The 56472-nt window shown below is 71.2% G+C and carries 46 protein-coding genes, 1 tRNA gene and 1 pseudogene (1 of these 48 only partly in view); 29 read left to right on the forward strand and 19 right to left on the reverse strand.

From position 1 onward, the window contains the following. Positions 1 to 137: 137 nt before the first annotated feature. Positions 138 to 569: a RidA family protein gene (locus ACW5DW_RS16325; RefSeq protein ID WP_457020345.1), complete on the forward strand. Its 432-nt coding sequence runs from the start codon at positions 138 to 140 to the stop codon at positions 567 to 569. Between the two features lie 227 nt (positions 570 to 796). On the opposite strand, the gene ACW5DW_RS16330 is transcribed toward ACW5DW_RS16325, so the two are convergent. Continuing rightward, a complete protein-coding gene (locus ACW5DW_RS16330; protein ID WP_457020347.1) occupies positions 797 to 1576 on the reverse strand; it encodes a rhomboid family intramembrane serine protease in 780 nt (259 codons plus the stop codon). Between the two features lie 71 nt (positions 1577 to 1647). Between ACW5DW_RS16330 and ACW5DW_RS16335 the strand changes: the two genes are divergently transcribed. The 3 genes from ACW5DW_RS16335 (at position 1648) to ACW5DW_RS16345 (ending at position 6289) form a co-directional block, all read left to right on the forward strand. Beyond that, positions 1648 to 2817 carry a class I SAM-dependent rRNA methyltransferase gene (locus ACW5DW_RS16335; protein ID WP_457020349.1) on the forward strand — a complete coding sequence of 390 codons (1170 nt, stop codon included), beginning with the start codon at positions 1648 to 1650 and terminating at the stop codon, positions 2815 to 2817. Next, complete coding sequence (locus ACW5DW_RS16340; RefSeq protein WP_457020350.1) at positions 2814 to 4940, forward strand: gluconolaconase; 2127 nt, start codon at positions 2814 to 2816, stop codon at positions 4938 to 4940. The genes ACW5DW_RS16335 and ACW5DW_RS16340 overlap by 4 nt, the downstream gene beginning before the upstream one ends. A gap of 278 nt (positions 4941 to 5218) precedes the next feature. Further along, a complete protein-coding gene (locus ACW5DW_RS16345; protein ID WP_457020351.1) occupies positions 5219 to 6289 on the forward strand; it encodes a DUF5694 domain-containing protein in 1071 nt (356 codons plus the stop codon). A gap of 226 nt (positions 6290 to 6515) precedes the next feature. Here the strand turns inward: ACW5DW_RS16345 and ACW5DW_RS16350 are convergent, their stop codons facing one another. Both ACW5DW_RS16350 and putP read right to left on the reverse strand, forming a co-directional pair. After that, the gene (locus ACW5DW_RS16350; RefSeq protein WP_457020352.1) at positions 6516 to 6863 is read right to left on the reverse strand and encodes a DUF488 domain-containing protein; all 348 of its coding nucleotides are present in this window, start codon (positions 6861 to 6863) and stop codon (positions 6516 to 6518) included. A gap of 218 nt (positions 6864 to 7081) precedes the next feature. Beyond that, positions 7082 to 8569 carry a sodium/proline symporter PutP gene (gene putP / locus ACW5DW_RS16355; protein WP_457020354.1) on the reverse strand — a complete coding sequence of 496 codons (1488 nt, stop codon included), beginning with the start codon at positions 8567 to 8569 and terminating at the stop codon, positions 7082 to 7084. A gap of 300 nt (positions 8570 to 8869) precedes the next feature. On the opposite strand from putP, the gene ACW5DW_RS16360 reads away from it, so the two are divergent. The 5 genes from ACW5DW_RS16360 (at position 8870) to ACW5DW_RS16380 (ending at position 15791) form a co-directional block, all read left to right on the forward strand. Further along, complete coding sequence (locus tag ACW5DW_RS16360) at positions 8870 to 9868, forward strand: ligase-associated DNA damage response exonuclease (protein WP_457020356.1); 999 nt, start codon at positions 8870 to 8872, stop codon at positions 9866 to 9868. A 168-nt stretch (positions 9869 to 10036) separates the two neighbouring features. Continuing rightward, positions 10037 to 11767 (forward strand): cisplatin damage response ATP-dependent DNA ligase, encoded by a 1731-nt coding sequence (locus tag ACW5DW_RS16365; protein ID WP_457020357.1) that lies wholly within the window; start codon positions 10037 to 10039, stop codon positions 11765 to 11767. After that, a complete protein-coding gene (locus ACW5DW_RS16370; RefSeq protein WP_457020359.1) occupies positions 11764 to 14352 on the forward strand; it encodes a ligase-associated DNA damage response DEXH box helicase in 2589 nt (862 codons plus the stop codon). Before ACW5DW_RS16365 ends, ACW5DW_RS16370 begins: the two co-directional genes overlap by 4 nt. Continuing rightward, positions 14345 to 14983: a ligase-associated DNA damage response endonuclease PdeM gene (gene pdeM / locus ACW5DW_RS16375; protein WP_457020361.1), complete on the forward strand. Its 639-nt coding sequence runs from the start codon at positions 14345 to 14347 to the stop codon at positions 14981 to 14983. The genes ACW5DW_RS16370 and pdeM overlap by 8 nt, the downstream gene beginning before the upstream one ends. 277 nt (positions 14984 to 15260) lie before the next feature. Then, the gene (locus ACW5DW_RS16380) at positions 15261 to 15791 is read left to right on the forward strand and encodes an outer membrane beta-barrel protein (protein WP_457020362.1); all 531 of its coding nucleotides are present in this window, start codon (positions 15261 to 15263) and stop codon (positions 15789 to 15791) included. Between the two features lie 136 nt (positions 15792 to 15927). Here the strand turns inward: ACW5DW_RS16380 and ACW5DW_RS16385 are convergent. Continuing rightward, positions 15928 to 16004: transfer RNA gene (locus ACW5DW_RS16385), tRNA-Arg, on the reverse strand. 210 nt (positions 16005 to 16214) lie between these two features. On the opposite strand from ACW5DW_RS16385, the gene ACW5DW_RS16390 reads away from it, so the two are divergent. From ACW5DW_RS16390 to ubiA, 3 genes are all read left to right on the forward strand, one after another. Next, positions 16215 to 18137, forward strand: coding sequence for a copper amine oxidase (locus tag ACW5DW_RS16390; RefSeq protein WP_457020363.1), 1923 nt, complete (start codon positions 16215 to 16217; stop codon positions 18135 to 18137). Positions 18138 to 18212: 75 nt separating this feature from the next. Then, positions 18213 to 19079: a hypothetical protein gene (locus ACW5DW_RS16395; protein ID WP_457020365.1), complete on the forward strand. Its 867-nt coding sequence runs from the start codon at positions 18213 to 18215 to the stop codon at positions 19077 to 19079. A 44-nt stretch (positions 19080 to 19123) separates the two neighbouring features. After that, positions 19124 to 20023 carry a 4-hydroxybenzoate octaprenyltransferase gene (gene ubiA / locus ACW5DW_RS16400; RefSeq protein WP_457020367.1) on the forward strand — a complete coding sequence of 300 codons (900 nt, stop codon included), beginning with the start codon at positions 19124 to 19126 and terminating at the stop codon, positions 20021 to 20023. 57 nt (positions 20024 to 20080) lie between these two features. On the opposite strand, the gene ACW5DW_RS16405 is transcribed toward ubiA, so the two are convergent. Both ACW5DW_RS16405 and ACW5DW_RS16410 read right to left on the reverse strand, forming a co-directional pair. Further along, the gene (locus ACW5DW_RS16405; protein WP_457020369.1) at positions 20081 to 20635 is read right to left on the reverse strand and encodes an HdeD family acid-resistance protein; all 555 of its coding nucleotides are present in this window, start codon (positions 20633 to 20635) and stop codon (positions 20081 to 20083) included. A gap of 77 nt (positions 20636 to 20712) precedes the next feature. After that, positions 20713 to 21441, reverse strand: a complete 729-nt coding sequence (locus ACW5DW_RS16410; protein ID WP_457020371.1) for a double zinc ribbon domain-containing protein — start codon at positions 21439 to 21441, stop codon at positions 20713 to 20715. Between the two features lie 49 nt (positions 21442 to 21490). Between ACW5DW_RS16410 and bioB the strand changes: the two genes are divergently transcribed. The 6 genes from bioB (at position 21491) to ACW5DW_RS16440 (ending at position 27331) form a co-directional block, all read left to right on the forward strand. Then, positions 21491 to 22600, forward strand: coding sequence for a biotin synthase BioB (gene bioB / locus ACW5DW_RS16415; RefSeq protein WP_457020373.1), 1110 nt, complete (start codon positions 21491 to 21493; stop codon positions 22598 to 22600). 14 nt (positions 22601 to 22614) lie between these two features. Further along, complete coding sequence (gene bioF / locus ACW5DW_RS16420) at positions 22615 to 23835, forward strand: 8-amino-7-oxononanoate synthase (protein ID WP_457020374.1); 1221 nt, start codon at positions 22615 to 22617, stop codon at positions 23833 to 23835. Beyond that, positions 23832 to 24833, forward strand: coding sequence for a multidrug resistance efflux transporter family protein (locus tag ACW5DW_RS16425; protein ID WP_457020375.1), 1002 nt, complete (start codon positions 23832 to 23834; stop codon positions 24831 to 24833). The genes bioF and ACW5DW_RS16425 overlap by 4 nt, the downstream gene beginning before the upstream one ends. After that, positions 24830 to 25618: a pimeloyl-ACP methyl ester esterase BioH gene (gene bioH, locus ACW5DW_RS16430; protein ID WP_457020377.1), complete on the forward strand. Its 789-nt coding sequence runs from the start codon at positions 24830 to 24832 to the stop codon at positions 25616 to 25618. The genes ACW5DW_RS16425 and bioH overlap by 4 nt, the downstream gene beginning before the upstream one ends. Beyond that, positions 25615 to 26541, forward strand: a complete 927-nt coding sequence (gene bioC / locus ACW5DW_RS16435; RefSeq protein WP_457020379.1) for a malonyl-ACP O-methyltransferase BioC — start codon at positions 25615 to 25617, stop codon at positions 26539 to 26541. The genes bioH and bioC overlap by 4 nt, the downstream gene beginning before the upstream one ends. Before the next feature lie 193 nt (positions 26542 to 26734). Beyond that, positions 26735 to 27331, forward strand: coding sequence for a hypothetical protein (locus ACW5DW_RS16440; RefSeq protein ID WP_457020381.1), 597 nt, complete (start codon positions 26735 to 26737; stop codon positions 27329 to 27331). A gap of 251 nt (positions 27332 to 27582) precedes the next feature. Here ACW5DW_RS16440 and ACW5DW_RS16445 read toward each other — a convergent pair whose 3' ends face one another. Genes ACW5DW_RS16445 through ACW5DW_RS16460 form a run of 4 tightly spaced genes read right to left on the reverse strand, consistent with a single transcriptional unit; the run spans position 27583 to position 30701 of the window. After that, on the reverse strand, positions 27583 to 28614 hold the full coding sequence (locus ACW5DW_RS16445; RefSeq protein WP_457020383.1) for a glycoside hydrolase family 16 protein: 1032 nt from the start codon (positions 28612 to 28614) through the stop codon (positions 27583 to 27585). A gap of 22 nt (positions 28615 to 28636) precedes the next feature. After that, the gene (locus tag ACW5DW_RS16450; protein WP_457020384.1) at positions 28637 to 29074 is read right to left on the reverse strand and encodes a ketosteroid isomerase-related protein; all 438 of its coding nucleotides are present in this window, start codon (positions 29072 to 29074) and stop codon (positions 28637 to 28639) included. Between the two features lie 53 nt (positions 29075 to 29127). After that, on the reverse strand, positions 29128 to 29739 hold the full coding sequence (locus tag ACW5DW_RS16455; protein ID WP_457020385.1) for a YdcF family protein: 612 nt from the start codon (positions 29737 to 29739) through the stop codon (positions 29128 to 29130). Then, positions 29736 to 30701, reverse strand: a complete 966-nt coding sequence (locus ACW5DW_RS16460) for a pyridoxal-phosphate dependent enzyme (RefSeq protein ID WP_457020386.1) — start codon at positions 30699 to 30701, stop codon at positions 29736 to 29738. Before ACW5DW_RS16460 ends, ACW5DW_RS16455 begins: the two co-directional genes overlap by 4 nt. Before the next feature lie 123 nt (positions 30702 to 30824). Here ACW5DW_RS16460 and ACW5DW_RS16465 point away from each other — a divergent pair, with 123 nt between their 5' ends. Further along, complete coding sequence (locus ACW5DW_RS16465; protein WP_457020387.1) at positions 30825 to 31538, forward strand: hypothetical protein; 714 nt, start codon at positions 30825 to 30827, stop codon at positions 31536 to 31538. A gap of 498 nt (positions 31539 to 32036) precedes the next feature. Beyond that, on the forward strand, positions 32037 to 33956 hold the full coding sequence (gene mnmG / locus ACW5DW_RS16470) for a tRNA uridine-5-carboxymethylaminomethyl(34) synthesis enzyme MnmG (RefSeq protein WP_457020388.1): 1920 nt from the start codon (positions 32037 to 32039) through the stop codon (positions 33954 to 33956). Between the two features lie 296 nt (positions 33957 to 34252). On the opposite strand, the gene ACW5DW_RS16475 is transcribed toward mnmG, so the two are convergent. Further along, on the reverse strand, positions 34253 to 35425 hold the full coding sequence (locus ACW5DW_RS16475; RefSeq protein WP_457020389.1) for a porin: 1173 nt from the start codon (positions 35423 to 35425) through the stop codon (positions 34253 to 34255). 178 nt (positions 35426 to 35603) lie between these two features. Then, complete coding sequence (locus ACW5DW_RS16480) at positions 35604 to 35789, reverse strand: oxidoreductase-like domain-containing protein (RefSeq protein ID WP_457020390.1); 186 nt, start codon at positions 35787 to 35789, stop codon at positions 35604 to 35606. A gap of 165 nt (positions 35790 to 35954) precedes the next feature. On the opposite strand from ACW5DW_RS16480, the gene ACW5DW_RS16485 reads away from it, so the two are divergent. After that, entirely contained in the window at positions 35955 to 36914 is a 960-nt protein-coding gene (locus tag ACW5DW_RS16485; RefSeq protein ID WP_457020391.1) for a cation diffusion facilitator family transporter, read from the forward strand. 119 nt (positions 36915 to 37033) lie between these two features. Further along, complete coding sequence (locus ACW5DW_RS16490) at positions 37034 to 39961, forward strand: diguanylate cyclase (RefSeq protein WP_457020392.1); 2928 nt, start codon at positions 37034 to 37036, stop codon at positions 39959 to 39961. Positions 39962 to 40094: 133 nt separating this feature from the next. Here the strand turns inward: ACW5DW_RS16490 and ACW5DW_RS16495 are convergent, their stop codons facing one another. Both ACW5DW_RS16495 and ACW5DW_RS16500 read right to left on the reverse strand, forming a co-directional pair. Then, positions 40095 to 42461, reverse strand: coding sequence for a Tex family protein (locus ACW5DW_RS16495; RefSeq protein WP_457020393.1), 2367 nt, complete (start codon positions 42459 to 42461; stop codon positions 40095 to 40097). A gap of 264 nt (positions 42462 to 42725) precedes the next feature. After that, on the reverse strand, positions 42726 to 43103 hold the full coding sequence (locus ACW5DW_RS16500) for a putative signal transducing protein (protein ID WP_457020394.1): 378 nt from the start codon (positions 43101 to 43103) through the stop codon (positions 42726 to 42728). 192 nt (positions 43104 to 43295) lie between these two features. On the opposite strand from ACW5DW_RS16500, the gene ACW5DW_RS16505 reads away from it, so the two are divergent. Both ACW5DW_RS16505 and ACW5DW_RS16510 read left to right on the forward strand, forming a co-directional pair. Next, a complete protein-coding gene (locus tag ACW5DW_RS16505; RefSeq protein ID WP_457020395.1) occupies positions 43296 to 44588 on the forward strand; it encodes a sialidase family protein in 1293 nt (430 codons plus the stop codon). 35 nt (positions 44589 to 44623) lie between these two features. After that, positions 44624 to 45340 (forward strand): pseudouridine synthase, encoded by a 717-nt coding sequence (locus ACW5DW_RS16510; RefSeq protein WP_457020396.1) that lies wholly within the window; start codon positions 44624 to 44626, stop codon positions 45338 to 45340. Between the two features lie 184 nt (positions 45341 to 45524). Here the strand turns inward: ACW5DW_RS16510 and ACW5DW_RS16515 are convergent, their stop codons facing one another. Continuing rightward, on the reverse strand, positions 45525 to 46034 hold the full coding sequence (locus tag ACW5DW_RS16515; protein WP_457020397.1) for a DUF2059 domain-containing protein: 510 nt from the start codon (positions 46032 to 46034) through the stop codon (positions 45525 to 45527). 64 nt (positions 46035 to 46098) lie between these two features. On the opposite strand from ACW5DW_RS16515, the gene arfB reads away from it, so the two are divergent. Together arfB and ACW5DW_RS16525 are read left to right on the forward strand one after the other, a co-directional pair. Next, complete coding sequence (gene arfB, locus ACW5DW_RS16520) at positions 46099 to 46503, forward strand: alternative ribosome rescue aminoacyl-tRNA hydrolase ArfB (RefSeq protein ID WP_457020398.1); 405 nt, start codon at positions 46099 to 46101, stop codon at positions 46501 to 46503. 33 nt (positions 46504 to 46536) lie between these two features. Then, positions 46537 to 47142 (forward strand): lysophospholipid acyltransferase family protein, encoded by a 606-nt coding sequence (locus ACW5DW_RS16525; protein WP_457020399.1) that lies wholly within the window; start codon positions 46537 to 46539, stop codon positions 47140 to 47142. A 72-nt stretch (positions 47143 to 47214) separates the two neighbouring features. Here the strand turns inward: ACW5DW_RS16525 and ACW5DW_RS16530 are convergent, their stop codons facing one another. The 3 genes from ACW5DW_RS16530 to ACW5DW_RS16540 form a co-directional block, all read right to left on the reverse strand. Next, positions 47215 to 50211 (reverse strand): TonB-dependent receptor, encoded by a 2997-nt coding sequence (locus ACW5DW_RS16530; RefSeq protein WP_457020400.1) that lies wholly within the window; start codon positions 50209 to 50211, stop codon positions 47215 to 47217. 168 nt (positions 50212 to 50379) lie between these two features. Further along, the gene (locus ACW5DW_RS16535; RefSeq protein WP_457020401.1) at positions 50380 to 51441 is read right to left on the reverse strand and encodes a FecR family protein; all 1062 of its coding nucleotides are present in this window, start codon (positions 51439 to 51441) and stop codon (positions 50380 to 50382) included. Beyond that, the gene (locus ACW5DW_RS16540) at positions 51438 to 52022 is read right to left on the reverse strand and encodes an RNA polymerase sigma factor (protein ID WP_457020402.1); all 585 of its coding nucleotides are present in this window, start codon (positions 52020 to 52022) and stop codon (positions 51438 to 51440) included. The genes ACW5DW_RS16535 and ACW5DW_RS16540 overlap by 4 nt, the downstream gene beginning before the upstream one ends. A 260-nt stretch (positions 52023 to 52282) precedes the next feature. On the opposite strand from ACW5DW_RS16540, the pseudogene ACW5DW_RS16545 reads away from it, so the two are divergent. Together ACW5DW_RS16545 and ACW5DW_RS16550 are read left to right on the forward strand one after the other, a co-directional pair. Further along, positions 52283 to 52633, forward strand: a pseudogene (locus ACW5DW_RS16545) (cyanophycinase); the annotation flags it as partial. Between the two features lie 438 nt (positions 52634 to 53071). Further along, positions 53072 to 54067, forward strand: coding sequence for an isoaspartyl peptidase/L-asparaginase family protein (locus tag ACW5DW_RS16550; RefSeq protein WP_457020442.1), 996 nt, complete (start codon positions 53072 to 53074; stop codon positions 54065 to 54067). A 190-nt stretch (positions 54068 to 54257) separates the two neighbouring features. Here the strand turns inward: ACW5DW_RS16550 and ACW5DW_RS16555 are convergent, their stop codons facing one another. Continuing rightward, on the reverse strand, positions 54258 to 55226 hold the full coding sequence (locus ACW5DW_RS16555) for a LysR family transcriptional regulator (RefSeq protein ID WP_457020403.1): 969 nt from the start codon (positions 55224 to 55226) through the stop codon (positions 54258 to 54260). Between the two features lie 114 nt (positions 55227 to 55340). On the opposite strand from ACW5DW_RS16555, the gene aceB reads away from it, so the two are divergent. Then, a protein-coding gene (gene aceB, locus ACW5DW_RS16560) for a malate synthase A (protein ID WP_457020404.1) crosses the window boundary here: on the forward strand, positions 55341 to 56472 show its 5' portion. The gene runs 482 nt beyond the window's last position; only the first 1132 of its 1614 coding nucleotides appear in the window; the start codon lies at positions 55341 to 55343; its stop codon lies off the right edge, out of view.

Genomic DNA, 56472 nt, shown 5'->3' on the forward strand with positions numbered 1-56472 from the left:
GCGCGAGATCCGGCGTGCGGCCCCTGCTGAATTACGGTGGTCTGACACCGAGGCGTTATCGGGCGCGCACGTCGGGCTCTCGGCGCCTACGGTAGGGGAAACTCAAGACATAAGGCGTTAGACAGCACAGGAGTTCTATGAACCGCCATCTGTTTTTAATAGCCGCTCTCGCGGCCACGTCAGGTTGTGCTTCGACAGCCCCGCAGCCCGAACGAACCTGTTTCCACTCTATGGAGCAGCTGGAGCAGGAAATAGGCTTCTGCCAAGCAGTCCGTAGCGGAAACACGCTCCATGTCTCTGGTATTTCGGCAGGCGGAACTATGGATTCTGCAGTTCGCTCTGTATACGCGCGACTTGACGAAGTTCTGGAGGCAAACGGGCTGTCCTCTGCAAACGTCGTGCGCGAAACTGTGTTTGCCACTGACTTGGATGCATTCATTGAAAACAAGTCGATTCGCCGCGAATTTTATGGCGCATCACTCCCCGCCGCGAGTTGGGTGCAGGTCCAGCGCCTCTATCTTCCTTCATACGTTGTGGAAGTTGAGCTAACCGCGGAGTATGCAAAGTGAGGGTGCTGGGTGAATCAACACCCCGAGTGCAACACCCCTGAGAGATGCTGGATTCGTTGTGCGGGTGTCTCGTAGTCATATCGCCTCCTGGGCCTGGGAAGCCTGTTCCCGAACCAGTTCGCGTCACAGTCAGCCCCGAGCCGTGTCAGGCCTTCCTGGAACCGCATGCGGGCGGGGCGCATGGGACCCGAGGGTTCAAAGACTGCAGGTCCCCGCCCTTGGCCGATCTAGTCCTCGCGCTTCCGGAACGGCAGCACCACGCCACGCTCCTCGTCCTGCCCGTCGCGCTGCCATAGCACCGGCACGTCGCGCGGTGAGCCGGGTTCGAAGGTGTCGCGTTCGGCCTGTGCGGCGCGTTCGGCTTCTTCTTCCTCGATCTCCCAGCTGTAGCGGCGGCGCGGGGGCAGCGGGTCGCTGCTTCGCAGCAGCCAGGCGGCGAGTGCGCCGCCCAGGGCGCCGCCGAGGTGCGACTGCCAGGACACGCCGGGCTCGTGCGGCAGCACGGTCAGCAGCATGCCGCCGTAGAAGAAGAACGCGATCATGCCGGCGGCGATCGAGGGGCGGTCGCGGCGCAGCAGGCCGAGCACGAACACCAGGAACATCAATCCGTGGGTGAGGCCGCTGGCGCCGAGGTGGAACGAGCCCGGGTCGCCCAGTGCCCATGCGCCGATGCCGGAGCCGAGCCACATCAGCGGCAGGCCGCGCACGGTGGCGCGCGGGTAGGTGGTCAGGGACAGGGTGCCGAGGATCAGCAGCGCGGAGGCGTTGGCGATCAGGTGTTCGGGCGATCCGTGCAGCAGGGGGGCGGTGAGGATGCCGATCAGGCCCTGCGCCGTGCCCGCGCCGACCGCGAACAGGCGGTAGTCGCCCAGGCCCTGCAGGCCGAACACGATGACCAGCAGCAGGACGAAGGCGATGGCGCCCTTGAAGGCGTTGCCCAGGCGGCGCCGGTCGGCCGCGCGTTGGGTGTCGGGGTCGTGCGGGTCGTCGGGGGTGGGCAGGTACATTCGGCAAGGGTGGCGGCGGAATGGGGGGATGCAAGGGTTTGGGGCGACCGCAGCCGCGTAAACTTGCACGCATGACCGATGCCATTCCCACTGTCCACCTCAAGAACGCCTGGCGCTCCAACCATCCCTGGATCTTCCAGAAGCTGGTCGAGAAGCCGACCCCGCGGCCCAAGCCCGGCACCATCGTCGACATCGTTGGCGTGGACGGGGTCTGGATTGGCCGCGGCTTCTACAACGGCCATTCGCGCATCGCCCTGCGCATCCTGGAAACCGATCCGGACGTTGCGGTGGATGCCGCCTGGTTCGCCGCCAAGATCGCCGAGGCGGTGCTGCTGCGCCGCGAGGTGCTTCAGCTGGACGAGACCACCAACGCGTGGCGCGTGGTGCACAGCGAGGGCGACGGGCTGAGTGGGCTGGTGGTGGACCGCTACGATGATCTGATCGTGGTGCAGTACTTCAGCGCCGGCATGTACCGCCACCGCGAGTGGATCCACGCCGCGCTGCGCGAGCAGTTTCCCGGCTGCCGCTTCCACGGCTTCGCCGACGAGCATGTGCAGAAGCAGGAGTCGTTCGACTTCCGCGAGACCGCCGGCACCGAAGCTGCGCTCATCACCGAGAACGGCATCCGCTTCCGCGCCGACCCGGCCGGCGCGCACAAGACCGGTTTCTTCGCCGACCAGCGCGACAATCGCGAGTGGCTGTCGCACCGCTGCACGGGCAAGCGCGTGCTCGACCTGTGCTGCAACACCGGCGGCTTCGGCGTGTACGCGGCGGTGCGCGGCGCCAGTGAAGTGGTCGGCATCGACATCGATGAGGACGTACTGGAGATTGCCAACGGCAACGCGAAACTCAACGGCGTGCGCCCGCGCTTCGTGCAGGCCGACATCTTTCCGTGGCTGCGCGATGCGGCCAATGCCGGCGACCAGTACGACGTGGTGATCCTCGACCCGGCCAAGATGACGCGCGATCGCGAGCAGGTGATTCCTGCGCTCAAGAAGTACCTGGACATGAACAAGCTGGCGCTGGGCGTGGTCAAGCCCGGTGGCCTGCTGGCCACGTTCTCGTGCACCGGCCTTGTGAGCGAGGAGCAGTTCCTCGACATGATGCGCCGCGCCGCGTTCTACGCCGGGCGCACGGTGCAGGTGCTGAAGGTCTCCGGCGCCGGCGCCGACCATCCGTTCATGGCCCACGTGCAGGAGTCGCGCTACCTCAAGGCGGTGTTCTGCCGCGTCCTGGATTGAACCGGCGCACCGGCCGCGCCCGGCCGGGGCTGCGGCGCGCGCTGCTGGCGGTTGCGTCGCTCACCGCGCTGGCGCTGGCGGCGACCTTCCTGTGGCAGCCCTTGCGCGACTGGTGGCGTGGCCCGCCGCCAACACTGGCCGCGACGAGCTTCGACTGGCAGCCCCGCATCGCGCCGCTCGCCGGCGACGGCCAACGCGGCCTGCGCGATGGCCACCTGCTGCAGGCACGCTTCGACGAACCCTGGGGCCTGGTGCGCGGCGTCGACGGCAGCCTGTTCGTCGCCGATGGCGGCGAGGCCAACCGCATTCGCCGCATCGCGCCCGATGGCCGCGTCACCACGTTCGCCGGATCAAGCGAAGGCTTCGCCGACGGCATCGGCACGGCGGCGAAGTTCCATACGCCGTCCTCGCTCGCCATCGACCGTCTCGGCAACATGTATGTCGCCGACACCGGCAACCACGCCGTCCGCAAGATCTCGCGCAACGGCGAGGTGACCACGCTGGCCGGCACCGGCGTGCCCGGCTTTCGCGATGGCGACGGCACGCTGGCGCAGTTCCGCGCGCCGATGGGCGTGGCGGTGGACGAGGGCGGGCGCGTGTACGTGGCCGACACCTGGAACGACCGCATCCGCGTGATCGATCGCGACGGTCGCGTGCGTACGCTTGCGGGCGGTGCGGAGCCTGCGTTTGTCGACGGCCAGGCGCCGCTGACGCGCTTCCACACGCCGACCGCGATCGCAGTGGCGACCGACGGTCGGCTGTGGATCGCCGATACCGGCAACCGCGCGCTGCGCTGGATCGGGACCGATGGCGCGGTGCACACCTGGCGGGCGACCGGCTGGGACGCACCCGAACCGGTGCGCCCGCTCGCGCTCGCGGCCACGCACGACGGCGCGCTGTATGTCGCCGAACTCTCGCCCGGGCGCGTGCTGCAGGTTTCCGCCGATGGCCGTTCACGCGTGCTGGCGGGCGGCGGCACCGGCCCGTGGTTCGCGCGCCCTTCGGCGCTTTGGCTGGAAGCCGACGGCAGCCTGCTGCTGGCCGATGCGGCCGGCCATCGCTTGCACCGGATCGTGCCGCGCGGTGTCGATGCGCCGGCGGATGGGCCCGTGGGTCCTTCGCCTGCGCGCGCGCTGCCGCAGACCGCGCAGCGCTGGCCGTTTGCGCCGCAGGATGGCTGGCACGAAGTGGTCGGCACGCTGGGCGAGGTGCGCGGCAACTTCAGCGGCGAAAGCCGCAGCCACCTGCACAACGGCCTGGACGTGCGCGCCGATGTCGGGACGCCGGTGCTGTCGATCGGCGGCGGCAAGATCAGCAGTCCGCTGGCGGCCTTCAGCTTCGGCGGCCAGGCCGAAGGCGTCAGCGTCGACGAGCTGACCTACCTGCACATGCGCGTGGGCCGCACCGCGCAGGGGCGCAACCTGGATCCCGCACGTTTCCTGATCGATCGCGACGAGGGCGGCCGCGCGGCTTCGGTGCGAATCATGCGCGGCACGCGCTTCGTGCCCGGCGACGCGCTGGGCACGGTCAACGCGCAGGCGCATACGCATTTGATCGTCGGGCCGTACGGCCACCAGCACAACGCGATCCGCCTCGGCTTCCGCAACTACAGCGACACGGTGCAGCCGCGCATCGACCACGTCAGCCTGCTCGATGGTGCAGGCCAGCCGCTGTCGGCGCGCGGGGACGGGCGGGTGCTGGTGCCGCGCGCTGCCGACGTGCAGATAGTGGTCGAGGCCTGGGACCAGGTGGACGGCAACCTGCCGCGACGGCGACTCGGGCTGCATCGCGTCGGCTACCAGGTGCTGCACGCGGACGGCCGGCCGGTGGCGGGTTTCGAAACACCGGCGATGAACCTCGACTTCTCGCGCATGCCGGCGCATCCCGAGGCGGTCAAGGTGGCCTACGCTGCCGACAGCGGCATCACCGTGCATGGCGCGTCGCGCACGCGCTTCCTGTACGTGGCGACCAACCGGGTGCGTGGTGACGAGGTGGCGCAGGGCTACTGGCAGCCGGCGTCGCTGCCCGCCGGCGACTACATCGTGCGTGCGCTGGGCGAGGATGCGGCCGGTAACCGCGCACGTGGGGCAACCGACCTGCCGGTGCGCGTGCTGGCGTATTGAGCGCGGCGCACCGCCGTCGGGCGACGCCCAGCCGTTGTGCTCCGGGACCGCGCCGCCGCTTCGCCTTCCGTCGCAAGCGGGAAGCTCGGCACGTCTGCTGCGGGGTCTGTGCTCTTCGCGCTCGTGGATGACGGTTCGGGGCGGAGTCAACACAGCGACACGCTCGGACGCGCGCCTGCGGCGTGCTGCGGTGCGCCGATGGTCATGGTGACTATCCGGTCATGCGGGTGCTGCCGGGAACGGGTGTGATGGCGCCGTCCCGTTCCGGAGTCGAGCCGATGCGTCGTCCGTTACTGTCCGTCCTGCTGTTTGCCGCCAGCCCGCTCTGCGCGCTCGCCGCGCCCGCGGGCACGGCCTCCGCGCAGCAGGCTTTCGCCGGTCCGCCCACCCGAGTGCTCGTGCTGGGCACCGTGCATCTGGCGCAGGACGATGCCGGCGAAGTGGTGGCAAGCGCGATAGAGCCACTGCTGCGGCGGCTGGCGGAGTTCGATCCGCAGATCATCACCGTCGAAGCGATGCCCGGCGAAACCTGCGACCTGATGGCGCGGCATCCCGCGGTCTACGACCCGGAAGGCGGCGCCAGCTACTGCCCCGACACCGCTCCAGCGCGTGCGGCCACCGGCCTGGACGTGCCGGCGGCGATCGCTTCGGTCGACGCGCAGCTTGCCGCCTGGCCCGATGCACCCACGCCGGCGCAGCGTCGTCGCCTGGCCGCGACCTTTCTCGCCGCCGGCGATCCCACCTCGGCCCTGGTGCAGTGGCTGCGCCTGGAGTCCGGCGAGCGGCGGGCCGGCGACGGGCTGGACGAGGCGTTGGTGCAGGCGCTGCGCAAGCGCGAGGCATCAAGCAACGAGAACACCGTCATCGCCGCCGCGCTGGCGGTGCGCCTGGGCCTGGAGCGCGTGCATCCGGTGGACGACCACACCGGCGACAACCTGCGCATCGACGACATGGATGGCTTCGCGACCGCGATCCGTGGTGCCTGGGACAGTGCGCCGCCGGAATGCGCCGCGCTGCGTGCTCGCGACAGCGCGCTGCGCCAGGCGCCGGACCTGCTGGAGCTGTACCGCCACACCAACAGCGCCGACTACCAGCCCATGCCGATGCGCTGCGACTTCGCGCTCGCGCTGGCCGAAGATTCGCAGCAGCGCTTCGGCCGCCAGTACGTCACAGGTTGGGACCTGCGCAACCTGCGCATGGTCGCCAACATCGGCAGCACCTTCCGCGATCGCCCGGGCACGCGCGTGCTGTCGATCGTCGGTGCCTCGCACAAGGCCTGGTTCGATCGTCTGCTGGGGCCGCTGCAGGGCGTGGAGGTGGTGGACGTGGAGGCGTTCCTCGCGGACTGAGCGGATGCTGTGGGCCTGCCGTGCGATGCAGCATCTCCCGTGCGCGATGCCTGTCATTTCGACCGCAGGGAGGAATCCCTGCCTGCGCATCGGGGAGCAGATTTCTCCCTGCGGTCAAATGACAGTGGTTAGGGGTCGCAATGACAGCCGTTAGGAGTCGCAATGACAGTGGTTGCGGGCGGAGTGCAACGGTCGCGGGCGAGATGACAACGATCGGGCGCCGGCGCTAACGCTCCAGCAGCCAGTCGCGCAGCACCAGCGCCTGGTTGTGCGCCTCATCGCGCGCGCCATACACCAGGGTCACGCGACCCTTGCGCAGCCACGGCTGCAGCTGCGCAACGGCGTCGGGGTTCGCCTCCAGCTCGAGGTGGTAGCGCCGGGTGAATTCCGCGAAGCGCTCCGCCCGGTGATCGAACCACTTGCGCAGCTGCGCGCTGGGTGCGATGTCCTTCAGCCAGAGATCCAGCGCCAGCGCCTCCTTGCGCAGGCCGCGCGGCCAGACGCGGTCGACGAGGATGCGCGCGCCGTCGTTGTGGGCAGGCGCCTCGTAGGCGCGCTTGATCCGGATGTCCATTGGTCGGACGCCGTGGAAGGGGCGAAGCTGGACTGTCCTACACGTCCGCGGTCAGGTCCACTCCGGCGGCAGCCCAGCGCCGATCGGTACGGCGAAAGCCGGATCCATCGGGTAGAGCAAAGGCGAAATGGATCCCGGCTTGACCGGCCTTCGGCCGTTGTAACGCACTTCGCCGGGATGACGTTGGTCGGAAGCCCGACTTGGAACCAGTCGGCGCGTCACTGCCCCTGCGCGCGCAGCGTGTCGTGCACCTGCTCGTGCTGCTGCTGCACCGCCGGCGACGGCGCTCGGCCGAGCAGGCTGACCACCACGATCGCGAGCGTGGCCATGGCGAAACCCGGCACGAGCTCGTACAGCGCGCTGCCGGTCTGCTTCCACAGCAGCACGGTCGCCGCGCCGGCCAGCATGCCGGCGATGGCGCCGTTGCGGGTCATGCGCTTCCACAGCAGCGACAGCACCACCACCGGTCCGAACGCCGCGCCAAAACCGGCCCAGGCATAGGCCACCAGGCCCAGCACGCGGCTGTCGGGATCGCGCGCGATCCAGATCGCCAGCAGCGCCACGCCCAGCACCATCGCGCGGCCCACCCACACCAGCTCGCCATGTCCGGCCCTGGGCCGCACGAAGCCGCGGTACAGGTCCTCGGTCAGCGCGCTCGAGCACACCAGCAGCTGCGCCGACAGCGTGCTCATGATCGCCGCCAGGATCGCCGACAGCAGCACGCCGGCGATCCACGGGTTGAACAGAACTTCCGAGAGCACGATGAACACGCGCTCGGGATTGGCATCCACCGGGCCGGCGAACTCCGGATGGGCCGCGAACCATGCGATGCCGAAGAAGCCGGTGGCGACCGCGCCACCCAGGCACAGCGTCATCCAGGTCATGGCGATGCGGCGCGCGCGCGGGATCGTCGCCAGGCTGTCGGCGGCCATGAAACGGGCGAGGATGTGCGGCTGGCCGAAATAGCCCAGCCCCCAGGCCAGCGCCGAGACCACGGCGATCACGCCGCCGGTGCCGATCCAGTCCAGCCGTGTCGGGTCGACCTGCTCCACCAGCGCCAGCGCCTGCGCCGGGCCGCCCACGCCGAGGATCGCGACGACAGGCACCAGCAGCAGGGCGAAGATCATCAACGAGGCCTGGATGGTGTCGGTCCAGCTCACCGCCAGGAAGCCGCCGACGAAGGTGTACAGGATCGTCACCGCCGCGCCCCAGAGCATCGCCTGTCCGTACGGCAGCCCGAATACGCTTTCAAACATGCGCGCGCCGGCGACGATGCCCGACGCGCAGTAGATGGCGAAGAACACCAGGATCACCAGCGCCGCGAGGATGCGCAGCACGCGGCTGTGGTCCTCGAAGCGATGGGTGAAGTAGTCCGGCAGGGTCAGCGCGTTGCGGGTGCGCTCGGTGTACACGCGCAGCGGCCCGGCCACGTACCTCCAGTTCGCCCATGCGCCCAGCAGCAAGCCGACCGCGATCCAGGCCTCGGAAGCGCCGCTCAGGTACAGCGCACCGGGCAGGCCCATCATCAGCCAGCCGCTCATGTCCGAGGCGCCCGCTGCGAGCGCGGTCACGAAGCTGCCCAGCGAACGGCCCCCGAGGATGTAGTCGTCGAAGGTGCGCGTGCGGCGCCAGGCGACGAAACCAAGTCCGAGCATCAGCAGCAGGTAGGCGGCAAACGTGATGAACAGCGGCGAGGTGAAGGACATGCGGCATGCACCGGTCGGCGGGACAGGGCGCCGAGTGTGGACGAAGCGGGGCGGCGAGCGCCAATGGCGGCCAGCGCCGATGGAGAACGGCAGATGTCTGCAGGTCCGGCTTGATTGCGGCACCGCGTCGCGGCGGATGCCGGATAGGTTGCGCAGACGGCGTTCGCCCGGTCTCGACGGCGGCTGGTCCAGTCTGCGGCTGACCACCGACCACACGCACCGGCACCCGACCATGTCCGTCCCATCCGCGACCCAGGCCGACCGCAGCGCGCGGCGCGACGGCCCTTCCGGGCTCGGGCCATGAGCGCGACCCGCGACCTGGTCGAGCTGCGCCCGGAAGGCCTGTACTGCCCGGCCGGCGATTTCCATATCGACCCCTGGCGGCCGGTGCCGCGCGCGGTGATCACCCACGGCCACGGCGACCACGCCCGCAGCGGCATGGGCGAATACCACTGCGTGCGCGAGAGCCTGCCGATCCTGGAGTGGCGACTTGGCGCGCAGCGCTACCACGTGGTGGACTACGGCGAAGCGTTCGACCTGGGCGGTACCCGCGTCTCGCTGCATCCGGCCGGGCATGTGCTGGGCTCGGCGCAGGTGCGGATCGAGGCCGGTGATCGTGTCTGGGTGGCCTCGGGCGACTACAAGCGCCAGCACGATCCGACCTGTGCGCCGTTCGAAGTCGTGCCCTGCGACACCTTCATCACCGAGGCCACCTTCGGCCTGCCGATCTACCGCTGGCCGGACACCGCCGACGTCGCGCGCGACATCGCCGACTGGCGCGCCGCCTGCGAGCAGGAGGACACGGCAGCGGTGCTGTTCTGCTACGCGCTGGGCAAGGCGCAGCGGGTGTTGGCCGAGCTTGCGCCGTTCCTCGACGCGCCGGTGCTGCTGCATGGCGCGATCGCCACCGGCGTGGACGTGTACCGTGCCTGCGGCGTCGCCCTGCCGCCTACCGAACCGGTCTCGGAGCAGGCGCGCGGCGTCGATTTCGCCGGCCGCCTGGTGCTGGCACCGCCCTCGGCCGCGGGCAGCGCCTGGATGCGCCGCTTCCGCCGCGCGCAGACCGGCTTCGCCTCGGGCTGGATGCGCATCCGCGGCAACCGCCGCCGCCGCAACTACGACCGCGGTTTCGTGGTGTCCGACCACGCCGACTGGCCCGACCTGATCCGCACCGTGCGCGAAACCGGCGCCAGCCGCGTGATCGCCACCCACGGCAACACCGACGCGATCGTCCGCAAGCTGTGCGAGGACGGCATTGATGCGGGCGCGTTCCGGACAGGTTATGGAGAGGAGGATTGAGCGTGCAGGCGTCCCTCCTCCCGGCCCGCGGCTTGTACTCCCTCCCCCGCTCGCGGGGGAAGGAGCCAGCAGCAGGTGCGACACCAGCCTTTCGGAGGCCGACTCCCTCCCCCGCAGACGGGGGAAGGAGCAAAACGCAGGTGGACGAAGTGACCGGACCTGACTGACATGCGCCGCTTCGCCGCCCTCTACCGCGAGCTCGACCGCAGTACCGCCACGCTCGACAAGCGCGCGGCGCTGGTGCGCTATTTCCGCGAGGCCCCGCCGCGCGATGCGGCCTGGGCGCTGCACCTGCTCGCCGGCGGCAAGATCGCCGGCGCAAAACAGCGCATCGCCAACACACGCGAGCTGCGCGAATGGATTGCCACGGAAGCGCAGCTGCCGGACTGGCTGGTGGACGACAGCTACGACCAGGTCGGCGACCTGGGCGAAACCCTGGCCCTGCTGCTCGACGATCCCGACAGCCCCGGCGCGGACATCGCGCTCGCCGAATGGATCGAACGTCGCCTGCTGCCGGTCGCCAACCGCGACGTGGAAGCGCGTCGCGCCGTGGTGATCGGCGCCTGGCGGACGCTGTGCTTCGACGAGCGCCTGCTGTTCAACAAGCTGCTCACCGGCGCGCTGCGCGTGGGCGTGTCGCAGCGCATGGTGCAGCAGGCGCTGGCCGAGATGAGCGGCATCGACATCGCCCGCATCGCCCAGCGCATGCTCGGCAGCTGGCAGCCCACGCCGCAGTTCCTGGCCACGCTGCTGTCGCACGAAGAACTCGAGAGCGATCGCCAGCAGCCCTATCCCTTCTTCCTGGCCTCGCCGCTGGAAACGGTGCTGCGCGCGCCCAAAAGCGATGCGACTGCGCCGGCAGACGCGCCCGAGGAGGCGACCGACGCCGACGACGCGGCTGGCGCGGACCTTGCCGCGCCGTCCGCCCTCGCCAACGATCCCGAAGCGATCGAGCGCGCCCTCGGCCCGGTCGGCGACTGGCTGCTGGAGTGGAAATGGGACGGCATCCGCCTGCAGCTGATCCGCCGCGGCGGCGAGGTGGCGCTGTGGTCGCGCGGCGAGGAGCGGCTGGACGGGCGCTTTCCCGAGATCGAGCACGCCGCCCTTTCGCTGCCGCGCGACTGCGTGATCGACGGCGAGCTGCTGGCCTGGCGGGCGGGCGATGGCGATCCGCTGCCGTTCACCGCGCTGCAGACGCGCATCCAGCGGCGCAAGCCCGGCGCCAAGACCCTGGCCGACACGCCCGCGCGCGTGCAGGCCTACGACCTGCTTGAGCTCGATGGCGAAGACTGGCGCGAGCGCCCCCAGCACGAACGCCGCGCCGCGCTGGAAGCGCTGCTGGCCGCGCACGGCGATCCGCGCATCGTCGCCTCGCCGCTGGTCGAAACATCGGACTGGCATGCCGCCGCCAGCCTGCGCAAGCAGGCGCGCGAACGCGGCGTCGAGGGCCTGATGCTCAAGCGTCGCGATGCGGCCTACCAGTCCGGACGACGGCGCGGCGACTGGTGGAAGTGGAAGATCGATCCGCTCACCATCGATGCGGTGCTGATCTATGCGCAGTCCGGCCATGGCCGCCGCAGCACGCTGTACACCGACTACACCTTCGGCCTGTGGGATGGCGAGGCGCTGGTGCCGGTGGCCAAGGCCTACAGCGGCCTGGATGACGCCGAGATCCTGTGTCTGGACCGCTGGATCCGCGGCAACACGCTCGAGCGTTTCGGCCCGGTGCGCTCGGTGCCGGGCGTGCACGTGTTCGAGCTTGGCTTCGAGGCGGTGAACCGCTCCAGCCGGCACAAGTCGGGCATCGCGGTGCGCTTCCCGCGCATCCTGCGCTGGCGCCACGACAAGCCGCCCGCCGAGGCCGACCGGCTTGAGACGCTGCGGGCGCTGGCACGATGAAGTCGGACGCGCGCATGCGCTTCGACGCGCCGCTCGCGGACTGGTTCGCCGCCCAGGGCTGGAAGCCGGCGCCCTTCCAGCGCGAGGCCTGGCGACGCTGGCGCCGCGGCGAATCGGGGCTGCTGGTGACGCCCACCGGCAGCGGCAAGACCCTTGCCGCGCTGGGCGGGCCGCTGCTGGACGCGCTGACGGAGGCGGCGCGCGCACAGCCCGCGAAAGCACGGAAGGCATGCGCATCGAAGACACAGACAGCGACAGCCTCGCGCCCCTACCAGCCTGTCATTCCGAGCGAAGCGAGGAATCTCGTTCCTTCAGCGGCAGGGATTTCCCGCTCAGCTCGAAATGACAAGAGCGCCCGCACCCGCCTGCTCTGGATCACCCCGCTGCGCGCGCTGGCCAGCGACACCGCGCGTGCAATCCGCACGCCGCTCGAGGCGCTCGGCCTGGACTGGACCGTGGCCATGCGCACCGGCGATGCCACCTCGCGCGACAAGCGCCTGGCGCGCCAGGGCCGTGCCGACGTGCTGGTGATCACGCCAGAATCGCTGGCCCTGCTGCTCACCTACCCCGACACTGCCGCGCAGCTCTCCGGCCTGCGCGGCATCGTGGTCGACGAATGGCACGAGCTGCTCGGCAACAAGCGCGGCGTGCTGCTGCAGCTGTGCCTGGCCAGGCTGCGCGCCTGGGCGCCGCAGGTGCGGACCTGGGGCCTGTCGGCCACGCTCGGCAACCTCGCGCAGGCGCGCGACGTGCTGCTGCCGCATGCGCCGGACGCGGCCATCCTGCAGGCAGCGAAGCCACGCAGCCTCACCCTGGACACCCTGCTGCCCGAGGCAGGGGAGCGCTTTCCCTGGGCCGGGCATATCGGCCTGTCGCAGGTGCAGCGCGTGGCCGCACGCCTGCAGGCCGCCGACACCACGCTGCTGTTTGCAAACACGCGCGCGCAGGCCGAACTGTGGCACCGCGCGCTGGCGGCCACCTGGCTGGAAGCGCCCGAGACGCTCGCGCTGCACCATGGCTCGCTCGACCCGAAGCTGCGCGCATCGGTCGAACAGGGCCTGCGCGAGGGCCGCGTGCGCTGCGTGGTCGCCACTTCCAGCCTCGATCTGGGCGTGGATTTCCCCACCGTCGACCAGGTGATCCAGATCGGCAGCCCCAAGGGCATGGCGCGCCTGCTGCAGCGCGCCGGTCGTGCCCGCCATCGTCCGGGCGAGGCCGGGCACATCGTCTGCGCGCCCACCCATGCGCTGGAGCTGGCCGAATACGCCGCTGCGCGCGCAGCATTGGCCGATGGCGAGATCGAATCGCGGCCACCGCCCATGCTCTCGCTCGACGTGCTTGCGCAGCACTGCGTCACCCTCGCACTCGGCGGCGGCTTCCAGCCCGATGCGCTGCTGGCCGAAGTGCGCGGCGTGCATGCCTTCGCCGCACTCACCGACGCGCAGTGGCAGGCGGTGCTGGCCTTCATCGTGCAGGGCGGACAGGCACTGCAGCACTACCCCGAGTACACGCGCGTGGTGGTGGACGAAGACGGCGTGTATCGCGTCAGCGACCGCCGCATCGCCCAGCGCCATCGCCTCTCGATCGGCACCATCACCAGCGATGGCGCGCTGCAGGTGAAGCTGATGCGCGGCGGCAGCCTCGGCAGCGTCGAGGAGAGCTTCCTCTCGCGCCTGCGTCCGCGCGACCGCTTCCAGTTCGCCGGCCGCACGCTGGAGCTGGTGCGGCTGCAGGACATGACCGCCTGGGTGCGCATCGCGAAGAAGGGCGAGGGCATCGTGCCGCGCTGGCAGGGCGGGCGCATGCCGATGTCGAGCGAGCTCGGTGCACGCGTGGCGCAGGTGCTGGCCGGCCCGCGCGACAGCCCGGAGCTGCGCGCACTGGCGCCGCTGCTGGACCTGCAGGCGCGGATCTCCGCGCTGCCGTCGCCCGGCGCGTTGCTCGCGGAGTTCGCGAAGACGCGCGAGGGCTGGCACCTGTTCGTCTATCCCTTCGCCGGCCGCGGCGTGCACGAGGGCCTCGCCGCGCTGCTGGCGCTGCGCTGGTCGCGCTTGGCGCCCAACACATTCGGCTTCGCGGTCAACGACTACGGCCTGGCGCTCACCGCGCAGGCGCCCACCGCGATCGACAACGACACTTTGCGCGCACTGCTCACGCCCGATGGCCTGATCGAAGACCTGCGCGACGGCGCCAACCTCGGCGAACTGGCGCGCCGCCAGTTCCGCGAGATCGCGCGCGTGGCCGGCCTGCTGCCGCCCTCGCTGCCCGGCCGTGCGCTGCGCAGCCTGCGCCAGCTGCAGGCCTCCAGCGGGCTGCTGTTCGACGTGCTGCAGCGCCACGACCCCGGCCACCTGCTGCTGGAGCAGGCCGAGCGCGAAGTGTTCGAAGCCCAGCTTGAAGTACGCGCGCTGCAGGCGGCCCTGGCGCGCTGCCACGCCGCGCGCATCGAGCTGCGCAAGCCGAAGACGCTTACGCCGCTGTCGTTCCCGCTCTGGGCCGAAGGCATGCGCGGCTCCCACAGCAGCGAAGACTGGCGCACCCGCGTGCAGCGCGCCGCCGAGCGCCTGGAAAAGCGCCATGGCTGAAGCGCTGGATCTGGAACTGGCCGGCGAACCGGTGCGCCTGCTTGCAGACCGCGCCCTCTACTGGCCCGCACGCGATCGCCTGCTCATCGCCGACCTGCACCTGGGCAAGGGCGACACCTTCCGCGCCGCCGGCATCGCCGTGCCGACCGGCGGCACCGCGCACGACCTCGGCCGCCTCGCCGCCCTGCTCGCGCGCACCGGCGCGCGTTCGCTGTGGATCCTCGGCGACTTCCTGCATGCGCGCCGCAACCCCGCGATGGATGCCGCCTGGCGTGACTTCCGCGATGCCCATGGCGAGGTGGACGTCGCCGTCATTCCCGGCAACCACGACCGCGCCTTCGACGCGCCTGCCGCTGGCGTCGAGCGCCTGCCCGAAAGCGTGGTCGATGGACCGTTCGAACTCCGCCACGCACCGCCAGCGCAGGACGGCCCTCAGCACGTGCTGTGCGGGCATCTGCATCCGGTGCTGCGCCTGCCCGGCGCGCTTGGGCGCCATCCGCTGTTCTGGCTGCGTCCGGCGTGCACCGTGCTGCCGGCCTTCTCCGCGTTCACCGGCGGGCACCCGATCCCGCGCAGCGACAGCCGCGGCAGCGTGCTGTGCGATGGCCGGCAGCTGGTGCGGCTGCCCTGAGCGGGCGGCCGGTCCCGGCCGCAGGGGTGGCCTGACCGGAGTTCGATCGCTGGATCCGCGTCCAGAACCCTGGCTGTCGGCTCGACACATCGCTCCATCCAGACGCGCATTCGTCGAACTGCACGATTGGCCTTCATTTCGGGATAAAGAATCCAGAATCGAGGCCTTTAGTGCCTCCAGTGGAACGCCCATCTCCTGAGCACGCCGCAGCAGCCGGTGCCTCACGCATCGGCCGGCGGCGGAGCAATCCGCTCATCCCCCACCCCAGGAGACACCCATGCGTTCCCAACTGCTCACCACGGCTCTCGCCGCCCTACTGCTCGGCGGCGCCTCGCTTGCGGCACAGGCCCAGGACACCGGCTTCTACGCCGGCGTCGGCGCCGGCCAGGCCCTGGTCGACGAACGCGGCTACGACGACGAGGACACCGCGTTCTCGGCCTTCGGCGGCTACCAGTTCCACCGCAACTTCGCGCTGGAAGCCGGCTATACCGACTTCGGCAAGCTCGAGCCCCGCGGCACCGGCACCGACCTCGAACTCAGCTCGGCCTATCTCACCGCGGTCGGCATCCTGCCCTTCACCGAGAAGTTCTCGGGCTATGCCAAGGCCGGCTTCCAGCGCTGGGACCTCGACCGCGCGATCCCCGGGCTGACCGGCACCGCCAAGGACGACGGCACCGACCCGATCTACGGCGTCGGCCTGCAGTACCGCTTCAACGAGCTCGTCGCGCTGCGCGGCGAGTACACCCGCAGCGAGGTCGAGGACCTCGACGTGGATACCGCGCAGGTGCAGGTGCGGTTCGACTTCTGATCGGACGCGGAGCCTGCTGGTCCGCGCCGGCGGCACGCAGCGCGGCCCGGTTCGTACAACGTGCCGGGCCGCGCTTGCGCGGGGCATGGCTCGAAAGTCGTCCCGACGTATGCGCGGCCGCCGTCAAAGAACAAGGTGGTGCGCCTGGAGGGATTCGAACCCCCGACCAATGGCTTCGGAAGCCACTACTCTATCCGGCTGAGCTACAGGCGCGTTGTCAGTCACTTCCGGGAACGCAACTGTCGTTCCGGTGGGCTTCGGCGTCTCTTGGCGAGGCGTCGGCGCCGCGTCCGGCGATGGGCGGCCGGCCGGGGATTATGTCACCCAACCGGGACGGGCGGCCAGCCGAGCGATACACGCGTTGGCCGGCCCGACTGAAGTGCAACAATCGCCGCGCCATCGCTGCCACGCCGGGATCGGGCCATGCCGTTGCACTGCGTACTGCGGATCGGGCTGGTCGTGATCCTCGCGTGTCCCATGGCGGGCATTGCAACGCCGCATCCGCTCGATGGCCTCGATCTAGACGAACACCGCCGCGCCATCGCGCTGCTGGACGCGGCCGGGGGCCTGGACGGGGAGACCGTGGTGGCCGGCATGCACCTGATCGAGCCACCCAAGGCCGAGGTCATGGCTGCCGCGCCGGGCGCGCTGCACGGCCGCCGGGCGCTGGTGGTATTGCGCCGGGCGGGGCGGGTCTTCGAGGCGACCGTCGACCTGGTGGGCGGCGAGATCCGGCTGGACGAGGTGCCCGGCGCGCAATCGCAGTTCACCGACCGCGACTACACGATCGCGGCCGAAACCGCACTGGCATCGGCCCAGGTGCGGGCGTTGCTGGCCGCGCACGGTGTGGCCGATCCTGCCACGGTCGACTGTTTCGCCGCCGGCAGCGCGATTGCGGTGCCGGCAGCGGCGCGGACGATGCGGGTGCGCTGCGCCGAGCGCCGCGGCGCGCGCTCGGTGGCGGCGCGGGTGCTGGAGGGCATCGACGTGCTGGTCGATGTCGACGCCGCGCGGGTGCTGCACGCGCGCGATGCCGGACCTTCGGCGCGCACGGACGCGGTGGCCGACCTGGATGCGGCGGCGGTCGGTCCCGACCGCGCGCCGCTGCCGCAGGGCACGGCCCGGCCACGTGAGATCCACGGCTTCACGATCGACGGGGGCCTGGTGCACTGGGGCGAGTGGCGCTTCCACCTGCGGATGGATCCGCGCGTGGGCGTGGTGCTGTCGACGGTGAGCATCGATGACGGCGCGCGTCGGCGGTCGGTGCTCTACCAGGCGCATCTGTCGGAGATCTTCGTGCCCTACATGGATCCGGCGCCGGGCTGGTACGACCGCGCCGTGCTCGATGCCGGCGAGTATGCGTACGACGGCCTGGCCGAATCGCTGGCCCCGGGCATCGACTGCCCGGCGGATGCGGCCTTCATCGAAGGGGTGAGCACCGACGAGCGCGGTGTCTCGCGGCCGCGGCCGCGGGTGGCCTGCCTGTTCGAGCGCGACACCGGCCTGGTCGCGTGGCGCAAGGGCATCGAGGGCAGCGAGGCGGTGCAGGGCCGGCCCGCGCGCGAGCTGGTGGTGCGCATGGTCGCGACCATCGGCAACTACGACTACCTGTTCGACTGGAGCTTCCAGCGCGACGGCACGCTGCGGGTGGCGGTCGGGGCCAGCGGGCAGCTGGCGGTCAAGGTCGCGGACGATGCGCGCCACGGGCACCGCGTCGCCGACGGCGTGGTGGCGGTCAACCACGACCATCATTTCGCCTTCCGCCTCGACCTGGACGTCGACGGGCCGGTCAACTCGCTGGTCGGGACCCGGCTGCAGGCGGTGCGACTGCCGGAGTCGAATCCGCGCGGTGCGATCTGGGTGCCCCGTGAACGCACCATCCGCTCGGAGCGCGAGCTGCTGCAGGGGCACGTTAGCGAGCATGCGGCGCAATGGCGCGTGGTCAATCCCGACGCGCGCAACGCCGCGGACCATCCGACCGGTTACGAACTGCGCGCGGGCCACGCGGCGACGCCCGCCGCGCTCATCGCCGATCTGGATCCGGTGCATCGCCGCGCCGGGTTCGTGCGGCATGCGCTTTGGGTGACGCCCCATGACGCGGCAGAGCGCCACGCCGCGGGCGACTATCCGCTGCTGGCGTCCACGCCCGCGGGGCTGCCGGCGTGGACCGCGCGCGACCGCCCGGTCGAGCGCACCGACCTGGTGCTGTGGCACGTGGTCGGCATGCACCACCTGCCGCGGACCGAGGACTGGCCGGTGATGCCGGTGCTGTGGCATGCCTTCGAACTGCGGCCGTTCGACTTCTTCGACCGCAACCCGGCCCTGGACCTGCCGCGCCAGCCGTAACCGCGTGGCAGTCGCCGCCGCCATTGCGCGGATGGGAAGTGGAGGGCGGATCGCCGCCCGCCCGAGGAGATCCGCATGAAACGACTGCTGCTTGCCGTGGCCACCGCCCTGCTTGTCGTCCCCGCCAGTGCGCCGTTGCAGGCTACGTCGGGGGCGGTCGCGCCCGACATGCAGGTGGCCGGCGCCCTGGTCCTGCGCGTGCGCGCCAGCCTCGCCGAGCACTTCGGCCCCAAGCGCGCGGCCAGGGTCGCGATCAGCGCGCGCGACGGCGCCGTGCGCGTGGAGGCGCCGGAGCTGTCGCTGCGCGATCGCGAGCGGGTCGAGAAGATCGTGCGCGAGGTCCCGGGCGTGACCGAAGTCATCGCGGTCGTCGGCACGGTGCTGCGTCCGCCCACGGCCGCCATCGTGGGCGAGAAGGGGCGCCTGCCGGCGACGGGGACCGCGGGTGTGGTCGGTGAGAAGGGTCGTTTGCCGGCAACGCGGGCCGCGGGCGTCGTCGGCGAGAGGAGGCGTCTGCCGCCCGCCGGCTCGGCGATCGTGGGCGAGAAGGGACGCCTGCCGACGACGGGCACCGCAGGTGTCGTTGGCGAAAAAGGTCGTCTTCCGGCCATGCGCGCCACCGGCATCGTCGGCGAGAAAGGGCGAGTGTCGAGGACGCGTGTCGGGAACATCGACCCGCAGCCCGCTGCAGGCGCCAGGGTCCAGGCTGGCACCGCCGCCGCCAGCCCGCGCCTGGACGATGCGACCCTGGCCAGGATGGCCCGCGAACGCCTCTTCCAGCGCCTGGGTGAACGCGATGCGGCGCGGGTGCGGGTCCAGGCGCGCGACGGCGTGGTCGTCGTGGAGCCAGTCCAGCACGCCGTGCCGGATGCCAAGCGCGTCGCCGAAGCACTGTCCGGCCTCGCGGGCATGCGGCGACTCGACAACCGCCTGCAGCCGTAGCGCCCTGCAGGGGACGGCGAGCCGGCGCTGGTACCCTTTGCGCCATGTCGCATGAACATCCCGTGCCGCCAACGGCCTCGCAACCGGACTGGCGCGGACGCCTGTCGCTGTACTGGACGCTGGTGCGCGGCGACCGCCCGATCGGCTGGCTGCTGCTGCTGTGGCCGACCTGGTGGGGGCTGTGGATCGCCGCCGACGGCGTGCCGCCGCTGTGGATCCTGTTCGTGTTCAGCGCCGGGGTGTGGCTGACGCGCTCCGGCGGCTGCGTGATCAACGATTACGCCGACCGCTGGCTCGACGGCTCGGTCGAGCGCACCAAAGAGCGGCCGCTGGCCACCGGCGCGGTGTCGGGGCGCGAGGCGCTGATGGTGTTCGCCGTGCTGATGCTGGCGGCGTTCGCGCTGGTGCTCACGCTCAACCGGCTGGCGGTGCTGATGAGCGTGGTCGGCGTGCTGCTGGCGGCCAGCTATCCCTACCTCAAGCGCTACACCTACCTGCCGCAGGTCTACCTGGGCATGGCGTTCGGCTGGGGCATCCCGATGGGCTTTGCCGCGGTGCAGGGTGAAGTACCGCCCGTCGCCTGGGTGCTGTACGTGGCCAACATCTTCTGGGCCACGGCCTACGACACCTGGTATGCGATGGTCGATCGCGACGACGACATCCGCATGGGCTCGAAGTCGACGGCGATCCTGTTCGGCGAACTCGACCTGGTGGCGCAGGGCGTGCTGTATGCGATGACGTTCACGGCGCTGGCGCTGGTGGGGCGGCAGGCCGGGCTGGGCGTGTATTACTGGGCCGGTCTCGGGGTTGCGGCGCTGCTGGTGGGCTGGGAATTCATGCTCGCCCGCTATCGCGACCGCGCCGCCTGCTTCCGCGCGTTCCTGCACAACCACTGGGTGGGGCTGGCGGTGTTTGCCGGCATCGCGGCCGACTACGCACTCTGACGCGCCGTTTACCGGGTCGCGCGCGTGCGGACCCGGTGAACGACGCATCGACGCCGGTCACACCGGCTGCGGCCGCTGCAGCTTGCGCAGGCGGATCGCGACGCCCACCTGCAGCGCGCCGTAGACCAGCGCGCCGATCGCGATCCAGAACGCGACCGCCAGCATGCCGAGGCCAGGGCGGGCGAAGAACAGGATGCCCAGGGCCAGCGCGAGCACGCCGCTCATCAACAGCAGCCATTCGCCGCGCACCAGCTTGCGCACCTGCACCGCGAATACGACTCGCGCCAGGCCGGCGATCACCAGCCACAGCGCCAGCAGCCACAGCAGGGCCCCGGCCATCTGCGCCGGCTGCAGCACCGCAAGCAGGCCGAAGCCGATCGAGATTGCCGCATACAGCAGCAGCAGCCAGTTGGGCAGGGCGATATCCCGCCGGAAGATGCTGAGCAGGCTGACCAGTCCGTCGGCCAGCGACAGCACGCCGAAGGTCAGCACCAGGGCCAGCACCGAGCGGTCGGGCCAGAACAGGGACGCGAGGCCGAAGGCGATCGCGATCACGCCGTAGAACAGGAACAGCCACCAGCTGCGGCTGACGTCAACAAAAGGACCGGCCATTGCGCGCTCCATTCGCACCGGCGGCGGCCGGCCCGGGGCCACTGTACGCCTCTCGCACGCGGCAAACGTGACGCCGGTCACGGTGCCCGCGCGCAGACCCAGGCGTCGACCCGGGCGACCCCGGCGCGGTGCAGCGCGACGGCCGCCGCGTGCAGGGTGGCCCCGGTGGTCATCACGTCGTCGACCAGCACGACATGCGCGGGCAGCGCGACGCGGCGGTCGACGCCGAACGCGCCGCGCAGGTTGCGTCGCCGGGTCGCGGCGTCCAGCTCCGACTGCGGCGCGGTGGCGCGGTGGCGGACCAAGGCCCCGGGCAGCAGCGGCAGGCCCAGCGCCCGTGCCAGCGGCCTGGCCAACTCCAGCGCCTGGTCGTAGCCACGACGGCGCAGCCGGCCCTGGTGCAGCGGCACCGGCAGCAGCGCGTTCGGGCGCGGCAGCGCGGCAAAGCGCAGCGCCATCGCATCGGCCAGCAGCCGCCCCGCGGCCAGGTCGCGGTGGAACTTGAACCGCGGCAGCAGCCGGTCCACCGGCGCGGCGTAGCGGAACGCGGCATGCACGGCCTGCAGCGGCGGCGGGTGCTGCAGGCAGGCGCCGCAGGACGCCGCGGCCACCGGCAGGGGCAGGGCGCAGCGCCCGCAGGCGGCATCGTTCCACGGCAGCGCGGCCGCGCAGGCGGGGCACAGGTCGCTGCCCGAGGGCGCGGCTTCAGCGCAGGCCAGGCAGCGCGCCGGACACAGGCGCACACCCAGCCGGCGCCACCAGCCGTCAACCGGCGCGCCCTGGATTCGGTTGACAGGCCCCGGCATGCTTTCCAGACTGCCGGCCCGCCTCCGCCGTGTCTGTCAGGGAAAGCCGATGCCTGCCGTCAGTCCGTTCCGTTCCGCCGCCGCCCCGGGCGCTGCGCCGATCCGCCACGATTGGACGACCGACGAGGTCGCGGCCCTGCTGGACCTGCCGTTCACCGAGCTCCTGTTCCGCGCTGCGCAAGTGCATCGCCAGCATTTCGACCCGACCGAGGTCCAGGTCAGCACCCTGCTGTCGGTCAAGACCGGCGGCTGCCCCGAGGATTGCGCCTACTGCCCGCAGGCGCAGCGCTACCACACGGGAGTCGAGGCCACCAAGCTGATGTCGACCGAGGCGGTGCTGGAGAAGGCGCGCGCGGCGAAGGACGCAGGCGCCTCGCGCTTCTGCATGGGCGCGGCCTGGCGTTCGCCCAAGGACCGCGACATCCCCAAGGTCGCGGCGATGATCCGCGAGGTGAAGGCGCTGGGGCTGGAAACCTGCGCCACCCTGGGCATGCTCAGCGGCACCCAGGCGCAGGCGCTCAAGGGCGCGGGCCTGGACTACTACAACCACAACATCGACACCGATCCGGAGTTCTACGACGCGGTGGTCCGGACCCGCGAGATCCAGGACCGGTTCGACACCCTCGAACACGTGCGCGACGCGGGCATGAAGACCTGCTGCGGCGGCATCGTCGGCATGGGCGAGACGCGCCGCCAGCGCGCCGGCTTCCTGCGCACCCTGGCCAACCTGCCGGCGCACCCGGACTCGGTGCCGATCAACCGCCTGGTGCAGGTCGAAGGCACGCCGCTGCACGGCACCGCCGAGCTCGATCCGTTCGAGTTCGTGCGCACCATCGCGGCCGCACGCCTGCTGATGCCGGCTTCGATGGTGCGGCTGTCGGCCGGGCGCGAGCAGATGTCCGACGAACTGCAGGCGCTGTGCTTTGCCGCCGGCGCCAATTCGATCTTCCACGGCGAGAAGCTGCTGACCACCGGCAACCCGGACGTGGCCCGCGACCAGGCCCTGTTCGAGCGTCTCGGCCTGCGCGCGATGCAGGTCAGCGTGGACGCACCAGGCCACGACCATGGTGGTACCGTGCATGCGGACATCTCGGCCGGGTGCGACGCAGGCATTGTCGACCCCGCCCCGGGATACCGCGCGGCAGGGGGCCGCGTCTGACAGGGAACGCCGTCATGTCGACCGAACGCCCGGATCTGCACGCCCGCGTGGCGGCATCGCGCGAACAGCGCAGCGCCGGATCGGCGCGCCGCGTGCGCCGCGAGGTGCTGCGCCGCGACGGTGTCCGCTGCGAGGTGGCCGATGGCCACGGCGGCACCCGCAGCCTGCTCAACTTCTGCAGCAACGACTACCTGGGACTGTCCCAGCATTTCGCCGTGGTCGGCGCGATGCAGGACGCGGCCGCGCGCGATGGCGCCGGCGGCGTCGCCTCGCACCAGGTCTGCGGCCACCACGCCATCCACGGCGCGCTCGAGCGCGAACTTGCCGACTGGCTGCAGGTGCCGCGCGCGCTGCTGTTCGGCAGTGGCTTTGCCGCCAACCTCGCGGTGCTGCAGTCGCTGCTGGGCGACGAGGACGTCTGCGTCCAGGACCGGCTCAACCACGCCAGCCTGATCGACGGTGCGCGCCTGGCCGGCTGCCGCCTGCGCCGCTATCCGCACGTCGACGTGGAGGGTGCGCTGCGGCAGCTGCGCGGCGCGCCCGACGGTGCGGCGATGCTGGCGACCGACGGCGTGTTCAGCATGGACGGCGACATCGCGCCGCTGCGCGAGCTGGCGATCGCCGCGCGCGTGCAGCGTGCGCTGCTGTATGTCGACGATGCGCACGGCATTGGCGTGCTGGGGCCCGATGGTCGCGGTTCGGTCGCCGCCGCGGGGCTCGATGCCGCGGCCGTGCCGCTGCGCCTGATCACGCTCGGCAAGGCGCTGGGCAGCGCGAGCGCGGTGGTGGCGGGCGATGCCGACCTGGTCGAGCACCTGGCCGAAACCGCGCGTCCCTACCTCTACACCACGGCGCTGCCGCCGGCGCAGGCCGCGGCCGCGCTGGCGGCGGTCAAGCTTGCGCGCCGCGAGCACTGGCGCCGCGAGCGCCTGCAGGAGCTGGTGCAGCGCTTCCGCGCGCGCGCCACGCAGCATGGCCTGCAGCTGCTGCCGTCCGAAACCCCGATCCAGCCGCTGTTGTGCGGCGACAACGCGCGCGCCATGGCCATGTCCGAATCGCTCGAGCAGGCCGGCTACTGGGTCGCCGCGATCCGCCCGCCGACCGTACCCGAAGGCCAGGCGCGGCTGCGCGTCGCCTTCAGCGCCGCGCACGAGCCCGCGCAGGCCGAAGCCCTGGCCGACGCGATGGCACTGGCCCGCGACCGCGCCGACGTCACCGCCAGCCGCAGCGCATGACCCGCTCCGATGTCCATGGCCGCGTCGCGCTTGCGGCGATCGGCCTGGCGCTGCTGTCGGCGCTGTTCTTCACCATGACCTACGTGCTCAACCGCGCCAGCGCCAGCGGCGGCGGGCACTGGGCGTGGCTGGCCTGCCTGCGCTACCTGATCACCCTGCCGCTGATGCTGCCGCTGATGCGCATGCAGGGCGGGATGGCACCGGTGCTGCGCGCGATCGCCGCGCATCCCTGGGCCTGGCTGCGCTGCGCGGGCATCGGCTTCGTGCTGTTCTACGTGATGCTCTCCTACGCCGCCGCCAGCGGGCCGTCGTGGCTGGTGGCCGGCTCGTTCCAGTTCACCGTGATCGCGGGAATGCTGTGCGCGCCGCTGCTGTACCGCGACGCGCGCCGCCGCATCCCGCCGGCGGGCCTGGCGGTGGCGGGGCTGATCCTGGCGGGCGTGCTGCTGATGCAGTTCGGCCACGCCAGCGGTGCGCTCGATCGCGCCGCCTGGATCGCGCTGGGCTGCGTGCTGGTGGCGGCGGTCGCCTATCCGCTCGGCAACCGCCTGCTGCTGCTGCACCTGGAACGCAGCGGCGAGCCGCTCAACGCCACCCAGCGCGTGTTCGGCATGACCCTGGCCAGCCAGCCGCTGTGGCTGCTGCTGGCCGCCTATGCGGCGCTGCAGGCGGGCCCGCCCACGCTGGCCCAGGTCTGGCTGGCGGCGGGCGTGGCGCTGTCGGCGGGCGTGATCGCCACCATCCTGTTCTTCCAGGCCACCGGCATGGTCCGCGACCAGCCGCTGGCGCTGGGCGCGGTGGAGGCGATGCAGGGCGCCGAAGTGGTGTTCGCGGTGCTGCTGGGCGTGCTGCTGCTCGGCGAGCCCCTGCCTACCGGCATGTCGCTGCTGGGCGCGGCGGTGGTGGTCGCGGGCATCATCGCGTTCGCATGGGCGGTGGCGCGGCCGGCCGCGGGCCGGGGTGAGACGCGCGTGCTGCGTACGGACAAGGGTGCATGAACGACACACTTCAGATCGAAACGACCGGCCACGGGCCGGACCTGGTGCTGCTGCACGGCTGGGCCATGCACTCGGGCGTGTTCGCGGCGCTGGCCGAACGGCTGGCGACGCGCTTCACCCTGCACATGGTCGACCTGCCCGGCCATGGCGGCAGCCGCGACAGCGCGTTGCCGCTCGCGCTCGAGCCGGTGGTCGAGGCCTTGGTCGCGCGCGTGCCGCGGGCGCTGTGGGCGGGCTGGTCGCTGGGTGGACTGTTCGCGCTGCACGCCGCGGCCACGCGCCCGGCGCAGGTGCGCGGCCTGGCCATGGTCTGCGCCAGCCCACGTTTCGTGCGTGGCGACGACTGGCCGCTGGGCATGTCGCCGGAGATCTTCCGCGGCTTCGCGCTGGGCCTGCGCGCCGACTATCGCGCCACGCTGGAGCGCTTCATCGCGCTGGAGGCGTTCGGTTCGGACGATGCGCGCCACGAGATGCGGGTGCTGCGCAACGAGGTGTTCGCACGCGGCGAGCCGGCCGCCCACGTGCTGGCCGATGGCCTGGCGCTGCTGGAAACGGCCGACCTGCGCGGCGTGCTGCCGACGCTGGCGATGCCGAGCCTGTGGCTGGCCGGGCGCCGCGACCGCTTGGTCGATCCGCGCGTGATGCAGGCCGCCGCCGCGCAGCTGCCGCAGTCCGAGGTGGTGGTGGTCGAACACGCCGGGCACGCGCCATTCCTGACCCACGCGGACGAAGTGGCAACCGCGATCGCCGCACTGGCTGATCGCATCGAAGGCGATGCGCGATGAGCCGCACGCCTGATCCGCTGTTCGACGCACGCCAGGTGCGGCGCGCGTTCTCGCGCGCTTCCGCCGGATACGCGTCCGCTTCGACGCTGCAGCGTGAGGTCGAAGCGCGGCTGCTGGAATCGCTCGATCTGCTGGCCTTGGACTCTGAGCGCGAGCGCGATTGGCAGCCAGGCCTGGTGCTGGATGTCGGCAGCGGCCCCGGCCACGCCGCGCAGGCGATGCGCCAGCGCTGGCCCAAGGCGCGCATCGTCGCCCTCGACCTGGCCCTGCCGATGCTGCGCACGATGCCGGCGCGCGCCGGCTGGAACCCGCTGCGGCGCCCGGTCGATCGCGTCTGCGCGGACCTGCGTGCGCTGCCGCTGGCCGATGGCAGCGTCGACGTGCTGTTTTCCAACCTGTGCCTGCAGTGGGTCGCCGACCTGCCGGCCGCATTCGCCGGCTTCCGCCGCGTGCTTCGCCCCGGCGGCGTGCTGCTGTGCTCGACCTTCGGTCCGGACACGTTGTGGGAGCTGCGCGAGGCTTTCGCCCGCGCCGACGATGCGGTGCCGCACGTGAGCCCGTTCGCCACCATCGCCCAGTTCGGCGATGCGCTGATGCACGCGGGGTTCCGCGACCCGGTGCTCGATCGCGACCTGTTCGTGCGCGGCCACCCCGACCTGCCCGACCTGATGCGCGAGCTGCGCGCCATCGGCGCCACCAACGCGCTGCACGCGCGCCGCCACACCCTGACCGGGCGCGCCCGCTTCGCCGCGGCCGCCGACGCGTACGAGCCACTGCGCGGGCCGGACGGCCTGCTGCCGGCGAGCTGGGAAGTGATCACCGCGATGGCCTGGGCACCGCAGCCGGGCGCACCGATCCGCGAGGGCGGCAACGAGATTGCGAGTTTTCCGGCAAACCGGATTCCGGTGCGGCGACGGGGGTGAGCGCGGGGCGCATCCCGCCACCGCGGGCCCCCACCCAACCCTCCCCCGCAAGCGGAGGAGGGCTTTACCGCATCGCTGTTTTGCTCCCTCCTCCGCTTGCGGGGGAGGGCTGGGGTGGGGGCGCTCCCGCCGCGACGGCGCCGATTCACACCGCCCGCCCTAGACTCGCCCCGATCCTTCCCCCGGACCAGCCATGAAATCGCTGCTTGCCGCCCTGTGCCTCTCGCTCGTCCCCGCGTTGGCCACGCACGCCCAGTCCCCGAGCATCGACCTGTCCGGCATCGATCCGATGCAGGTCATCGCCGGCGCCAACGATGTGCTGCTGCGCGCCCCCGACACCGACATCGACCGGCTGTTCAAGGCCGTCCACGCGGCCTCGCGCGACGAGCGCGAGGCGCGCGGTCTGTGCGCGCTGTTCGAACCCGATGCCGACCGCAGCCTGCTGGGCCTGCAGCGCGCAGCCAACGCCCTCGGCGAACAAAGCCGCATCCGCTTCATCGACGCGGTCACCGCGGTCGCGGTCAGCGGCCTGCAGGGGCCGCCGGCCGCCTATGACCCGGCCACCGGCGAGCAGGCGCTGAAGGCCGCGACCGTGACCGGGATGATGCTTCACGACGGCTTCCTGCTCGGACTGTCGAGCACCGGCCGCGACCACGCCAGTCGCGACGCGCGCTGCACCGCGTTCCGGCAGATGGTCGACGTGCTCGATGGATTCAGCCCCGGCGAACGCGTCGCGGCAACCCGCTACCTGCTCAGCGAAGGCCTGTCGCGCTACGGCGCCGACCTCTGATCCAACGCCATCACGGCGCGACCGCACCGCAACCAACCCGCGCGACCGTCTGCTGCAGGAGCGGCTTCAGCCGCGATCGTCGCGTGCAGATGGCACCGGACATCCGGTCGCGCCTGAAGGCGCTCCTGCAGGGAAGCGATGCGACATCGCAGCAACCCCGTCGACGCTGATCTGCTTTCCGCAGGAGCGGCTTCAGCCGCGATCGTCGCGCGACAGATGGCGCTGGACATCGTTCGCGCCTGAAGACGCTCCTACGGCAGCGCCGACCGTGGACGTTCCGATCGCGCCGCTTCGCGCGGCTTCATCGGAGCCGCAGGCACGACCATCGGCTTCGCGCCCTGCATTTGCACAGCCGGCCGTACACTCGTCCGCGGCGGCGGCGCCAGCGGCTGGCTGCCGCTGCGGCGCCGGCGTTCGACGTTCTGGTGCACGCGTACCCAATCCACGTACATGCGCTGCGGGAAGGTGCTGCCCGTATCCGGGCTGCCCGGCCAGCTGCCGCCAACGGCGACGTTGAGCAGCAGGAAGAAGGGCTGGTCGAACACCCAGGGCCCGCGCGCCTCCACCTGCGCGCGCGTGACCGCGTAGAACTGCACGTCGTCGACGAACCAGCGGATGCCGGTCGCATCCCACTCGACCGCATACACGCGGTAGCCCGCGTCGGCGCGCTGGCCCAGGTCGTGGGTGCCGGCGAGTGGCGTATTCCCCGAATAGCCCGGCCCGTGCAGCGCGCCATGCGTGAGCGTGGGCTCGGAGCCGACGTGCTCCATGATGTCGATCTCGCCGCTGTGCGGCCAGCCGACCTGGTCGAAGTTGGCGCCCAGCATCCAGAACGCCGGCCAGATGCCCTGCGTCTGCGGCAGGCGGATGCGCGCCTCCATGCGGCCGTGGCGGAACTCCTGCTTGGCGCGCGTGACCATGCGGCTGGAGCTGTACTGGCAGGCGCCGTACCAGCAGGTGGCGCCGGCGGGGGCGCCGCGACGTGCCTCGATCACCAGCACCCGGCTGTCGGCCATCGAGTCGTACTGGATGAAGGCGTTGCGGCCGTCGGTGTAATGCTGCAGCTCCTGGTTGCCCCAGCCGTGGCCGCCGGTTTCGAAGCTCCAGTTGCCGGCATCGATGGTCTCGAACTCGTCCGACCAGACCAGGCTGGTGGATGCTGGCGCGGCATCGACGCCGACCTGCCGCGGCGCGCTGCCCGAGGCGCAGGCCGCGGACATCGACGTCGCGGCCAGCGCCGCGGTCGCCAGCAGCATGCGCCACGAATACGTCGAACCTGTCATGCGTCGTTCCCCTGGTGTGCTGTCACGATCCGTTCTGGCGAACCTGGGCCTGCCAGTCGGCGAGGTTGCAGTAGTTGCTCACCCGCGCGATGCGGCCATCGCGGACCTCGAAGAACGCGCCGCCGGGCAGCACATAGCGCTGCCCGTTGGCCGGCGGCAGTCCTTCGTCATCGGCCAGGTATTCGCCGTGCACCACGTACTCGGCGGCGAGCCGCGCACCGTCGGCGGTCGCCATCACCACGATGTCGTGCAGCTGTTCGCGATAGCAGCGGTCCATGCGCGCCATGAACGCGGCAAAGGCCTCGCGACCGGTCTGGCGCGGCCCTTCGTTGAGGTCGTGCACGACGTCGTCGGCGAGCAGGGCCAGCATCGCCTCGCGGTCGCCGCGGTTGAAGGCGGCGTAGTAGGCCAGCACCAGTTCGGTGCCGCGATCATGGAGGCGGTTGCCGTCGATGTGCATCAGCAGGACCCCGCAGGCGCGTGGATCCGCGCCCGGCGATGATAGCGCGGCGGCTAGCGCGGGCGGACGAACAGGTCGCGATGGAAGAAGTAGACTTCGCGCGCGAGGAATTCCCAGCGCGTGCGGAACGAACGGAAGCGCGTGCTCGGCGTCGGCGATCCGAGCGCATCGATGCCCAGGCCACGACACAGGCGCAGCGCGCGCGCCATGTGCAGCGGATCGCTGACCACGATCGCGCGCTCGAGGCCGTTTTCCTGCATCAGCCGGCGCGCCTCGAACAGGTTCTGGAAGGTGGTCTGCGAGGTCGATTCGATCAGGATCGCCTCATCGGGCACGCCGGCGCGGATCGCGTAGCGGCGCGCCACCTGCGATTCGGCGAAGCGCGCGCCGCCGCCGCCATAGCCGCCGGTGAAGATCAGCTTCTGCGTCAGTCCGCTGCGGAACAGGTCCAGGCCGTGCTCGATCCGCGCCTTGAACACCGGCGAGGGCACCGCGTCGTACGCGGCCGCGCCCAGCACGATGACCACGTCGGCCTGCGCGGCCTGGTCGCGCTCGCCGACCCAGTGGATCCAGCCTGCCACGCCACCCAGCCACAGCACGCACAGCAGGATCAGCCGCAGCAGCCAGCGCGGGAATCGTCTGCGGCGCGGCGCCGTGCGCTTCATGCCGCCACCCACGGCAGCCGATCGGGATCGGCGTTGCCGCCGGTCAGCACGATGCCGACGCGACGCCCGGCAAAGCGCGCCGGATACGCCAGTACCGCCGCCAACGCCACCGCCGAGGACGGCTCGACCAGCAGCTTGAGCTCGACCAGCAGGCGCCGCATCGCCGCAATCGTGTCTGCGTCCTCGACCGCCAGCACCTGCGCGCCGTGCGCGTGCAGGATGCGAAAATTCAACTCGCCCACGAGCGTGCGCAGGCCGTCGCAGATGGTGTCCGGGACGAAACCGGTGCAGCGTTCCCCGCGCTGCAGTGATTGGAGCGTGTCGGCGGCGCCGGCGGGTTCGGCAAGCACCAGCTCGACCCCGGTCGCCATTCCGGCCAGGGCGATCGCGCTGCCGCTGGCCAGCCCGCCGCCGCCGACCGGCACCACCACCACGTCCAGGTCGGGCACTGCGTGCAGCAGCTCCAGCACGGCCGTGCCCTGGCCGGCAATCACCCGCGGATCGGCGTAGGGGTGGACCAGGGTGGCGTCGCTCGCCGCCTGCACCCTGGCGCACATCGCCTCGCGCGCCTCGATGGTCGCAGCGCATCGATGCAGTACCGCGCCCTGCTCGGCGATCCGCGCGAGCTTGGCGCCGACCGCGCCGTCGGGCACCACCACGTGGCAGGGAATCCCGCGCAGCCGCGCGGCCAGCGCCAGTGCGCCGCCGTGGTTTCCGGAGGAGTGGGTGACCACGCCACGTGCGGCCTCGCCGTCGGAAAGCGAAAACACCGCATTGCAGGCGCCGCGGAACTTGAACGCGTTGCCGCGCTGCAGGCATTCGGCCTTGAACACCAGGCGGCAGCCCGCCAGCGTATCGAATGCCGTGGCGCGCAGGACCGGAGTCACCCGCGCATGGCGCGCGATCCGTGCCGCCGCGTCCAGCACGTCGTCGAACTGCGGAAGCGGCGGGACGGCAGACATCGAGCACAGACTAGCCGATCGCCGGGAGCCGTGTTCAGGTACCGCAACGTGATACCGGCAGGATTAAGCACGGATTCAATGGGTCCGGTCGATGCTGCAGGTTCGCAGAACGGGGGGTAGGCCATGATCCACAAGCTGTTGGTCCCGCTGATCGCCGCAGCGGCGTTGTCGGGCTGTGCCAGCGACTACTACCATCGCGGCAGCGGCGGTGGCGACTATTACTACGGCAGTCCCGCCTATTCGACCTACTACGGCGCGCCCTACAGCTCGCTGGGCTACGGCGCGGGCGGCTGGTATGGCGGCGTGGGCTATGGATACGACCGCTACTCGCCCTACCGGCGCCATTACGGTTACGGCGGCTGGGGTGGCGATGCCTACTACGGTGGCCAAGGCTATTACGGCTACTCGCGCTGGCCGTACGGCTACTACCCGTACCATCCCCGTCCGCGGCCGCGGCCCGATGACGAGCGGCCGCCGACGGTCGAGCGCGTCACCGGCGGCAACCAGCCGCCGCGGCGCATGATGGCGCCGCAGCCGCAGCAGTCGTCACCCGCCCTCCAGCGGATGCGTCGTTCGGGGGACGCGCCGATGATGCGTCCTGCGCCCAGGCCGGGCATGTCCATGCCCGCACCGCAGCAGCCGCGCATGCAGCAGCGTCGCAGCTCGCAGCCGCTGTCGCCGGCGGCGCCGGCGATGCGGCCTGCCCCCGCCAGCGCCCCACGGATGGCCCAACCGGCACCGCGTCCGCAGACAGCAGCCCCGCGGGCGACATCGCGGCCCGCACCTCGGTCCGAGCGGTCGGGATCGCGGGTATATGACGATCGTTCCGAACCGTAGGTCGCAAACCACTTGCACCCGGCGCAAGGCGGGTGCAAGCTGCCCCTCACTGACCGGTTGCGTCGGATTACGACGTAATCCGGTCCAGAGCGACAAAATAGTTCGCTAGTCGACGCCCGGCGGGGGATACCGGATCCCCCCTGTTCCGCTCCCGCCGGGCGTCGGCGCCTCCTTCGCGAGGCGCCGGGCGCCGCACCAGAAGCCCCACAAGGGCTGCGGAGTCCACAAAAGAATGGGGCCGGATGTCCCCCGACATCCGGCCCCTTTGCTTCCCCGGGTTGTGCATGGCCAGCCCTGTTCCAATCTCCGGCCGCGCCCCCCAAGACGCTTGCCAACCCGGGTGCGGGAGTAAGGGTCGCAGGAAGCGTGCCAACTCATCCGGATCTGCCGGCTACCGGCCCCATCGCGCCTGACCGTGCCGCTTGCCGCAGTTGCAGCCGTGGACGCCGGACCGGAACATGCCGCAGCTTTCGCGCCCCCGCGGCGCCATCGACTTCCATGACCCCAGACTTCCATCGCTACGACGTGATCGTGATTGGCGGCGGCCACGCCGGCACCGAGGCCGCGCTCGCGTCCGCGCGCGCAGGTGCGCGCACCCTGCTGCTCACCCACAACATTGAGACCGTGGGTGCGATGAGCTGCAACCCGGCCATTGGCGGCATCGGCAAGGGCCACCTGGTGCGCGAGATCGACGCGCTGGGCGGCATCATGGCGAAGGCCGCCGACGCCGCCGGCATCCAGTGGCGCCGGCTCAACGCTTCCAAGGGGCCGGCGGTTCGGGCGACCCGCGCCCAGGCCGACCGCGCGCTGTATCGCGCCTTCATTCGCCGCGCGGTGGAGCATCAGCCGGGCCTCACCGTATTCCAGGCCGCAGTCGACGATCTGGTGATCGAAGGTGACGCGGTGCGCGGCGCGATCACCAACACCGGCCTGCGCTTCGACGCACCGGCGGTGGTCCTCACCGCCGGCACCTTCCTCGCCGGCAAGGTGCATATCGGCGAGACCCAGTACGCGGCCGGGCGCATGGGCGATCCGCCTGCGGTGACGTTGGCCGCGCGCCTGCGCGAGCGCCCGTTCAAGGTCGACCGGCTCAAGACCGGCACGCCGCCGCGCATCGATGGACGCACGCTCGACTATTCGGTGATGGTCGAGCAGCCCGGCGACGATCCGCGCCCGGTGTTCTCGTTCATGGGTTCGCACGCCGGCCATCCGCGCCAGGTGTCGTGCTGGATCGCCCAGACCAGCGAGCGCACCCACGCGATCATCCGCGGCGCGCTGCATCGTTCGCCGCTGTACTCGGGGCAGATCGAGGGCATCGGCCCGCGCTACTGCCCGAGCATCGAGGACAAGGTGGTGCGTTTTGCCGAGAAGGCGAGCCACCAGATCTTCGTCGAACCCGAGGGGCTGGACGGCGTGGAGATCTACCCCAACGGCATCTCCACCTCGCTGCCGTTCGACGTGCAGCTGGCGCTGGTGCGTTCGATCGCCGGCTTCGAGCAGGCGCACATCACGCGTCCGGGCTATGCGATCGAGTACGACTTCTTCGATCCGCGCGGGCTGAAGACCTCGCTCGAGACCAAGGCCATCGCCGGGCTGTTTTTCGCCGGCCAGATCAACGGCACCACCGGCTACGAAGAGGCTGCGGCGCAGGGCCTGCTGGCCGGGGTCAACGCCGCGCGCTGCGTGCGCGGGCTGGCGCCGTGGTCGCCGCGGCGCGACCAGGCCTACCTCGGTGTGCTGGTCGACGACCTGATCACCCACGGCACGTCCGAGCCGTATCGCATGTTCACCTCGCGCGCCGAGTACCGCCTGCAGCTGCGCGAGGACAATGCCGACCTGCGGCTGACGCCGGTGGGCCGGGAGCTTGGCCTGGTCGACGACGCGCGCTGGTCGCGCTTCGAGGCCAGGCGCGAGGCGATCGCGCGCGAGACGCAGCGCCTGGGCGGCTTGCGCGCCTCGCCGCACAACGCCGCCGGTCGCGAAGCGACGCAGCTGCTGGGGATCGAGCTGAGCCGCGAAAACAGCGCGCTCGACCTGCTGCGGCGGCCGGAGCTGGACTACGCCAGGCTGGTATCGCTGCCGGCGTTCGCGCCGGATGCGGCGGTGGCGCCGGACGTGGCCGAGCAGGTCGAGATCGAGACCAAATACGCCGGCTACCTGCAGCGCCAGCGCGACGAGATCGCGCGCCAGCAGCGCAACGAGGGCACGTCGATCCCTGATCGGCTCGACTACGCGCAGGTGCGCGGCCTGTCGGCCGAGGCCCGCCAGAAGCTCGAGCGCGTGCGCCCGCAGACCATCGGCCAGGCGCAGCGCATTCCCGGCATGACGCCTGCGGCGGTGTCGGTGCTGCTGGTGCACCTGGCCCGGCAAAAACCGGGCGCAGCCGCTGCAGGCGCGCCGCGCACGGCGGCGGGGTGATCATTCGACGGGTGATGACGAGGGGCCTGTTCTGATGCCTGTCATTTCGACCGCAGGGAGAAATCTCCGCAGACGCCGCGGCCCTGGATTTATCCCTGCGGTCGAAATGACAGGCGTTCTGTCCTGTCAGGCATGCGGCTCCCAGCGTCTCAGAGAGAAATCCAGGGTCGGGATGCTGCGATGCCGCGGCCGGCCAGATTTCTCCCTACGGTCGAAATGACAGGATTGCCGGCGGGCAAGCGTCGCTTGCCCGCCGGCAGCGCTGTTGCCCGGAGCAGGTGGACGGCGCAGCGGTCTCAGAACTTCCAGGTCGCGCGCACGTACAGGTCGTCGTCCCGGCGCGGGCCCGCGGCGCTGGCGGGCAGGTCGATTTCCTCGCGGCGGCGGACGCGCGCGTCGAGCTGCCAGGCTTCCGCGGCCTGCCAGACCCAGCGCGCCTCGAGCATCTCGTCGTTGGGGCGGAAGTCGCTCGACAACAGCCAGCCGTCGGCGACGCGGCCATAGACGATGCCGAAGTCGTGGTCGGGCAGGACGTCCATGAAGCTGAAGGAGGCCTGCCAGGACAGCGCGTCGGCGTCGCCGATGCCGGAGTTCACCGCTTCGCGGCGCGGCGTTTCGGGCGCCCAGCCGATCTCGCCGCCGAGCCGGAACTTCGTGCCGCCCTGGCCCAGCGGCCATTCGGCGGCGGCCTTGGCGGTCACCGCCAGATAGTCCTCCAGCGCCGGATCGGCGAGGCCGTTGGAGCGCAGCGCGGACGGCAGCCAGGTCATCGTGACCATGCGCTGCACCACGGGGCCGATCGCGGTTTTGGATTCGGCCGCCACGAACAGGCTGGCGCGCGAGCCGCTATCGGCGAAGTCCAGCGGCGGGCGCAGCGCCCCAGTGGGGCCGCGACGATCGTTGTGGCGCGCGATCACGTGCGTAGTCCAATCGCTGCCGCGCCACTGCCACCAGATGCCGTCGGTCCAGCTGATGTCGAAGTTGGTGCTGTCGTTCTGGTCCAGCGACTTCTTCATGATGTCGTCGATGCCGAACGCAGCCTGGAAGCGGCCCAGTCGCAGGCTCCAGGGTGATTGTGCCGAACGGTATTCGAGGTAGGCCTCGTCGATGGTGGCGTGGCCGTCCTCGAGTCCCCCCGGCCCGGGCGCGTAGGTCCGCAGCCAGAACTCGTCGTTGCTCTGTTCGGTGTCCAGGCGCGCGGCCACGCGGCCGCTGGCGTGCCAGCCGCCACCGAGTTCGCCGCGCACGCGCAAGCGCGCGCGGGCGCGGACGCTGTCGGCGTCGGTGGTGGCGCCGCTGCGGGCGCGGGTTTCAGAGCTGACGTAGCCGAAGCGGACGTCGCCGCTGGTCTGCCAGGTATCGTCGGCCTGCGCGCCGGCGGTGGTCAGCGCGAGTGCGAGCAGGAGGGGGGCGGGACCACGCAAGACGGGCGTGGACCTGTGGCGGGACGGGTCGGGATGCGGGGGCATGGGGGATCACCTGACGATAGGCCCGGTGAAGATGCCGGACGGCGCGAGTATGCCCGCCGGCCGCGGTCGCGACCTTGACGCGGATCAGGCAGCCACCCGTGACGCGTAGGCAAGAACGCTCAGTCCGTCGTGCCGGCAACTGCGCGGCCCGCGGCCCCGGCGGGTCAATGAAATGGCTTCAGGTCGGCGCCTGGCGCGGATGGCGCTCCAGCCACTGCGCCAGCCGCTGGCGGTAGTCCTGCAGCTCCTCGGCGTAGCTGTCGTTGACGCAGGGATCGCAGCCGCTGTCGCAGCAGTCGCTGGGCAGCGGCGGCTCGGGCGGGATCGGGCGCGGATCGTGGTCGGGGTGGAGGAGGGTGTTCAAGCTCGGTGGCCGGAGCGGCGGTATGGCGTTGTCCACAAGATGGGGACGGGAGCCGCAGGGTTCAAACCCGACGAGGCCGCGCGCGGTGTGGCGCCGGCGTGAACCGGAATCCCCGCGCCTGCGCTAGCCTGATGGCGCCGCACATTCGCCGGCATGGAGGTCGTGGTGCCCGTCGATGAAGGCTCTGGCTGGCGCCTGCGCGCCGATACGGAACTGGGGGTGCTGCGCATCTCGGTGACGGTGATCGTGCTGTTCGCAGGGCTGGGCATCACGATGGGCCTGCTGTCGGGGTCGTTCGCGATCGTCTTCGACGGCGTGTACTCACTGATCGATGCCTGCATGACCACGGTCGGGCTGCTGGTGGCGCGACTGATCGCGGCATCGAACGCCGGCGGCCTGCGCGACCGCCGACTGGTCGAACGCTTCACCATGGGCTTCTGGCACCTGGAGCCGATCGTGCTCGGCGTCGACGCGCTGCTGCTGACCGGGGCCGGGATCTACGCGCTGATCCACGCCGTCGACGCCTTCCTGACCGGTGGCCGCGAGCTGCAGTTCGGCATGGCCGTGGCCTATGCGGCGGTGGCCACGGCGGTGTGCGTGACCATGTGGCGGTTCCAGCTGCGCGCCAACCGGCGCATCCGTTCGGCCTTCGTCGCACTCGACGCCAAGGGCTGGCTGATGTCGGCGCTGATCGCGGCGGCGCTGCTGGTCGCCTTTGCCGCCGGCTGGTTCGTGGAAGGCACGGCGCTGGACTGGATCACGCCCTACATCGACCCGGCGGTGCTGGCGCTGGTGTGCCTGGTGATCATCCCGATGCCGCTGGGTACGATCCGCCAGGCGCTGGCGGACATCCTGATGGTCACGCCGCCGGACCTGAAGCGGCATGTCGACACGGTGGCGCGCGACATCGTGCTGCGCCACGGCTTCATCGACTACCGCGCCTACGTGGCGCGGGTCGGCCGCGGCCGCCAGATCGAGCTGGCGTTCATCGTTCCGCGCGGATGGCCGGCGCAGACGGTGGAGGAATGGGACCTGCTGCGCGACGAGATCAGCGAGGCGATCGGCGAGGACACCCCCAACCGCTGGCTGACGATCGAGTTCACCGCGGATCCGGAGTGGGCCTGAGCCCGGGCGCGGTCACACCGCCTGCAGGCCACCGCCGTCTGGGCGCGCCGTAGAATGGCGGCAGACGTGAACAGGGGCGCGTACTCGGCATGCCACCGGCAGGTGCATCCACTTTCGGCATGCGCGCATGGCGGCTTGGCAGCGGCGTGCTTGCCGCCGCGTGGCTGGCAGTCGCCGGGCCGGCTTGTGCGCTGGATCCGGCCATCCCCGCCGATCGCTACACGATCGCGCGCTGGAGCGCGGACGACGGCCTGCCGCACAGCCAGATCCACGACATCGGCCAGAGTCCGGACGGCTTCCTGTGGGTCACCACCTGGGAGGGCACCGCGCGCTTCGACGGCCTGACGTTCGCCGAGGTCGGCCGCCTGCAGGAGGCATCCGGCGCGCGGCCTGCCTCGCGCGTGCTGTGGCGCGACGCCGACGGCAGCATGCTGGTCGGGGTCGATGGACCGGGCCTGCTGCGGGTGCCGGCGCAGGGCCCGGCGCGCCCGGCCTGCGCGGAGATTGCGGCGCTGCAGGTCTCGCAGCTGGCCGATGGCGGCCAGGACGGGCCCTGGATGGCCACGCACGAAGGGCTGTCCCGGCTGCAGCCCGATGGCCACTGCGTCCGCGTCGCAGGTGGCGAATCGCTGGCCGGGCGCACGGTCAATGCGCTGTTGCCACAGGACGACGGCAGCGTGTGGCTGGGCCTGCGCCGCGGCCTGTACCGCTGGCACGAAGGGCGGATCGAGCCGCTGGGAGAGCACCTGGGCCTGCCGGCCGGCGAGGTGCGCGCGCTGGCCACGGGCCGCGACGGCGAGACCTGGATTGCCGGCGAACAGGGCGTGTGGCGCCACCACGGCAGCCGCCTGCAGCGCATGCGCAGCGAGCGCGCCGAGGGCCTGCTGTCCGACCGTGCGGGTGCGCTGTGGGTCACCGCCACCGACAGCGCCGTGCTGCGCTACTGGCGCGGCCGGTGGCACCGGCTGGACGAAGACGACGGCGTGGTCGGCTATGCCACCGGCGCGCTGTTCGAGGACCGCGAAGGGCTGGTCTGGTTCGGGACCACGCACGGGCTGTTCCGCATCGCCGACGGCCCGGTGCGCGGCATCGGGGAGCAGCCGGGGCTGCCGTCCGAGTACATTCGCAGCGTGCTGCAGACGCGCGACGGCGCGGTCTGGATCGGACATTCGGCCGGCCTGAGCGTGCTGCGCGACGGGCAGGCGCAGCTGGTGTTCCCGGTCGCGGGTGAACGGCCCAGCAGCGTGCTGGCGCTGGCCCCGGCCGCCGACGGCGGCGTCTGGGCCGGCACCTACAACCGCGGCGTGCTGCGGGTCACGTCCGCGGGCAAGGTGAGTGCGCTCACGCCTGCGGCGCATCTCCTGGCCACCGAGCAGGTGCGCGCGCTGCTGGAGGATCCGGACGGCAGCCTGTGGATCGGCACCGAACGCGGCCTGGTCGCCTGGCGCGATGGCAAGTTCGACCCCAGGCCGCTGCCGGGCCTGCCGGACCTCCCGGTGCGCGCGCTGCACCGCGACGGCGGCAAGCTGTGGATCGGCCAACTGGGCGGGCTGGCCTGGCGCGAACCCGACGGCCACCTGGTGGTGCAGCGCCCCGGCCGCGACTTCCCGGCGCTGTCGGCCTTCGACTTCCTGCCCGATCCCGACGGCGGGACCTGGGTGGCCAGCGACCGCGGCCTGCTGCGCCACCACCACGGCGCCTGGCGCCTGTACGGTGCCGCACAGGGCCTGCGCAGCAGCACGGTGTTCCGGGTGCTCGCCGACGACTTCGACAACCTGTGGATGAGCGGCAACCACGGCGTGTTCCGAGTGCCACGCGCCTCGTTCGAGGCGGTCGACCAGGGCCTGCGCGAGCGCCTGGACATGCAGGTTTTCGACCGCGACGACGGCATGCCCAGCCGCCAGGCCAACGGCGGCAGCGCACCGGCTGGCTGGCGCATGGACAACGGCGAGCTGTGGCTGCCCACCGCCGCCGGCATCGCGGTGTTCGATCCGGGCCCGTTGATGGACCGCGGGCACGACGGCGTACCGCTGGTGATCGACTCGCTGCTGGTCAATGGCGAGGTGCGCACGCCCGAATCGGCGGGTGTGCTGCAGCCGGGCACGCGCGTGCAGATCCGCTACGCAGGGCTGAGCCTGCGCCAGCCCAACGCGTTGCGCTATCGCTACCGGCTGCAGGGCGTCGACGCGGACTGGATCGAGGCCGGCACGGTGCGCGAGGTCACCTACCCCAGGCTGCCCTCGGGCGCGCTGCGCTTCGAGGTGCAGGTGGCGCGCGCGCCGGCCGACTGGACCCGGCCCGCCAACGCGACTGGCTTCGACCTGGAGGTGGCCACGCCGTGGTGGCTGCGCCCCTGGGTGCTCGTGGCCGCAGGCGCGGCGCTGCTGGCCGTCTTCGTGCTCGTCCATTACTGGCTTGCGCGGCGCCAGCATCGGCGTGCGCGCCGGCTGGAGGCCGAGGTTGTGCAGCGCACCGCGCAGCTGCGCGACAAGAATCGCGAACTGGAGGCCGCCTCGCGCCAGCGCGAGTTGCTGGTGGAGCAGCTGGCCCACCAGGCCAGCCACGACAGCCTCACCGGCCTGCCCAACCGCCGTGCCGGCGACCAGCAGCTGGCCGCGGCGCTGCAGCAGGCCGACGCCGGCCACGCGCCGCTGAGCGTGGCAATCGCCGACGTCGACCGTTTCAAGCACATCAACGACCGCTACGGCCACCAGATCGGCGACCGCGTGCTCGCCAACGTGGCCCTGCAGCTGCAGGCCTCGCTGCGACAGCCGTCGCTGTTCGTGGCGCGGCTGGGCGGCGAGGAATTCCTGGTGGTGCTGCGCGACACCACGCTGCCCGAAGCGGTCGGCGTGCTCGAACAGGCGCGTCGCGAAGTGGCCGCGCTGCGCGCCGCGCCTGGCGACGACGCTTCGCTCAGCTGCACCATCAGCATCGGCGTGGTCGAGCGCCTCGGCCAGGAAGGCGCCGACGCCCTGCTGCAGCGCGCCGACACGGCGCTGTACGAGGCCAAACGCCAGGGCCGCGATCGCGTGGTCGTTGGCTGAGGGAGCGTATAGCGCGACCACTGGGATTGGCCGTCCGCGCCTCCGCTCTGCTCCCTCCCCCGCCTGCGGGGGAGGGTTGGGGTGGGGGCAGGCCGGTCGCCATGTCACTTGCCGCGCGCAAGGGAGGCTGGCGTCAGCTCCGCTTTGCGCGTGCGAACGCGTCGGCCAGCGCGTTGTTGGCCGGGGCCGCGGCCGGTTTGGCGGCACCGCCGCCAGCGCGCCCGCCGCGCGGAGCTTCGCCCTGGCGCCTGGCTGGTTCGCGCGCCGCACCGCTGCCGCGTGCCTCGTTGCGCTCCTGTCGCGGTGCGGGCGCATCGTCCAGCCGCCGGGTCAGCGCGATGCGCTTGCGGGCGACGTCGACCTCGAGCACCTTGACCTTGACGATGTCGCCGGCCTTGACCACCTCGCGTGGATCCTTGATGTAGCGGTCCGACAGCGCGGAGATGTGGACCAGCCCGTCCTGGTGCACGCCGACGTCGACGAAGGCGCCGAACGCGGCGACGTTGCTGACCACGCCTTCGAGGATCATGCCCACGCGCAGGTCCTTGATGTCCTCCACGCCGTCGGCGAACACCGCGGCCTTGAACTCCGGGCGCGGATCGCGGCCGGGCTTCTCGAGTTCGGCGAGGATGTCGCGCACGGTCGGTTCGCCGAAGCGTTCATCGGTGAACTCGCGCGCCTTGAGCGTACGCACGAAGCCGGCATCGCCGACCAGCGCGCGGATCGGCCTGCCGGTCGCGGCGACGATGCGTTCGACCACCGGATAGGCCTCCGGATGCACGGCCGAGGCGTCCAGCGGCTCGTCGCCATCGGCGATGCGCAGGAAGCCGGCGCACTGCTCGAAGGTCTTCTCGCCCAGGCGCGGCACCTTGAGCAGGTCCTTGCGGCGCTTGAACGGGCCGTTGGCGTCGCGGTGCACCACGATGTTGCCGGCCACCGTCGACGACAGTCCGGACACGCGCGCCAGCAGCGGCGCAGACGCGGTGTTGACGTCCACGCCAACCGCGTTCACGCAGTCCTCGACGCGCGCATCGAGCGCGCGCGCCAGCTTGTACTGGTCGACGTCGTGCTGGTACTGGCCCACGCCGATCGCCTTGGGGTCGATCTTCACCAGCTCGGCCAGCGGGTCCTGCAGGCGCCGCGCGATCGACACCGCGCCACGCAGCGACACATCGAGGCCGGGGAACTCGTTGGCCGCCAGTTCGGAGGCCGAGTACACCGAGGCGCCGGCCTCGCTCACCACGATCTTCTGCATCTTCAGCTCGGGCGCGAGCTTGAGCAGGTCGCCGGCCAGCTTGTCGGTCTCGCGCGAGGCCGTGCCGTTGCCGATCGCGACCAGCTGCACGCCGTGCGCGATGCACAGCTTGCGCAACGCCGCCAGCGACTGGTCCCACTGCCGGCGCGGCTCGTGCGGAAAGATGGTGTCGGTGGCGACCAGCTTGCCGGTGGCATCGACCACCGCGACCTTGACCCCGGTGCGCAACCCGGGATCCAGGCCCAGCACCGCTTTTGGACCGGCCGGCGCGGCCAGCAGCAGGTCCTTGAGGTTGTCGCCAAACACCGCGATCGCGTCGGCCTCGGACCGCTCGCGTGCCTGCGCGAACAGGTCGATCAGCAGGTGCAGGTGCAGCTTGGCCTTCCACGCCAGGCGACAGGCGCTGCGCAGCCACGCATCGGCGGCGCGGCCCTGGTCGCGGATGCCGGCGCGCAGGGCGACGCGGCCTTCGGCGTACAGGTGGCCGGCCTCGGCATCGCTGCCGGGCTGGAGGTCGAGGCCGAGGAATTCCTCGCGACGTCCGCGCAGCAGCGCCAGCATGCGGTGCGAGGGGATCTTCGCCAGCGGCTCGGCGTGGTTGAAATAGTCGCGGAACTTCTCGCCGGCCGCTTCCTTGCCATCGGCCACCTTCGCGCGGATCACGCCGACCTCGTGCAGCCAGGCGCGCAGTTCGCCGACCAGGGCGGCGTCCTCGCCCCAGCGCTCGATCAGGATCGCGCGCGCGCCTTCCAGCGCGGCTTTCGCGTCGGCCACGCCCCTGTCGGCATCGACGAAAGCGGCGGCGAATTCCTCCGGTACGCGCGTCGGGTCCTCGAGCAGGCCATCGGCCAGCGGCTCCAGGCCGGCTTCGCGCGCGATCTGCGCGCGGGTGCGGCGCTTCTGCTTGTAGGGCAGGTACAGGTCTTCCAGCCGCGCCTTGCTGTCGGCGGCTTCGATGTCGGCGCGCAGTTCGTCGGTCAGCTTGCCCTGCTCATCGATGCTGGACAGGATCGCGGCACGACGCTCCTCCAGCTCGCGCAGGTAGACCAGGCGCACCTCGAGGTTGCGCAGCTGGGTGTCGTCCAGCCCGCCGGTGACTTCCTTGCGGTAGCGCGCGATGAACGGCACGGTCGCGCCCTCGTCGAGCAGGGCGATGGCGGCGATGGCCTGTGCGGGCTGAGCGCCGATCTCGTCGGCGATGGTGGCGGCGATCTTGCGCGCGAGCGCGGGGGAAATTTCGGGCATGTCGTCGTGCTGCGGGCGGGCGCGATGCCGCGGAACGCCGATTGTGGCAACCGCGGGCGCAGGCAGGAAGCGGTTGACAGCAGCGACGGGCTTGCGGTCCGTGGTGCTGCGGGCCCCCACCCCGGCCCTCCCCCGCAAGCGGAGGAGGGGGAACAGCGCGCGGGGGAGAATTTCGCCGGGTAACCCCGATTGCCGGATCGGCTCCCTCCTCCGCTTGCGGGGGAGGGCTGGGGTGGGGGCAAGGACGCGCACCGATCCCACCCCTCAGGCGTCGCGCACCACCGCATTTCCCGCATTGCGCCGCTGCCACGGCAGCGGGATGTTCAGCAGCACCAGCGCCAGCCATGCGAGCCGGCTGGAGGCCGATTCGCGATCGGGCGCGTGCAGCTGTGCGTCGGCCGGCTCGGCGTCATCGTCGATCGCGTACTCGCCTGCCTCCATCGCGCGCAGGATCGCATCGGCACGTTCGGCGTCAGCCTCCGCCACGCGCACCCGGGATCCGCCGATTGCCAGACGCCATTCCCAGTTCGCGACCGACAGATGCTCGTCGCCCACGTGCGCGTCGATGCCTTCGGCTGCCAGCAGGCCGCGCGCAATCTGCGCCTGGATCGGATCGAGGTAGCTGGCGACGGTGGTGAACATGCGGCACGCGGATGCTTATGGCCTGCCCGGCAGGCTACGCTAACGTGGTTGCGGGCGCGTCAAACCCGCTGCCATCCTTCAACCGCCGCATGACGGCCAGGCGCGGATGCATCCGCCGCGCGCGCCGGCCGGCCTTGCGACAGCCGGCGACGCCAGCCCGGGACCACCATTCGCGATGCCGAGGACCCACCGATGATCAAGCGCACGCTCCCCGCCATCCTGCTCGCGACGGCGATCGCGCTGGCCGGGTGCGGCGGATCCAGCGACGAGGCTGCGCCCGCTCCTGCCGCCGCGATCGACCTCGGCGCACCCAGTCGCGTCGAGGAATGGCCGCTGCCCGCCTCCTTGCCCGGTTCGGCTTCGCCGAGCCTGGCGACCACGCCCGACGGCAAGCTGCTGCTGGGCTGGATCAATTCGCAGAAGGGCCGTCGCCACATCTTCCAGTTCAGCACCTTCGCGCCGGACTGGGGCCGCTGGATGCACGCCATGAGCACGGTCGCGGTCGGCAACAGCATGTTCGTCAACTGGGCCGACGTGCCGCACCTGGCGGCCACGCCCGATGGCGCCCTGTGGGCGCACTGGCTGCAGAAGAGCAGCGATGCGCCCTATGCCTACGACGTGGTGCTGAGCCGTTCGCGCGACGGCGGCGCGAACTGGGTGGCGCCGGTGATGACGCACGACGACGGCACCCGCACCGAGCACGGCTTCGTGTCGATGTGGGCGCATGGCGACAGCAGCCTGGGCATCGCCTGGCTGGACGGGCGCAACACCGGCGGCGGTGGCCACGACGCGCATACGCAAGACCACGCTGGCGCGATGACCCTGCGCGCGGCGGTGTTCGACGCCAGCCTGCAGCGCAGCGATGATGCCGAGATCGATGCGCGCGTCTGCGACTGCTGCCAGACCGCGGTTGCGATGACGTCCAGCGGGCCACTGCTGGTATATCGCGGCCGCAGCCAGGACGAGGTGCGCGACATCCTCGCCACGCGCCTGGATGACGGCAGCTGGCGCAAGCCCGCACCCGTGCACGCCGACGGCTGGGTGATGCCGGCCTGCCCGGTCAACGGGCCGGACGTCGCCGCCCACGGCGACGCCGCGGTGGTGGCCTGGTACACCGAAGCATCCGGCACGCCGGAGCTGCGGATCGCGGCCAGCAGCAATGCCGGCGACAGCTTCGCCGCGCCGGTCACGCTCGACAGCGGCGCAGCGGTGCTGGGACGCGTCGCGGTGGCGCTCGACGCGCAGCAGGCCTGGGTCCTGTGGCAGCGCGAGGACGCACGGCAGCAGTCGCTGTGGCTGTCGCGTCGCAGCCCCGACCTTGCGAGCGAGCACGAGCGCATCGAACTCGCCAGGCCGCAGGGCAAAGGCCGGGCGACGGGTTTCCCGCAGCTGGCGGTGGTCGCTGGCGTGGCCCACGTGGTCTGGACCGATGTCGCCGGCGGCGTGCCCAACCTCAAGGGCGTGCGCGTCGTGCGCGGCGAGTGAGCGTCGGATGTTTCGCCGCCTGGCCCATCCCGCACATGATTGAAGTCCTGCACGCCGAGGCCAGCCTGGCGGTGGTCAACAAGCCGGCCGGCCTGATGGTCCACGACAGCGCCCTGGCGCGCGGCGAAAGCGACTTCCTCGCCGATCGCCTGCGCGAACAGTTCGGCCGGCAGGTGTTCCTGGTGCACCGCCTGGACCGCGCCACCAGCGGCTGCCTGCTGCTGGCCTTCGACCGCGATACCGCCAGCGCGCTTGGCCGCACGCTGATGGCGGGCGACGTGGACAAGCACTACCTGGCCGTCTGCCGCGGCTGGCCGGAGCCTGCCTTCACGATCGACCATGCGCTCGATGGCGGTCCGGGCAAGCCGCTGAAGAAATCGGCCATCACCCGCTTCGAACGGCTGGCGACCTGCGAACTCGACCTGCCTTCCGTCGGCTTCGCCACCTCACGCTATGCACTGCTGCGCGCGATGCCGCAGACCGGCCGCTTCCGCCAGATCCGCCGACACCTCAAGCACGCCTCGCATCACCTGATCGGCGATACCAGCCATGGCGACGGACGCCACAATCGCAGCTTCCGCATGCTCGGCATCCATCGCATGCTGCTGCACGCCTCGCGGCTGGGGTTCCCGCATCCGGCCAGCGGCGAGCACGTGGCGTTCGAGGCGCCGCCCGATGCGGAGTTCGCGAAGGCGCTGGCGCTGTTTGCCGGGGCCGAGGACACGACGGCAGAGTTGCCGCCAGCGTCCTGAGCGCTGCGTGTCACGCCAAGCTGGCACTGCTCCTTCGGAAGTCGCGTTGTCGGGAAGCTTCCGAAGGCATGGACTCCCCAGTCGCCACGCCGCGGTGACACGCGGTGCGCCATCGCCCCGGGGGGCACTGCGGCCCGATCGAAGCCCGCGCACCCCCGGCGTCAGGTCCGGGCGCGACGTGCGATTACTCGACGGCGGAAACCTCGGCGGCGAGGTCGCGCTCCATCTGCTGCAGCATCGGCACGATCAGGCGCTGCATCGCCGTCATCGTGTTCTGCATCAGCGCCGGCATCTTCTCCAGCATGCGCTGGCCGGCCGGGCTCTCGTAGAAGGCGATGATCGCGTCGATATCGTCGCCGGTGAAGGTCTGGCGGTAGATGTCGCGATAGACGGGCGCGAGGTTCTCCCAGGACAGCGCCTTGCGCACCGCAGACGAACTGCTGGCCAGCAGGCTGTCGATACGCTGTTGTTGCGCCGCATCCAGCTCGCGTCCGGCGGTCATCTGCGCCAGCATCTGCCGCTGCGAGGCCTCGATCTGCGGCAGCGTCGCGTCGAGCATCTCGCGCGCACGGGTCACCTCGAGCAGGCGGTCGATGCGGGCATCGTCGGCGGGTGCCTGCGCCTGCTGCGCCTGGGCCGGGAACACCGAGATCGCGATCAACAGCAGCGCGGTGATGAAAATTCTGTGCAACATTGCGGCATCCTTGTCAGTAGAGGCCCCGCATTCTAAGCGGGCGCGCAAGGCGTGGCCCAGCGGCATGAGCATCCCGATCCCGGAACACGAACTCGTCGAACGCTTCGTCCGCGCCAGCGGACCCGGCGGGCAGAACGTCAACAAGGTCTCGACCGCGGTCGAGCTGCGCTTCGACGTCGCCAACTCGCCCTCGCTGCCCGAGCCGGTGCGCGAGCGCCTGCTGGCGCGTCGCGACCGCCGGGTCACCACCGGGGGCGTGCTGGTGATCAGTGCCCAGCGCTTCCGCACCCAGGAGCGCAACCGTCAGGATGCGCGCGAGCGCCTGCAGGCGTTCGTGGACGCGGGCTTCGTCGCGCCAGTGCCGCGCGTGGCGACACGACCCACGCGCGCGTCCAAGCGGCGCCGGCTGGATGCCAAGCGCGAGCGTAGTACGATCAAGCAGTCGCGCGGCCGCCCCGACTGGGACTGAACGCCACTGTCACAGCGCACTGCGCGGAACCGCATGACCGACACGACCCACGCCGTGGTGCCGCCACTCCCGCCGAACGCACCGCGCGTCAAACCCAATGCCTTCACCCGCTGGTTCGGCCGCAGCCTGCTGCGCCTGGGCGGTTGGCGCGTGGTCGGCACGCTGCCCGACGTGCCGCGGCTGGTGCTGATCGCGGCGCCGCACTCGTCCAACTGGGACGGCATCTGGGGCTTCGCGGCGAAGCTGGCGATTGGCTTCGAGGTGCGCGTGCTGGGCAAGGCGCAGCTGTTCCGGTGGCCGCTGGGACTGCTGCTGCGGCGGCTGGGCGCGATCCCGGTCGACCGCGCCGCGCCGCAGGGCACGGTCGGCCAGGCGGTGGAGATGATCCGCCGCAGCGAGCGGATCTGGTTCGCGATCGCCCCGGAAGGCACGCGCAGGCGCGTGGAGCGCTGGAAGACCGGCTTCTGGAAGATCGCGCACCAGGCGCAGGTGCCGATCCTGCCGGTCTATTTCCACTATCCCGAACGACACATCGGCTTCGGCCCGCTGTTCACCACCAGCGGCGACATGGAGGCCGACATCGCGGCGTTGCGCGAGTGGTACCTGCCCTGGATGGGCAGGAACCGCGGCACGGTCTGAGGCGACCGTTGCGCCGATTGCGGGATCAGGAGAAGAATCCCTTCCCTGCATCCGGCGTCACGGCGGCCGCGACTACAGCGCCGAGCCGCCCAGCTTCCAGGTGACCTGGACGAAGTAGCTGCGTCCCAGCGAGTCGAACCACGAGGTGTCGTAGTAGGGATAGTTCGCCCAGGTCGCGTCCTGCGGCGGCATCTTGTCGAACAGGTTGTTGACCGTCAGCGCGATACGCAGGTGGTCGTGGATGCGATAGGCCGCGCCCGCATTGAAGCGCCAGGTGGACGACGTCCAGGCATCATTGTCGTAGTTGGCCACGCGCCCGAGGTAGCTGCCGAACAGGCTGCCGCCCCAGGCGCCGCGCTCCCAGGCCGCGCCGAGGTTGCCCTTGCTGCGCGGCAGGGTGGTGGCGCTGAAGCCCACGTCCAGCATGTCCTCGCGCGGATCGCCCGGGTACAGCTGGCGGCTGTGGCGATGGGTCCAGTTGTAGTTGGCGCTGAAGCGGAAGTCGCCAGCCACGTCCGTCCTCATCCGGTAGTTGGCGGCCAGGTCCAGGCCCGAGGTTTCCTCGTTGGCGATGTTGATCGGGCTGAAGTGCACGCTGGTGATGACGCCGTCGGTATCGCGGATCACGCGCGCGAGCGCGTCGCGGCAGGTGGGCGATGCCGGGTCCACGCTGGCGCCGCTGTCGGTCACGCCGAGGCGGCAGTCGGCCTCGGTCATGCGCAGCAGCTCGCGGTCCTGGGTCTGCACCTGGTTGGACACGCGGATCTTGTAGTAGTCCAGCGCCACGTCGAAGTCGGCCGAGGGCGACCACACCACGCCCATGGACGTGGACTTGCTGGTCTCCACGTCCAGCTGCATGTTGCCGGTGTAGACGTCGAAGGTGCTGACGTCGTAGCTGCCGTCGTCGTAGCAATAGCCGTTGCCCACGCCGGGCTCGGCGCTGCGGCAGTCGTAGTAGTCGGTGGCGAAGCGCGTGCGGTAGTAGTCCTCGCTGGCGAACAGGTAATGCATGTCCGGGGCGCGGAAGCCGGTGCCGTAGGAGCCGCGCAGCAGCAGCGTGTCGAGCGGACGCCACTCCAGGCCGGCGCTGTAGGTGAACTTGCCCGGATCCTTGTCGGCGTAGCTGTAGCGGTCGTAGCGGCCGGCCAGGCTGGCCTGCAGCGAAGACAGCAGGGGCAGGCGCAGTTCGCCCGCCGCGCTCCAGCGGTCGCGGTCGCCGCTGCCATCGCCGTAGCGGGGGCCGTAGTACGCGTCTTCGGTCAGGGCCAGCGGATCGGGGTTGATCTCGTAGGACTGGCGGCCGTACTCCAGCGCGCCAGCGAAGCCGGCATCGCCGGCGGGCAGGGTGAACAGCGCGGGGCTGGTAGCGGTGAAGCTGACGTTGTCGTTCTTCGCTTCGGGATGCCAGGTGGACATCGCCCCGATCGAGTCGAACTCCTGCGGCGTCAGCGGGCGGAACATCCGCTCTGGATCCGGGTTGTAGATCGCGTAGCCGTCCTCGTCGTAGCCGAGCCGTTCGCCGAGGAACAGGCTGTTGGCGGCTGCGGCCCGGATGCGCGGCATCTGCACTTCGGCGCGGTAGCGCGAATGGTTGTACGCCGCTTCCCAGTCCCAGCTGTCCGACAGCGTGCCGGCCAGACCGGTGGTGATGGCCAGCGTCTTCTGGGTGGTGGTGTTCATCCGGTTGCGAAGCCCGCCCATCTCCTCGGGCGTGAACTGCCGCGACCAGATCTGGTAGGTGCCGGTGCCGGCGTTGTAGAACATCTTGTTGCGATAGTTGCCGGCCGAATCCGGGTCGTGGAATTCCCAGCCCATGTGGTCGCTGGCCACTTCGTTGCCGTTGGTCCCGGTGAGCAGATTCACCTCCTGGCGGCCGAGCTGCGCGTCGGCGAACCAGCGCAGCGCGTCGGAGAAGCGGTACTCGAACGAGCCGTAGGCGTTGTAGCCGCTGCGCTGGTTGGTGATCGTCCGGTACGCGATCGCACGATCGCTGCCGCAGTAGGGTTCGCCGAAGCGATCCTCGGCCAGCACCGTGGTGCCTTCGTTGAGTCCGCCCAGCGTTGCGCAGCCATCGGCCGGCGCGATGTTGACGTCCTCGTCCCAGTCGTAGACCTGGGCGATCAGCCGCGGCAGCTGGCGCCGCGAGGTGGGCGCATCCAGCGTCGAGTCCTGGATGTCGCGCTCATAGCCCCACAGCGGGCGCTTGTCGATGAATTCAACGCCGACGATGCCGGTGAAATCGCCGCGCTCGAAGCCCGAAGTGAGCGTCAGCGAATGCGATTCGCCGCCGCCGCGCTCGGTGTCGCCATGGCGGTAGTCGATCGTGGTGCCGTCGGTGGACTTCTTGAGGATGAAGTTGATCACGCCGGCCATCGCGTCGGAGCCGTACACGGCCGATGCGCTGCCGGTGAGCACCTCGATGCGGTCGATCATGCCCAGCGGGATATTGCCGATGTCGGTGAAGTTGCTGCGGCCGTTGAGCGGCAGCGGAAAGTCGGCGATGCGGCGACCGTTGACCAGCACCAGGGTGTGGTTGGGGCCGAGGCCGCGCAGGTCGACCGCCTGTGCGCCGGGCGTGGACTGCGCGCCGGTGGTGTTCTGCTGTCCCTGCACGCTGCCGCTGGCCTGGCTGAGCGAACGCAGCACGTCCGGCACGCTGGTCAGGCCGGCGGCCTGGATCTGCTCGGCGGTGACCACCGTGATCGGCGCCGGGCCTTCGATCTGCGCGCGGGCGATGCGCGAACCGGTGACCTGGACCGTCCTGAGTTCGGAGACTTCCGGCTCGGGAGCGGGGGCCGCTGGCGGCCGCAGCGCGGCCGGCGGCGCCGCGACAGCACCGACCTGCGCCAGCAGCGGCTGCTGCACGATCAGCACCGCGCCCGAGGCATCCTCGCGCGCGCTGAAGCCGCTGCCGCGAAGCAGGGTCTGCAGCGCCTGTGCGGGCGGCAGGCCGCGTGCGCCTGCGGTGTGCACGCCGCGCATCTGGTCGGCGCGATAGACCAGCTCGACGCCGGACTGCCGGGCGTAGGCATCGAGCGCGGCCGCGAGTTCGCCCGCGGGCACGTCCACCGGCACACCCGCGGGGGCCTGCGCGTGCGCGGCCAGGATGGCGGAACAGGCCAGGGAAAGGAGCAGGACGCGGAGCGGGCGTGACGGTTTCAAGCGGGTTCCCCGGTGGCGCGCGGACCGCGCCTTCTGTCAGTCAGGACGAACGAGGCCTGCAAATCCCCCCGTGCCTCAGGGCGAGTGCAGGACGATCCGATCGCTGCGGTATTCGGCCCGCACCGGGAAGCCCTGTTCGAGCAGGCGGACGAAGCCCTCGGCATTGGCCCAGCGGAAGCTGCCGCCGATGCGCAGGTCGCCCACGCGTGCATCGCCGATCACGATCTTGCGTGCGTTGTAGCGGTTGAACTCGCTGGCGGCGTCGGCCAGGGTCGTGTCGCGGAACACCAGCAGGCCGCTGCGCCAGTCGACCAGGCGCGCGGCCTCGTCCAGCGGCATCGAACGCACCAGCACGCTGTCGCGATGGACGATGGCGACGCTGCCTGCCGGCAGCAGGGTGTCGGCCTGCGTGCCGGCGTCGCCCGCCTCCAGCCGCACCAGGCCCTCGGTGACCACCACGCGCAGGTCGGCGGCATCGCGCCGCACCGAGAAGCGGGTGCCCACCGCCACCACCCGCCGGGTTCCAGCCTCGACCACGAACGGCCGCGCCGGATCCTTGGCTACCTCGAAATAGGCCTCGCCCTGCTCAAGGGCGATGTGCCGCGCACTGCGCGACAGCCGCAGCGCGATCCGGCTGTCGCTGGCCAGGGTGGCCTGGCTGCCGTCGGCCAGATCGAGACTGCGCACGTCGCCCAGCGCGGTGGCGTAGTGCACGGGCGCGACCGTGGCCAGCTCGCGCCAGCCCCAGCCCAGCGCCAGCGCACAAACGGCCACGGCCGCGACCGCTGCGATCCCGCCCCGCGGGCGGACCCTCGCCAGCGGCCCGCGCGCGGAAAACACATGCCCCTGCAGCTGCGCCACCGGGTCCGGCGATGCCGGGGCGAGGGCCGCATCGGCCCCCCGGGCAGTCCAGGTGCCGCGTGGCGGCACCGCCGCGTCGTGCAATCCCGCGCCCAGCGCCTGCAGCCGGCCGGCCTCGGCCCAGGCCGACTGCAGCCGCAGCAGCGCCACCCGGTGCAGGGTGTCCTGCGCCAGCCACGCCTCAAGCCTGGCCCCGTCCGCCTGCGACCAGTGCGGACCATCGCGCCGGGCCAGCCAGTCCGCGGCGGCGGCTTCAATCGTCGCAGCCGGCGTCACGGCTCGTCCGCCTGGCGCAGCGCGTCGAGCACCGTCGCCATGTCCGCGGTCGCGGCCGTGTCCACGGCGTCGCCGCCGTAGAAATACAGGGCGATCAGGCGCATTCCCTTGGCGATGTGCTTTTCCACTGTCTTCTCGCTGATCCCGAGCCGTTGGGCCGCCTCGCGCTGCGACAGCTGCTCGACCCGGCGCAGCCAGACCACCTCGCGGCAGCGGTCGGGAAGCCGGTCGAACGCAGCCGCCAGCCGTGCCAGGCGCTGCCGCCCGCCGCACCAGCGTTCCGGCGACACCTCATCCACAAGGACGGACGAAGGCTCGAAATCACCCATCGGCTCGATCGATACCACCTTGCTGCGGCGCACCCGGTCGGCGACCAGATGCCGCGCGGTGGCGAACAGGAAGGCCTTGGGCTGGCGCGGCAGCTCGCGCGCGGCGGCCTCGTACACCCGCGCGTAGACCTCCTGGCGCAGGTCGGCGACCTCGTCGCGGTGCGGCCAGCAACGGCCGAGGAAACGCACCAGCGGCGCCTCGTGGACGAGGATCTCGCGTACGAACCAGTCGTCCAGCGGCGGCGTCGGCATGGCCGGCACGATATCCGATCACGGCGCGGCCGCGATTGCCCGCAGGGGGAAATCGCGCCAAGGTTCGTCTCCATTGCGCAGGGGCCGGATGCGGCCGACAGGACAGTTCCATGACGATACGACGTGCGATCGCACCGATGCTGCTGGCGACGGCGCTGGCCCTGCTGACGATGCCGGCGCTGGCCGCGGGCTACCGGCATCACCTGGCCGGCGACCCCGCGCTGCCGACCCCCGGCAAGCCCGCGCCCGGCCTGCTGCTGATGGGCGGCGGCGACCGCAACATCGAGGCGCTGCGCTGGTTCCTGGAGAAGGCCGGCAACGGCCATGTGGTGGTGCTGCGCGCCTCGCTCGGCGGCGAGATCGGCGAGGAGTTCCACGACGAGGTCGGCGGCGTGGCCTCGGTCGAGACCTTCGTGTTCGAGGACCGCGAGGCCGCGAGCGACCGCCGGCTGCTCGCGCGCCTGCGCGAGGCAGACGGCATCTTCATCGCCGGCGGCGACCAGTCGCGCTACATCCGCTACTGGAAGGGCACGCCGGTGGAAGCGGCGCTGGAGGCGCACGTGCGCGCCGGCAAGCCGCTGGGCGGCACCAGCGCCGGCCTGGCGATCCTGGGCGAGTTCGTCTACGGGGCGATGGACGGCGGCAGCCAGACCAGCCCGCGCGCGCTGGCCGATCCGCTGGGCGACGGCAACACGATCGAGACCGGCTTCCTCGACATCGCCGCCCTGCGTGGCGTGATCACCGACACCCACTTCCGCGAGCGCAACCGGCTTGGGCGCCTGCTGGCCTTTGTCGCCAAGGCCGAGACGCTGTCGGGCGGCCGGCCGGTGCTGGGCCTGGGCGTGGACGAGGATGCGGCGCTGGCGGTCGAAGCAGATGGCCGCGCGCGCGTGTTCGCCACCGCGCCGGGCGCGGGCGCAACGGTGGTGCGCGGCGGCTTTGCGCAGCCGCAGGAAGAGGACCGGGCGCTGCGGCTGGAGCGCGTCGACACGGTCGGCGTCGGCGTGGACTCGGTGCTGCACCTGCCCTCGGGCGAAGTCGAACGGCCAATGTGGCGCCACGCCTACGCGGTGCGCGACGGCGTGCTGGTGGTGCAGGACGCACCGCGCCTGATGATCCACGGCGGCGCCGGGGTCGAGCCCGGCGACCTCACCCCGGAAGAAGAAGCGGCCGCGCGCGCGGCGCTGGCCCAGGCGTTGCGGGCGGGGCAGGCGGCACTGGCCGCGGGGCGGCCGGCGCTGGACGCGGTGACCGCCGCGATCAACGTGCTCGAGGACGCACCGATGTTCAACGCGGGTCGCGGCGCGGTGTTCACCCACGACGGCACCAACGAGCTCGACACCTCGATCATGGACGGCGCCACCGGCAAGGCCGGCGCGGCCGCCGGCCTGCGCCGCGTGCGCAACCCGATCACCCTGGCGCGCGCGATCATGGAGCGCTCGCGCCACGTGATGATGGTGGGCGAGGGCGCAGAGCGCTTCGCCAAGGAGCAAGGGATCGCCCTGGTTGATCCGGCGTACTTCCGCACCGAGAAACGCTGGCAGCAGCTGCAGAAGGCGTTGCGCGACGACAGCAAGCCGCATGCGCTGCATCCCGCATCGCCGGCCAGCGCCTACTTCGGCACGGTCGGCGCGGTCGCGCTGGATGCGCAGGGGAATCTCGCCGCAGGCACGTCGACCGGCGGCATGACCAACAAGCGCTACGGCCGCGTCGGCGACGCGCCGATCATCGGCGCCGGCACCTGGGCCGATGATCGCTGCGCGGTGTCGGGCACCGGCTGGGGCGAGTTCTACATCCGCACCGCCGCCGCGCACGAGATCTGCGCGCGCGTGCGCCTGTCCGGCGACAGCATCGCGCGCGCCGGTGAGGCGGTGATCAATCGCGTGATCCCCGACGCCGGCGGCGACGGCGGCGCGATCGTGCTCGGCGCCGACGGCAGCCTGTCGTTCCCGTTCAACACCGGCGGCATGTACCGCGGCTGGATCGGCGCCGACGGCGAGCCGCAGGTGGCGATCTGGCGCGACGAGGTGCTGCCGGCGCCGTGAGTCAGGTCACCCCGAGGCGCAGGCGGGCGGGGATTCTGGCGGCACGGGACAAACGGACAGCTCGCAGCGGTGCGGAGGCATCACCTGTGTCATCCCGAGCCGCAGGCGAGGGATCTTGGCGACGTGACCTGGCGCAACGAGATTCCTCACCCGCTGCGCGGGTTCGGAATGACAGATGGGGACTTCCTCCTCAACGCTCCGAATGCCCCGCCTCGTAATAGTCGCGGCGCAGGAACAGGTCCGGCTGGATCAGGTCCATGAACGCCCGCGCCTGCGGTGACGGCAGCCTGCCCTTGCGCATCACCACGCCGTAGCTGCGCGCGGGGAAGAAGCGGTCGAGCGGGCGAGTGACCAGGCGTCCGCGGTCGGCCTCGGTCAGGCAGATCGAGGACAGGATGCTGATGCCCATGCCCATCGCCACGTACTGCTTGATCACCTCCCAGCCGCCGACCTCCAGCGCCACCGTGTAGGGCACGCGGTTCTGCTGGAACACCAGGTCCACCAGGCGCCAGGTGATCTGCCGCATGGGCGGCAGGATCAGGCCGTACTGGCCGATGTCGGCCAGGCTCAGCTCCGCCTTCTCCGCCAACGGGTGCCCCGGCGGCATCACCAGCCGCTGCTCGAAGCGGTGCAGCGGCTCGTACACCAGGTCGGCCGGCACGTCATGCATCGAGCCGACCACCAGGTCGACCGAATCGGCGCGCAGCAGGTCGGTGCCGTCGGCGCTGACGGTGTTGTGCAGGCTCAGGCGCACGTCGGGGTGGTGTTCGCGGAAGCGGCCCACGATCCGCGGCAGCAGGTAGAGGATGGTGGAGCTGTTGGCGGCGATGTTGAGCGCGCCCGCGTCCATGCCCTTGAGCGCGTCGCGGAAGGCGGCCGGCAGGGCGTCGATGCCGTCGACCAGCGGGCGCGCCAGCTCGTACAGGGCCTCGCCGGCGCGGGTCGGCACCAGGCGTCGGCCGCTGCGCTCGAACAGCTTCTGCCCCAGCTCCCGCTCCAGCGCCTGCAGCTGCAGGGTGATCGCCGGCTGGCTGACGTACAGCGCCTCGGCCGCGCGCGACACCGATCCCAGCCGCGTGGTCTGGCAGAAAGCCCGCAGCGGCTTCAGCCGGTCGGCCTTGTAGGGGAATCGGGGGGTCGAATTGCCGCTCGAGGGCATTGATTCGACTCATATATTTAAGGAACTTATGAATTACATTGGAAGAACTCAGTTGTCAAATAATAAGTCGGGGCGGAGGGTGGCGTTGCACCGCAACATCCTCTGGAGCCCGCCATGTCCGCCGTCCTGAAGCCGTCCCCGATCGCCTCCGGCATTGAATTGCCGGACCACGCCGCCGTCGCCGACCTGATCGACGAGGCTGCGCAGGACTTCCTCGCCGGACTGCACCGGCGTTTCGAACCGGCCCGGCAGGCGCGGCTCGCGGCGCGCCGCCAGCGCCAGGCGGCGTTCGACGCCGGCGGCCTGCCCGACTTCCGCGCCGACACCCGCGCGATCCGCGAGGGCGACTGGCGGGTCGCCGCGATCCCGGACGCCCTGCTCGACCGCCGGGTCGAGATCACCGGCCCGGTCGATCCGAAGATGGTCATCAACGCGCTCAACTCGGGCGCCAGCTGCTACATGGCCGACTTCGAGGACTCGACCGCGCCGACCTGGGACAACCTGGTCGGCGGCCAGCGCGCGCTGCGCGATGCGATTGCCGGCACGCTGAACTTCGAGGGCAACGGCAAGCGCTACGCGCTGCGCCCGGAAGCCGAGCGCGCGGTGCTGATCGTGCGCCCGCGCGGCTGGCACCTGGACGAGAAGCACGTGCTGGTCGGCGGCGAGCGCATGTCCGCCTCGCTGTTCGACCTGGGGCTGTTCGCCTGGCACAACGCCCGCGCGCTGGCGGCCAAGGACCGCGGCCCCTATTTCTACATTCCCAAGCTGCAGTCGATGGAGGAGGCTGCGCTGTGGAACGAGGTGCTCTCGCACATCGAGCGCGAGCTGGGCCTGACCAATGGCCAGATCAAGGTCACGGTGCTGATCGAGACCCTGCCGGCGGCGTTCGAGATGGACGAGATCCTGCACGCGCTCAAGGACCGCATCGTCGGCCTGAACTGCGGCCGCTGGGACTACATCTTTTCCTACATCAAGACCTTGCGCGCGCACCGCGACCGGGTGCTGCCCGAGCGCGGCCAGGTCACGATGACCCAGCCGTTCCTCAAGGCGTACTCGGAGCTGCTGATCCAGACCTGCCATCGCCGCGGCGCGCACGCGATGGGCGGCATGGCCGCGCAGATCCCGATCAACAACGACGAGGACGCCAACGAGCGCGCGCTGGCGCGGGTGCGCGCCGACAAGCTGCGCGAGGTCAGCGCCGGCCATGACGGCACCTGGGTCGCGCATCCGGCGCTGATCCCGTTGG

The organism is Luteimonas sp. A482 (assembly GCF_054072655.1).

Excerpts from the sequence above, each read along its gene's own strand:
- ACW5DW_RS16440 (WP_457020381.1), top strand. The coding sequence starts at position 26,735 with ATGAAATCGCTGCTTGCCGCCCTGTGCCTCTCGCTCGTCCCCGCGTTG.
- ACW5DW_RS16405 (WP_457020369.1), bottom strand. The coding sequence starts at position 20,635 with ATGGCCGGTCCTTTTGTTGACGTCAGCCGCAGCTGGTGGCTGTTCCTG.
- bioB (WP_457020373.1), top strand. The coding sequence starts at position 21,491 with ATGCCTGCCGTCAGTCCGTTCCGTTCCGCCGCCGCCCCGGGCGCTGCG.
- arfB (WP_457020398.1), top strand. The coding sequence starts at position 46,099 with ATGAGCATCCCGATCCCGGAACACGAACTCGTCGAACGCTTCGTCCGC.
- ACW5DW_RS16500 (WP_457020394.1), bottom strand. The coding sequence starts at position 43,103 with ATGTTCACCACCGTCGCCAGCTACCTCGATCCGATCCAGGCGCAGATT.
- ACW5DW_RS16395 (WP_457020365.1), top strand. The coding sequence starts at position 18,213 with ATGAAACGACTGCTGCTTGCCGTGGCCACCGCCCTGCTTGTCGTCCCC.
- ACW5DW_RS16360 (WP_457020356.1), top strand. The coding sequence starts at position 8,870 with ATGAGCGCGACCCGCGACCTGGTCGAGCTGCGCCCGGAAGGCCTGTAC.
- ACW5DW_RS16450 (WP_457020384.1), bottom strand. The coding sequence starts at position 29,074 with ATGCACATCGACGGCAACCGCCTCCATGATCGCGGCACCGAACTGGTG.
- ACW5DW_RS16390 (WP_457020363.1), top strand. The coding sequence starts at position 16,215 with ATGCCGTTGCACTGCGTACTGCGGATCGGGCTGGTCGTGATCCTCGCG.
- putP (WP_457020354.1), bottom strand. The coding sequence starts at position 8,569 with ATGTCCTTCACCTCGCCGCTGTTCATCACGTTTGCCGCCTACCTGCTG.
- ACW5DW_RS16350 (WP_457020352.1), bottom strand. The coding sequence starts at position 6,863 with ATGGACATCCGGATCAAGCGCGCCTACGAGGCGCCTGCCCACAACGAC.
- ubiA (WP_457020367.1), top strand. The coding sequence starts at position 19,124 with ATGTCGCATGAACATCCCGTGCCGCCAACGGCCTCGCAACCGGACTGG.
- ACW5DW_RS16370 (WP_457020359.1), top strand. The coding sequence starts at position 11,764 with ATGAAGTCGGACGCGCGCATGCGCTTCGACGCGCCGCTCGCGGACTGG.
- pdeM (WP_457020361.1), top strand. The coding sequence starts at position 14,345 with ATGGCTGAAGCGCTGGATCTGGAACTGGCCGGCGAACCGGTGCGCCTG.
- ACW5DW_RS16515 (WP_457020397.1), bottom strand. The coding sequence starts at position 46,034 with ATGTTGCACAGAATTTTCATCACCGCGCTGCTGTTGATCGCGATCTCG.
- ACW5DW_RS16505 (WP_457020395.1), top strand. The coding sequence starts at position 43,296 with ATGATCAAGCGCACGCTCCCCGCCATCCTGCTCGCGACGGCGATCGCG.
- ACW5DW_RS16475 (WP_457020389.1), bottom strand. The coding sequence starts at position 35,425 with ATGCCCCCGCATCCCGACCCGTCCCGCCACAGGTCCACGCCCGTCTTG.
- ACW5DW_RS16380 (WP_457020362.1), top strand. The coding sequence starts at position 15,261 with ATGCGTTCCCAACTGCTCACCACGGCTCTCGCCGCCCTACTGCTCGGC.
- ACW5DW_RS16465 (WP_457020387.1), top strand. The coding sequence starts at position 30,825 with ATGATCCACAAGCTGTTGGTCCCGCTGATCGCCGCAGCGGCGTTGTCG.
- ACW5DW_RS16335 (WP_457020349.1), top strand. The coding sequence starts at position 1,648 with ATGACCGATGCCATTCCCACTGTCCACCTCAAGAACGCCTGGCGCTCC.
- ACW5DW_RS16460 (WP_457020386.1), bottom strand. The coding sequence starts at position 30,701 with ATGTCTGCCGTCCCGCCGCTTCCGCAGTTCGACGACGTGCTGGACGCG.
- ACW5DW_RS16410 (WP_457020371.1), bottom strand. The coding sequence starts at position 21,441 with ATGCCGGGGCCTGTCAACCGAATCCAGGGCGCGCCGGTTGACGGCTGG.
- ACW5DW_RS16365 (WP_457020357.1), top strand. The coding sequence starts at position 10,037 with ATGCGCCGCTTCGCCGCCCTCTACCGCGAGCTCGACCGCAGTACCGCC.
- ACW5DW_RS16330 (WP_457020347.1), bottom strand. The coding sequence starts at position 1,576 with ATGTACCTGCCCACCCCCGACGACCCGCACGACCCCGACACCCAACGC.
- ACW5DW_RS16325 (WP_457020345.1), top strand. The coding sequence starts at position 138 with ATGAACCGCCATCTGTTTTTAATAGCCGCTCTCGCGGCCACGTCAGGT.
- ACW5DW_RS16540 (WP_457020402.1), bottom strand. The coding sequence starts at position 52,022 with ATGCCGACGCCGCCGCTGGACGACTGGTTCGTACGCGAGATCCTCGTC.
- ACW5DW_RS16555 (WP_457020403.1), bottom strand. The coding sequence starts at position 55,226 with ATGCCCTCGAGCGGCAATTCGACCCCCCGATTCCCCTACAAGGCCGAC.
- ACW5DW_RS16425 (WP_457020375.1), top strand. The coding sequence starts at position 23,832 with ATGACCCGCTCCGATGTCCATGGCCGCGTCGCGCTTGCGGCGATCGGC.
- ACW5DW_RS16455 (WP_457020385.1), bottom strand. The coding sequence starts at position 29,739 with ATGAAGCGCACGGCGCCGCGCCGCAGACGATTCCCGCGCTGGCTGCTG.
- ACW5DW_RS16525 (WP_457020399.1), top strand. The coding sequence starts at position 46,537 with ATGACCGACACGACCCACGCCGTGGTGCCGCCACTCCCGCCGAACGCA.
- ACW5DW_RS16510 (WP_457020396.1), top strand. The coding sequence starts at position 44,624 with ATGATTGAAGTCCTGCACGCCGAGGCCAGCCTGGCGGTGGTCAACAAG.
- ACW5DW_RS16445 (WP_457020383.1), bottom strand. The coding sequence starts at position 28,614 with ATGACAGGTTCGACGTATTCGTGGCGCATGCTGCTGGCGACCGCGGCG.
- bioF (WP_457020374.1), top strand. The coding sequence starts at position 22,615 with ATGTCGACCGAACGCCCGGATCTGCACGCCCGCGTGGCGGCATCGCGC.
- ACW5DW_RS16345 (WP_457020351.1), top strand. The coding sequence starts at position 5,219 with ATGCGTCGTCCGTTACTGTCCGTCCTGCTGTTTGCCGCCAGCCCGCTC.
- bioH (WP_457020377.1), top strand. The coding sequence starts at position 24,830 with ATGAACGACACACTTCAGATCGAAACGACCGGCCACGGGCCGGACCTG.
- mnmG (WP_457020388.1), top strand. The coding sequence starts at position 32,037 with ATGACCCCAGACTTCCATCGCTACGACGTGATCGTGATTGGCGGCGGC.
- ACW5DW_RS16490 (WP_457020392.1), top strand. The coding sequence starts at position 37,034 with ATGCGCGCATGGCGGCTTGGCAGCGGCGTGCTTGCCGCCGCGTGGCTG.
- ACW5DW_RS16495 (WP_457020393.1), bottom strand. The coding sequence starts at position 42,461 with ATGCCCGAAATTTCCCCCGCGCTCGCGCGCAAGATCGCCGCCACCATC.
- bioC (WP_457020379.1), top strand. The coding sequence starts at position 25,615 with ATGAGCCGCACGCCTGATCCGCTGTTCGACGCACGCCAGGTGCGGCGC.
- ACW5DW_RS16550 (WP_457020442.1), top strand. The coding sequence starts at position 53,072 with ATGTGGCGCCACGCCTACGCGGTGCGCGACGGCGTGCTGGTGGTGCAG.